Source organism: Mesorhizobium sp. WSM4833, from assembly GCF_055811095.1.
In genome coordinates this window covers 1-56,618 of the sequence record NZ_JBVVQG010000013.1, presented here as the reverse complement: position 1 = coordinate 56,618, position 56,618 = coordinate 1, and the positions used below count along the sequence as shown (strand labels likewise).

Genomic DNA, 56,618 nt, shown 5'->3' with positions numbered 1-56,618 from the left:
TCGGGATCGTGTGAAGCCTGGACGGCTTTTTCATCGCATGCACGTTCAAGAGAAAATACATCGGCATGAATGTCAGCCATACGAGCGTCAATGTCGCCAGCATGTATGGGATGACGTGTTCGATGTGCCCGGGCTGCAGCCACCAGAACCAGAAAAATCCGAACGTTACCGACCAGCAGGCAAGTCCCAGCTTCCAGATCCGCTTCTGGGCGGACGACAGCACGGGCACCAGAAAAGGAGGCTTCTCCGCCGCCTTGCCCGGAGCTGCCCCACGCCCCCGTTTCGGCATGGTCTTACTGCCGATGATCCCCACGTCCGCGGAAACACTCATACACTTTACTGCCGCCACCCGAGCATCAGCCAAACGACGGCCGATGAGCCTAACCCAGCAGCAGAATCCGCTCAGGCATCCTTAGAGTCAACTAAATTAGTTATTTCTTAACTATGGTTCTTCAGAACTGGTTAAGGATAGTCCGGTGGAACAGTTTCCACCGACCAGCACGTGAACGATGAGCCGCAAATTTTTCAGCGCTGGAGAATTCGCCGATGGGCCAAAGCTGTCCGGCAAGGATCGAACTTTGAGAGCAGCGTTAACCATGTCGCGCGCACATGGTTAAGCAACCGTTAATTGCACTTGACTCTTGGCCGCGACCGGCTCTTAAATTAGCCAGGGATGATATATCGGGATATTGACGCGAATTTGTGAGTATCGCGGCGAACTTTCTCTCGAGCGCCCCCTGTATAGGGCCTTGAGAGATAATTTTTTGGGTGGCTCTGTGTCAGGTTTCGCACATCCGCCAACGGGTCGCTCCGAAATCCCGCAGATTCTGCCAAATAGAGCCGATCGGTTTTGGGTAATCGTGTCGATCAAGCATCGATGCGCACGGGCAAAGCCTTAACTTCCGCAAGAGGTTGGGGCCATGGGAGATCGACATGAAACACTCCACAGTAAAAGCACTTGCAATCGCGCTGGCATTGGGCGGAAGCGCCGCGTTCCCCACGGCAGGAGGCGCTGGCTCAGTAGCCGCGACGGACCCCGTCCAGACGAGCAGCGCCGCCTCGGCGTTCGGATCCTACGATCCCTACGGCGACTTCAGCGCCGACAAGAGCGCCAGCATCGAAGAGCTGTTCCTGCCCTGGGAAGACGTCGATCTGTCGACGCTGCCACTCGCCGACGCCTATGCGCTGCAGCGCGGCCGTTCGCTGCTGATCACGGTTGAGCCGTGGACCTGGTCCAAGGACTGGCGCATCACCCCGCCCGAATTGCGCGACGGCATTTTGAGCGGCAAATATGACGCCAACATGCAGGCGATCTGCGACCTGGTGGGACAGATGAAGAGCCCGGTGACCATTCGCTGGGCGCAGGAAATGGAAGACAAGAACGGCCGCTTCACCTGGGCCAACTGGGCTCCCAAGGACTGGATCTCCGCTTACAAGCGCGAAGTCGACATCTGCCGCAAAGCTGCCCCCGCAGCCAAGTACATGTGGTCGCCCAAAGGCGAAGAGGGTTTGGAAAAATACTACCCCGGCGACGACTATGTCGACGTCATCGGCCTGTCGGTGTTCGGTCTGCAGAAAAAAGATGATGACGAGACCGGCCGCGACCGCACCTTCGCTGAGCTGCTGAAGCCCGGCTATGACCGCGTTGCAGTGTTCAACAAGCCGATCATCGTTGCGGAACTCGGCTATGTCGGGAAGCAGGACTATGTCTCGAAATGGCAGGAAGATTCCCGCAAATCCTACGCGGAGTTCCCGGCGCTGACTTCGGTTGTCTACTTCAACCAAAAGGAAGTGTGGCCGTGGCTGGGTGGCTATGGTCTGCCCGACTGGAGGGTGACCCAGCACGTCCTGCCGTAGACGCATCGTGCTGATCGACCCCGACGCGATCGGGATCGACTTCCAATCTCCTTGTTTGATCGTGATCCATCCCGAACCAGCGGTTCGGGATGAGGATTGAGGCGTGGCGTAAATCAGTCTGTGGAGAAGTTTCGTGAAGCGGGTAGTGGGAAATTATCTTGGAGCGGCATTCGCCTGCTCCGTTCTTGTTCTTGCCTTCCAGGCTCCTGCGACAGCCAAGACGGCGATGAAAATCGCCGAGCAGGCTCAAGAGGCCACAGCGGTTCCTGACGAAGGCGTCTACCAGATCTATCAGAACCATTCGTGGCTGTGGGGCAAGAAGGGCGCCGGCTTCTTTGCCGTCAAGCAGAGACAGTTCGAGTCCTGGACCCACGACAAAGGCAAGTCGGGCTATGGCGACGGCATGTGGTTCATTCCCGGCGGCGGCAAGCTGTGCTGGCGTGCGCAATGGCACGGTTCCTGGGGCGTGAAGGGCTCGATGACCTGCTTCGAGCACCGCCAGGCTGGCAAAGTAATCTACCAGCGCAAGGCTCCGGATGGCGACTGGTATGTTTTCAAGAGATTGAAACACGGCGACTACGTCACCCGGAAACAGAACCGGATCAAGGCAAGACTGTAGGATCGTGTCATCCGCCACAAGCGGCTGGTCTACGCCTTGCGCTCCCAGCGGCGATCTGGCGTCTGTTGCCAGTAGGTGACGTCGTGGCCAGCGCTCTTCATCACCTTCCAGTGTCCTCGCGCCGCCTCGAGCTGGGCGGCATCGTGGCCATCGAACAGGAACACCGCGCGCTCGTAGCCGCCAAGGTCAGGCGGCACCGCGCCGTCGACCAGGAACCTTATCTTGGCGTCGTTGGGATTGCCGTCGCCGGTGGTCAACAGAATCGGCTGTTCGCCGGGATGAGCCTCACGATCGGTTGCGTGCGCCAGGAACGAATCGTCGCGGAAGGTCCAAAGATGCTGGTCGAGCGCATCGCGGCGTTCCTCGGTGCCTGTCTGCACCACGGCGCGCCAGCCACGGTCGACGCTGCGCTCCAGGAGGCCTGGCAGCGCATCCTCCAGCGTCGATTCGGTCAGGTGGTAGAACAGAACGTCGGCCATCGCTTCAGCCTATAGTGATCGAACCCGTTCACTGCTCATAGTTATCGCGCACCAGCCGGTCGAGCAGCCTGACGCCGAAACCGGAACCCCACGACTGGTTGATCTCGTTCGACGGCGCCCCCATCGCCGTGCCGGCTATGTCGAGATGAGCCCATGGCGTGTCCTTGACGAAGCGCTGCAGAAACTGCGCCGCGATGGTGGCGCCGCCAAAACGGCCGCCGATGTTCTTCATGTCGGCGTTCTTGGAATCGATCAGCTTGTCGTATTCGGCGCCGAGCGGCATGCGCCACAGCCGTTCCTGAGTCGCCTGCCCCGCCACCGACAATTTTTCGGCCAGTTCGTCATTGTTGGAAAACAGGCCGGCATAATGTTGGCCGAGCGCCACCATGATGGCGCCGGTCAGCGTCGCCAGATTGACCATGAATTTCGGCTGGAAGCGGTCGTTGCAGTACCACAACGCATCGGCCAGCACGAGGCGGCCCTCGGCGTCGGTATTGAGCACCTCGATGGTCTGGCCCGACATCGAAGTGACGATATCACCGGGACGCTGGGCATGACCGTCGACGGCATTTTCGACCAGTCCGATGATACCGACGACATTGGCTTTCGCCTTGCGGGCCGCCAGCGCATGCATCAGGCCGGTAACGGCGGCGGCGCCGCCCATGTCGCCCTTCATATCCTCCATGCCCGAGGCCGGTTTTATGGAATTGCCGCCGGTGTCGAAAGTGACGCCCTTGCCGACGAAGGCGATCGGGCTGTCCTTCGGCTTGCCGCCGTTCCACTGCATGATCGCCATGCGGGCGCCGCGTGGCGAGCCTTGCGCGACACCGAGCAGCGAGCCCATGCCGAGCTTCTTCATTTCCTTCTCAGCCAATATCTCGACCTTGACGCCGAGTGCCTCGAGTTCCTTGGCGCGGGCAGCGAACTCGACCGGCCCAAGCACGTTTGCCGGTTCGTTGACGAGGTCGCGCGCCAGAAGGACGCCGTCGATCACCGCCTCGGCATCGGCGAAGGCCTTCTTCGCAGCGGCCGGATCGGCGGTATGGATGGTCACCTTGACCGGCTTCTTCGGCTCTGCCTTGCCGTCGTCCTTATCCTTCCTGGTCTTGTACTTGTCGAAGGAATAGCTGCGCAGGAGAATGCCCGCGGCAAGGCTTGCCGCGTCCTTCGCGCTCGGCGAGGCGCCGACCACATCGAGGATCACCGCTACCTCGGTCGCCTTGCGCAGCGACGCGGAAACGGTGCCGCCAAGCTTCAACCACGCATATTCGTCCAGTCCCGACACCTTGCCGGTGCCTATCGCCACCAGTCTGTCGAGCGACGCTCCCTGCGGGGCCAGAACTTCCACCGTGCTGGCGAACTTGCCCGTGAACTCAGCCACGGGAAAAGCCCGCTCCAGTGTCTTGCCGGGATCACCGGCCTTGGCGACGTCGCTGAGGCCGCCCTCATCCGCCGCGAGCACGAAGACCGTGCCCTTCTTGTTCACCGCGCTCTGGGACCCGGAAAATTTGGCGAAGGCGATCGACGGTCTTTGATTCATCATGTCCTGCTTTCAGGGAATGCGCGACTTTTGGGGAAGCGGTTCGAAACGATGCGCGACATTTGGTCGTTTTCCGGCATTTGGCAAGACTTTGCCGAATTGGCATCCCATATGACCTATGGAATCGATGACGATTCGTCGCGGCACGGCCCCGCTTTTTGCCGCAACTTGTTGTTAACCATCGATGTTCGCCCTTTCTTATCCATTCCCGCCGACACTCCGCCCAGCCGGGGGGCGTGATGTGGGACAGAACCCGGATAGACCATCTGATGAGCCAGTTGTGCAGGCGCTGCCGGACAGCTACCTTGTTCGGCGGCATGATGCCGTTCGAAAAAATCGAGAAAAGCCTTCATGAAGGTCGTTGAACGCTACATCATGCGCCGCGCTTTCGTGGTCTTCATGGCCGCTCTTGTGTGGACGCTGGCGATCGTATGGACGACGCAGGTGCTGGCAAAGATCGATCTGGTCACCGACAGCGGCCAGTCGGCGCTGACCTTCTTCGAAGTCGCCGCCCTCATCCTTCCGTCCATCATCCCGATCGTAGTGCCTTTTGCGCTGGTGGTGGCGGTCGCACAGACACTCAGCGTCATGAATTCGGATTCCGAACTTGCCGTCGTCAACGCCGCGGGGGCCTCGCGCTGGACGATCGTGCGGCCGATCATGTTGCTGGCGCTCGCCGCAGCTGTTTTTTCCTTTGCCGTCGACAACGGCATCGACCCTTACGCAAGGCAGAAGAACCGGGCCCTGGTGGCGTCGTCACGCGCGGATCTGTTGTCGCTGATCATCCAGGAAGGCACCTTCCGCAAGATCGACGACGGGTTGTTCCTGCAGGTCGGCGAGCGCCTTCCCAACAATCGGCTGGGCGGCATTTTCGTCGCCGATTCGCGCGAAGAAGGCGTCAACCTCGTCTACTACGCCAAGACCGGCAGCATCATCGAACGCGGCGGTGAAAAGGTGCTGATGATGAATGACGGCGTCATCCATCGCAAAACGCTGACCGGCGATCTCTCCGTCATCCGCTTCACCTCCTATGCCTTCGACATGTCGGCCTTCATGGCGGCGGCTTCAGCGGTGACGCTCCTGCCCAAGGACCAGACGACGCAGTACCTGCTCAACCCGAGCGCCAACGACAAGTATTATCAGCAGAGCCCCTACGAATACCGGGCCGAAGTCAACCAGCGGTTCTCGGAATGGACCTATTCCATGGTTTTCGCGCTGATCGCGCTTGCGGTCGCCGGGGATGCGCGCTCGCACCGCGAGGCGCGCGTCAATCCGCTGATCACGGCGATCACGATATCGCTGTTCGTGCGTTGGCTGGGCTTTTTCGCCGCCAGCAAGGCGGATGAGATCCCGCAATATGCCTATATGGTCTATGGTGTGCCGATCGTGGCTTCCGCGGTGGCGATCTGGTTCATCGTCTCGAACCGGACACTGGAACTGCCCGTGACCTGGGCGGACTGGATGACAAACTTCGCCTCGCGCATCGCTGACAGCTGGAATGCTTTCAAATTGCGTTTGTCCAGGCGCGGCACATCAGGGCAAGGGGTCGGCTGATGGGCTGGACACTGGGCCGCTATTTCTTCTTCCGCTACGTGACGATCACCATCTGGTTCTTCATCGGCCTCCTGGCGCTGGTGTTCCTGATCGATTTCACCGAGCTGTCCGGCCGCACCACCGGCCTGCCCGGCTTCACCTACGGCACGGCGGTAGCCATTTCAGGCCTCCGTATGCCGATGATCATGCTGCAGACGGTGCCGTTCGTCGGTCTCTTCTCGGCGATGGCGACGCTGGTGTCGCTGAACCGGCGCTACGAGCTGGTCATCGCGCGTTCCGCCGGTGTTTCCGCCTGGCAGTTCCTCTTGCCCTGCTGTATCGGAGCCTTGCTGTTCGGCGTCCTGTCGGTTGGCGTCATCAATCCGCTCGCCGCGCACGCATTCTCCTGGTCCGAGCAGATCGAAACCCAGCTGCGTTCCGGCAAATCGAACAAGGTCTCGGCCGATGCCGCGCCCTGGATCCGGCAGAAAACCAGTTCGGGGGACACCATCATCGGTGCGCGGGCCATCCTGAACCAGGGCCTGGAAATGGCCGATGTCGTATTCTTCATTCTCGACCCGCAAGGCAACATCGTCGAGCGCAAGGATGCTGCCCGTGCCTTCCTGCGCGACGGCTATTGGGAATTGCAGGACGTCAAGACGTTCCAGAACGGCACGATCCAGGCATCGGCAACCGATCGCGTACCGACCAATCTGAAGCCCGAATTCGTGCAAGAGCGGCTGGCGCGCCCGGAAACCATCCCCTTCTACGACCTGCCCGGAAAGATCGAGGTTGCCCGCTCCTTCGGCCTCAAGGCAAATGCCTTTGCCATGCAGTTTGATTCGCTCGTGGCGTTGCCGTTCCTTCTCGTCGCCATGACGCTGATCGCGGCAACGGTTTCAATGCGATTTGCTAGGATGGGGCAGTCGGCGACGATGATTCTGGGTGGCATCATCGCTGGCTTTCTGCTTTATGTCGTTTCGGTTCTGGTGAAGGCATTCGGCGTGGCGGGATTCGTGCCGACTGTCGTAGCCGCCTGGGTACCGGTCATGGTGGCTATGTTCTTCGGGGTGACTTTCCTGCTATACAAGGAAGACGGCTAGTGAGGGAGGCGTTTTTGCCCAGCAACAGGCAGGCCGGTTTGGCGCGCCTCTATGCGGCGACCGCCTTGGCGTGCGTGCTTGCCTACGCCGTTCCGGCACCGGCGCTTGCGCAGGACGTCGGCGACATGGCGACATCGGTTCCATCCGGCTCGCAAATGCTGCTGGCGGCCGATACGCTGGTCTATAACAACGACAATCAGACCGTGACCGCCGTTGGCGGCGTGCAGATCGACTATGGTGGCAATCGCCTTGTCGCCCAGCGGGTCGAGTACAACCGCAACACCAAGCGAATGGTCGCAAGCGGTAACGTCGAAGTCATCAACAGCGACGGCACCAAGATCAATTCGCAGCATATCGACATCACCGATGACTTCGCCGACGGCTTCGTCAACGCGTTGCGGGTCGAAACCATCGACAAGGCCTATTTCGCCGCCGAAAGCGCCGAACGCATGGGCGGCGTGCTGACCACCTTCCACAATGGCGTCTACACCGCCTGCGAGCCGTGCGAGGATAAGCCGGACAAAGCGCCGACCTGGCGCGTCAAGGCCAAGAAGATCATCTGGAACGGCGAGAAGAAGACGGTTCGCTTCGAGAATGCGAATTTCGAGTTCTTCGGTTTTCCGCTTGCCTATCTGCCTGCATTCGAAATTGCCGACCCGACGGTGAAGCGCAAGAGCGGCTTCCTGATCCCGAGCATCATCTACAAGAGCGATCTCGGCGTCGGCGTGAAAGTCCCCTATTATCTTGCATTGGCGCCGACCTACGACCTGACCGTCACCGGCACCGGCTATACCAAGCAGGGTTTCCTCGGTGAGGCCGAGTGGCGTCAGCGCTTCAACAATGGCGAGTACAGCTTGAAGATCGCCGGGATACACCAGCAGAATCCCGACGCTTTCCTCGACACCACTGCCTTCCCCTCCAGCTCTGGCCACAACGTCAATTCGGGCAGCGCCGGCGATCCCAACAAATTCCGCGGCATGATGGGTACCCAGGGGCAGTTCGCCATCAACTCACGCTGGAACTTCGGCTGGGACGTGCTGCTGCAGACCGACAAGAATTTCTCGAACACCTACGGCATCGAAAAGTACAATAGCAGCGTCCACCAGTCGTCGGTCTACTTGACGGGTCTCAACGGCCGCAACTATTTCGACGTGCGCGCCATGCATTTCGATGTGCAGGAAGATACACCTGACGACAACGCCTCTGCACGAAGCGGACAACAGCCCTGGGTGCTGCCGTCGCTCGACTACGCCTATATTCCTGATGCGTCGGTGGCCGGCGGCCAGCTGTCGCTCAATGTCAACGCGCGTGTCATCCGCCGCGACGATGTCGATGAGACCTTCGTCGAGCCCTACAATGCCCTCACTCCCACGCAGCGCGTCCGCGGCATCGAAGGCGAATCGGGCCGTCTCACCGCCGAGGCCGAGTGGAAGCGGAGCTTCGTCACCGATGGCGGGCTGGTGCTGACGCCGTTGCTCGCGCTGCAGGGCGACGTCGACTACCTCAACGCGTCGTCGGCTTCGCTGGACGCGATCGACAGAATGGCGACGCATTTGGGCGAGCAGGACGACATGCGCTCGTCATTTGCCCGTTACATGGCAACCGCCGGGCTTGAGATGCGTTGGCCGGTGCTGTTTTCCATGGCCAGCGGGTCCAGCCATGTCATCGAACCGATGGCACAGGTCTTCATGCGTCCGAACGAGCAATATGTCGGCGGCCTCTCAGTGCCCAACGAAGACGCCCAAAGCATGGTCTTCGACGCGACCACCTTGTTCGAACGCGACAAGTTCTCCGGTTACGACCGCGTCGAAGGCGGTTCGCGCGCCAATGTCGGCTTCCGCTATTCCGGCTCCTACAACAATGGCTGGGGCACCAATGCCATTTTCGGCCAATCCTATCAGATTGGCGGCGAGAACTCGTTCGCCGCGCCGGATTTGGTGAATGTCGGCGCAAACTCCGGCCTCGACACGACCAAGTCCGACTATGTCGGCCTGTTCGGCATCAACAGCCCCAACGGCTTCGCGGCCTCGGTCAGCGGCCGTTTTGACGAACAGAGCTTCGAGATCCGCCGCGCCGAGGTGAAGGCCGCCTATTCCGGCCTGCCTGTGTCGCTGAGCGCCAAATACGCCTTCATCCAGGCCCAGCCGCTGTACGGCTTCACCACCGACCGCCACGAGGTCACGCTTGGTGCATCCACGCATCTGGCCGAAAACTGGCGCGTCTTCGGCACAGGAACCTACGACCTGCAGCAGAGCCTGCTGGTCAAGGATGGCGTCGGCTTCGCCTACAACGATTCCTGCTTCACTTATTTGATGACCTACTCGCAGTCGCGCGATCTGAACACCAGGGAGGTGTCGCAGACCATCGGCTTCAATCTGTCGTTCCGCACCCTCGGCGATTTCGGCTCGTCGACCAGTGCCGTCGACACGATCCAGTAACAATCGGCGACATCGTTTCGCCGCATAGGGCTGGCACGGATTTCGCGCACCTGGAAAGATCAAATTGGGCGGGACCGGGATAGAATTGGGATGCCAACAATGAGGAAATACCTCTTTTCAGCAGGTTTCGCGTTGCTCCTGGCGGCGACGTCCGTGTCGATCACCGTAATGGCGCCGCCAGCTTTCGCCAGCGAGATCAAATACGTCGTCAACGACATTCCTGTCACCACCGGCGACATCGCCCATCGCGCCGCTTTCCTGAAGCTGCAGCGCAAGAAGGGCGATGCCGGCCAGGAAATGATCGACCAGACGCTGCGTATGGCCGAGGCCAAGCGGCTTGGTATCCGCATCAGCGACGCCCAGGTCGATGCCGCGTATCAGCGCTTTGCCTCGAGCAACAAGATGCAGCTCAGCCAGCTCGACGGCGTCATGGAGAAGTCGGGCGTCACCAAGAGCCACTTCAAGGAATTCATCCGCGCCCAGATGGCCTGGAACCAGGCCTTGAGCGCGCGCTACCGTTCCGGCGACGGCACCGGCGCCGTCAGCGAACAGGATCTCGTCAGGAAGATGCTCGAAAAAGGCGGCGCCAAACCGAGCGCCACCGAATACATGCTGCAGCAGGTCATCTTCGTGGTGCCGGCGGCTGAACGCAGCGCGACGCTGGGCAAACGCAAGCGAGAGGCCGACGCCATGCGCGCCCGCTTCAACGGCTGCAACACGACGCGCGAATTCGCCAAGGGCCTGATCGACGTCACCGTTCGCGATCTGGGCCGGGTGCTGGCGCCGCAACTGCCGCCGGACTGGGCCGAGCAGATCAAAGCTACCAAAGTCGGCGGTGCCACCGTCACGCGCGAAACCGAACGCGGCGTCGAATTCATCGGCATCTGCTCGTCGCGCGAAGTGTCCGACGACAAAGTTGCCCAGATGGCGTTCCAGGCCGAAGGCTCCGGCGGCGACAAGGATGCCGACGCGCTCAGCAAGAAATATGTCGACGAGCTGAAGGCAAAAGCCCGCATCGTCAAGCGCTGACGTGGGCAACGCAGTGACTGCGCTCGCGTTGAGCGCCGGCGATCCGTCCGGCATTGGGCCGGAGATCGCCATCGCCGCCTTCATGGCGCGTGAAGCTGCCGCCCTGCCCCCCTTCTACCTGCTCGCCGATCCGGCGCTGATCGCCTCCCGGGCGCGCCTGCTCGGCCTCTCGCTGCCGATCGCCGAAGCCACCCCGGCACAAGCGGCGCAGGTCTTTGCCCGCGCCTTGCCGATCGTTCCGCTGGCTGCAGGCTGCATCGACAGCCCCGGCCAGCCGGATCCGGCCAATGCGGCCGCCACGATCGAGGCCATCGACCGCGCCGTCGCCGATTGCCTTGCCGGCGAAGCCTCGGCCGTGGTCACCTGCCCCATCGCCAAGAAGCCGCTCTACGATGCCGGCTTTCGCTTTCCCGGCCACACCGAATATCTGGCGCATCTGGCGGCTCGGCACAGCGGCGTCGAGGCGATGCCGGTGATGATGCTGGCAGGACCCGACCTGCGCACCGTTCCCGTCACCATCCACATAGCGCTGGCCGAGGTGCCGAAGGCACTGACCACCGAACTGATCGTCGCCACCGCGCGCATCACCGCTGCCGACCTTGCCGGCCGCTTCGGCATCGCCAGGCCACGGCTGGCGATTGCCGGGCTCAATCCACATGCCGGCGAAGGCGGCGCCATGGGCCTCGAGGACGAGCGGATCGTGCGCCCGGCGGTCGACATCCTGCGCGCCGAAGGCATCGACGCTTTCGGCCCTTTGCCGGCCGACACGTTGTTCCATGTCCGGGCGCGGGCTGGTTACGACGCGGCCCTTTGCATGTATCACGACCAGGCGCTTATCCCGGCCAAGGCGCTGGCTTTCGACGAGGCGGTCAATGTCACGCTCGGCCTGCCCTTCATCCGCACCTCGCCCGACCACGGCACGGCCTTCGACATCGCCGGCAAGGGTGTGGCGCGGCCCGACAGCCTGATAGCGGCGCTGAAGCTTGCCCGGCGGCTGGCCGACACGAACACCAAGGCGGTTGCCGCATGAGATCTCGGGCATGAGCATCGACGGGCTGCCGCCGCTGCGCGAGGTGATCGAGCGGCATGGGCTGCAGGCGAAGAAGGCGCTCGGCCAGAATTTCCTGCTCGACCTCAACCTCACCGGCAAGATCGCCCGCACCGCCGGCGACTTGTCCGATGCAACCGTCATCGAGGTCGGCCCCGGTCCCGGCGGGCTGACCCGCGCCTTGCTTGCCAACGGAGCGCGCCAGGTGATCGCCATAGAGCGCGACGAACGTTGCCTGGCTGCTCTTGCCGAAGTGTCCGACCACTATCCCGGCCGGCTGGAGGTTGTTTCGGGCGATGCGCTGAAGACGGATTTCACGGGCCTTGCCAGTCGAGCGACCGGCAATGGCGGCCCGGTCAAGATCGTGGCCAACCTGCCCTACAACATCGGCACGGAGCTGCTGGTGCGCTGGTTGACCGTCAGCGACTGGCCGCCTTTCTACACCTCGATGACTTTGATGTTCCAGCGCGAGGTGGCCGAGCGCATCGTCGCTCCCGCCGGCAGCGACAGCTATGGCCGGCTGGGGGTTCTTGCCGGCTGGCGGACGGAGGCGAGGATCGCCTTCGACGTACCGCCACAGGCATTCACGCCGCCGCCAAAGGTCACCTCCTCGGTGGTGCATCTTGTGCCGCGCCCGATGCCCCTGCCCACCGAGGTGAAGAAACTCGGCCGCGTCACAGAAGCCGCCTTCGGCCAACGTCGCAAGATGCTGCGGCAGAGCGTGAAGAGCCTCGGCGGCGAGGCCCTGCTCGAACGCGCCGGCATCGATCCGACACGCCGCGCCGAAACGCTCAGCGTCGAGGAGTTTGTAAGGTTGACAAACGCGGTGTAAGAGGCTGCCAATCTCCCCCCACAAGGGGGAGATTGGCGCTTCACCGCCTCAACCCGTCTTCTCGTCCAACAGTCCCGAGACGAAATCGAACAGGCCTGGCCGGCGGTCGCGTCTCAGCCGCTCGGCGACGACGATGCCGCGCACTTCGGCGAAGGCGCGATCGAGGTCATCATTGACGATGACGAAATCATATTCCTTCCAGTGCTCGATCTCGTTGCGGGCGTTTTTCAACCGCGTTTCGATCACCGCTTCCTGGTCTTCGGCGCGGCGCTTCAGCCGTGCCTTCAACTCCTTCATCGATGGCGGCAGGATGAAGATCGAGACGATGTCCGCGCGCATCTTCTCCTTGAGCTGCTGGGCGCCCTGCCAGTCGATGTCGAACAGCATGTCGCGCCCTTCAGACAGCGCCAGTTCGGCAGGCTCGCGCGGTGTCGCATAGCAATTGCCATGCACCTCGGCCCACTCCAGCAGCGCGTCGGAATCACGAAGCCGCTCGAATTCGCGCATCGTCCGGAAATGATAGTGGACGCCTTCGATCTCGCTGCCGCGGCGCGGCCTGGTGGTGACCGAGACCGACAGTTCGAGGCTGGAATCGCTTTCCAGAAGATTGCGCGCGATCGTCGACTTGCCGGCGCCGGACGGCGACGACAGGACGAGCATCAGGCCCCGGCGGCGAATGCGGGACCCCAAATCCTTGGCAACCATCGGCTACTCCAGATTCTGGATCTGTTCACGAAACTGGTCGACCACCGCCTTCAGGTCCAGCCCGATCGCGGTGATGGCGGCGGCATTCGACTTGGAACACAGCGTATTCGATTCGCGGTTAAATTCCTGTGCCAGAAAATCGAGCTTGCGACCGACCGCGCCGCCGCCCACCAGCAGTGCCCGGCCGGATGCGACATGCGTTTTCAGCCGGTCGATCTCTTCGCGAATATCGGCCTTGGTGGCCAGGAACGCGGCCTCCATGTGCAGTCGGGTGGCATCCAAATTGGCGGAAGCGTCCATCAGCAGCCTGACCTGCTCGGCGATGCGTTCCCGGATCACCGCGGTCTCGCGGGATGGATCCACTTCTGCCCGCAGCGTCAGCGCCTCGATTGTGTCGATATGACCCGACAGCAGCAAAGCCAGCGCGGCCCCTTCGCCCTGCCGTGCCTGTTCGAGCCCGTTCAAGGCCACTTCGAGCGCGGCCATGATCGCGGCATCGAGCGCGGCCCTCGCCTCCTCGGTTTCGACAGTTTCGGGAATGTCGAGCACGCCGCGCAGCGACAGCAGTCCATCCGAGGTCGCCGCAGCAACGCCGAACTGCTCCTGCAGCCGCTTGGCGAGCCCGGCCAGGTCCTTCAGGAAGGCTTCGTTGACGACCGGCTGCGCCTGCGCGCCGACGGCACGGCCGATGGTCAGCGTCGCCTGAAAATTGCCGCGTGCAAAACGTTTCTGAAGTATCTGCCGGACAGCCGGTTCCAACCGCTCGAAGCCTTGCGGCAGCCGCAGCCGTACTTCGACGCTCTTGCCGTTGACGGACTTGACCTCCCAGGCGATCGAAGTGCCTTCGTGCTCGGCGACGGCGCGTGCAAAACCGGTCATGCTCTGCAAATTCATATCGCCCACACGTCCCTGGCACATTGCCCCGAACCGGCTTTCCGGACAGAGCAAGTGCTGCTTGAAAATGACTGCGCCGCAGCGCGTCGAAATCGGACGCGCGGCGCTCTTGCAAATGTCAGGGCGTCGCCTGTCGGGCAACGCCTTTCTTCATTCTACTGGGCAGCGCCCGCGTCACCGCCGCTGTCGTCGGCACCGTCAGCCGGCGCACTGTCGGCCGGCCCACCGTCCGCCGGCTTGACGGCATTGCTGTCGCCGCCGCCGGTCGTCTTGGCGGCTTTGGCGACGTCATCCGCCTGCTTCTTCTGCAGAGCGCGATAGCGGGCGACATTCTCGTTGTGCTCGTCCAGCGTCGCGGCAAAGACGTGCCCACCGGTGCCGTCGGCGACGAAATAGAGGTCGTCGGTCTTCGATGGGTTGGCCACCGCCTCCAGCGCTGCACGACCCGGATTGGCGATCGGCGTCGGCGGCAAGCCGTTGATCACATAGGTGTTGTAGGGGGTCTGTTTCTGGATATCCGACTGGTAGATCGGCCGGTCCGCCGGCTTTCCCTTGCCGCCGAACAACCCGTAGATGATGGTCGGATCGGATTGCAGGCGCATGCCCTTGGCAAGCCGGTTCAGGAAGACGGCGGCAACCCGTGAACGCTCGTCACCCTTGCCCGTCTCTTTCTCGACAATCGAAGCCAGCGTGACGAACTCTTCGACGTTGGCCAGCGGCAGGTCCGGCGCGCGCCGCTGCCAGACATCGTCAACCAGCTTCTTCTGATCCGCAAGCAGCTTGTCGACCATCTGCTGGCGTGTCGCGCCGCGCGTGAAGCGCAGCGTGTCGGTGGCGAGGCTGCCCTCCGGCGGCGTGGTTGCCGGCATGTCGCCGCTCAAGGCAGTCTCCTCGGCGATGCGCTGCAATGCCTGGTCGACAGTCAGTCCTTCAGGGATGGTCAGCGAATACATCACCGACTTGCCGCTCTTCAGAAGCTCCATGATATCGCGCATGGAAGCCCTGGGCTTGATCTCGTACTCGCCGGCTTTCAGCGCCGAATCATTGCCGAAGGCCCGCACGCCAAGGCGGAATACCCGGGCATCGCTGATCAGTCCGCGGCGTTCGAGCTGGTCGGCGATATCCTGGACGCCGGTGTTCGGCTTGACCAGGAAGGTGTCGCCATTAGCCGAGGGTCCGGGCTCGGTGAATTCCTGCTTGCCGAAATAGACCGCGACGCCGGCCGCCAGCACCACCAGCATCACCGAGGAGATGACGAAGTTCATGAACACGACGACCTGGCTGCGTGACGCACGCGAGCGCTTCGGCGGCGGCGTGCCGGCCTCTGGCCGCAACGCCTCGCTGGCCGTTTTCGGCACGATCGGTCCGGATGTTGCCGGCCGTTGCCCGAATTCTCCGTTGCCTGCCGGATTTGTGTTCATTTCGCCCTACCGTTTGATCGCCCAACGAATCCCCAGCGGCAGAGTAGAGGCGAATATGGCAAAATTGGCGGCACGCCAAAGCGTCGCCCGGCAGCCGGACGATCAGCCATTGTAGCGCTGGAAGACCAGCGACGCATTGGTCCCGCCAAAGCCGAACGAATTGGACAGCGCCACGTCGATCTGGCGGGCGCGCGGCTTGTTCGGCACCAGGTCGATCGCGGTTTCGCGTTCGGGGTTGTCGAGGTTGATGGTCGGCGGCGCGACATTGTCCCTGATGGCAAGGATCGAGAAGATCGCTTCGGCGGCACCGGCCGCCCCAAGCAGATGGCCGATCGACGACTTGGTGGACGACATCGAGATCTTCGATGCGGCATTGCCGACAAGCCGCTCGACAGCGCCGAGCTCGATCGTGTCGGCCATGGTCGAGGTGCCGTGCGCGTTGATGTAGTCGACGTCGGCAGGCGTAAGCTTGGCCCGGTTGAGTGCCGCCGTCATGCAACGGAAGGCACCATCGCCATCCTCGGCGGGCGCCGTGATGTGATGCGCGTCGCCGGTGAGACCATAACCCGTCACCTCGGCATAGATCTTGGCGCCGCGCGCTTTGGCATGTTCGAGCTCCTCGAGCACGACAACGCCGGCGCCCTCGCCCATGACGAAGCCGTCGCGGTCGCGATCATAGGGGCGCGACGCCGTTTGCGGCGAATCATTGCGTTCCGTCGACAGTGCCCGGCATGCGGCGAACCCGGCGATCGACAGCCGCGTCACCGGCGCTTCGGCGCCACCGGCGACCATCACGTCGGCATCGCCCCACATGATCAGCCGGGCAGCATCGCCAATGGCGTGCGCGCCGGTCGAACAGGCCGTGACGACGGCATGGTTCGGGCCTTTCAGCCCGTGCCGGATCGAAACCTGCCCGGAGACGAGATTGATGATCTGGCCCGGGATGAAGAAGGGGCTGATGCGGCGCGGGCCGCGTTCCTTGAGGATCATCGCGTTCTCGGCGATGCCCTCGATGCCGCCGATGCCGGAGCCGATCAGGACGCCGGTGGCGCATTGCTCTTCATGCGTCTTGGGTTCCCAGCCGGAATCCTTCAGCGCCTCGTCGGCGGCGGCAATCCCGTACAGGATGAAGTCGCCGATCTTGCGCAATTCCTTCGGCTCGAGCACGGCCTCGGGATTGAAGGTGGCATTGCTGCCGTCACCACGCGGAATGACGTGGGCGATCTTGCAAGCAAGGTCCTCCACCTCGAACTCGGTGATGCGCTTGGCAGCGCTGCGGCCGGTCAGAAGCTCCTTCCAGCTGTGCTCGAAGCCCATGCCGAACGGCGACAGCAAGCCAAGGCCCGTGACGACGACACGCCTCATCGCAGGTCCTCCCCGGTGATGACTGCAGAAAGCGTCAGGCCGAAGCCTTGTCGATGTACTTCACGGCATCGCCGACGGTCAGGATGGTCTCGGCCGCGTCGTCGGGGATCTCGACGCCGAATTCTTCTTCGAACGCCATGACGAGTTCGACCGTGTCGAGGCTGTCGGCGCCCAGATCATCGATGAAGCTCGCCTGCTCCGTCACTTTGTCGGCATCGACGCCAAGGTGCTCGATGACGATCTTCTTGACGCGCTCTGCGGTGTCACTCATTTGGGCATCCTCGTCTTTTGTTTGTCTGTCTTCGTTAGCGGGCAGAATGCCGCTAATCAAGCTGAAAGATGGTCCTGCCGGAAACGCAACGACTACGGACCGATTTTTGCCCGAACCGCCGGGTTGCGGGCCGCATTACACGAAAAATAGCTGAGGTCCAAGCCGAAATGGTCTCTTTACACAACCCGCCGGCGTTGCTGCAGAACCTCGTTCAAATCATAGCCATGCCGCCATTTACGTGGATGGTCTGGCCGGTGACGTAGGCGGCTTCGTTGGAGGCGAGATAAGCGACGGCGGACGCGACTTCGACGCTGGTGCCCATGCGCCGCGTCGGGATCGCCGCCATGATCGCCTCTTTCTGCTTATCGTTGAGCTTGTCGGTCATTGCCGATTCGATGAAGCCTGGTGCAACGCAGTTAACGGTGATGTTGCGGGTGGCGATCTCCTGCGCCAGCGACTTGGAGAAGCCGATCATGCCGGCCTTGGAGGCGCAGTAATTGGTCTGGCCGGGATTGCCGGTCACGCCGACCACCGAGGTGATGTTGATGATGCGGCCATGGCGGCGGCGCATCATCGGATGGGTGAGTTCGCGGGTGAGCCGGAAAACGGCGGTCAGATTGACCTCGATCACGCTGTCCCAATCGGCATCCGACATGCGCACGAACAGCCCGTCCTTGGTGATGCCGGCGTTGTTGACCAGGATGTCGACGCCTTCGAGATCGGCCTCGGCTTTCTGGCCGAGCGCCTTGACCTCGTCACGGTTGGACAAATTGGCCGGGAACAGCTTGACCCGGTCGCCAAGCTCGCTAGCCAGCGCGTCCAATTTCTCGATGCGGGTGCCATGCAGGCCGACGATCGCGCCTTGCGCATGCAGCATCCGGGCGATCGCCTCGCCGATGCCTCCCGATGCGCCGGTGACGAGCGCCTTGCGGCCAGTCAATTCGAACATTTTTGTCTCCTGATTGAGAAGAGAACACCCCTTTTGCAGGGAATGGGATCAAATGGGGCTTTATGCAAGCGCTGCTAGCGTTGCCTCGACCTCAGCCGCCGAGCCGACCGACGCAGTGGCGATGTCGCGGTTGATGCGCCGCGCCAATCCCGAAAGCACCTTGCCGGCGCCAATCTCGTAAAGCGTGGTGACGCCATTTGCGCCGAACCACTCCACGGTCTCGCGCCAACGTACGCGGCCGGTTATCTGCTCGACCAGGCGGCGGGCGATCTCGTCCGGATCGCTGGTCGGGCTGACCGTGACATTGGAGAGGACGGGAACGACCGGCGCATTCTTTGTCACACCGGCGAGTGCGTCGCGCATGACGTTCGCGGCCGGCGCCATCAGCGCCGAATGGAAGGGCGCGGACACCTGCAGCATCAGTGCGCGCTTGGCGCCTTTCTCAGTGCACAGTTTCGCCGCCAGTTCGACCGCGGCCCTGGCGCCGGAAATGACCAGTTGGCCGCCGCCATTGTCGTTGGCGATCTGGCAGACGGAGCCTTTGGCGGCTTCCGCGCAAGCGGCTTCGACATCGGCCTGTTCCAATCCGATGATCGCCGCCATGGCGCCCTCGCCGGCCGGCACCGCCGCCTGCATGGCATTGCCGCGGATGCGCAGCAGCCTGGCGGCATCGGCAACCGAAACGAAGCCAGCGGCCGCGAGCGCCGAATATTCGCCCAGCGAATGACCGGCGACATAGGCGACCTTGCCTTTCAGCGAGAAGCCGCGCGATTCCAGCGCCCGGATCGCGGCCAGCGACACCGCCATCAGCGCCGGCTGCGCGTTGGCGGTCAGCATCAACGTCTCTTCCGGCCCTTCCCAGATCAGCTTCGACAGGTTTTCGCCGAGCGCGTCGTCGACTTCCTGGAAAATTCTGCGCGCCTCGGGAAAGGCCTCGGCGAGATCCTTGCCCATGCCGACTGCCTGGCTGCCTTGTCCAGGAAAGGTGAATGCAACGGCCATGCGCGGGCTCCCAAGGGCTGGTTTTGCTTGCCTGATAGACGAGTTTTTCTTGCCTGTGACGCAAGGCAGGCCGCCAAGTCAAGCCCGGTTCGACCCTGCTCGACGGCAGCTTCATCCGCCGAGTGCCTGTTCCGAAAGGCTTTTTGGCGATCACTCCTGATGAAAACCGCTCACGATTCGTTTGCTGGCTCTTCTTATTTTGGCCACAGGCGCTAGCTTTGCGTGACAATTCCATGACAATCGAGTGACGTGCTTGTCGCTGGGTGGGGAAGTTAAAGTGGCAAAGAGTTACAAACGCGCCGGCAAGGCCGCGCCACAGTTCCTGGAAGACGACCCCTCCACCGGCTATCTGCCGGGCAGGAGATGGCCGGTCGTGCGCTATGGGCTGATCAGCCTGGCGATCGCCGCCGTCCTGGTGTTTGCCATCGAACTGATCGTGCGCGGCGACTTTGCCGGCACGGTCTCCTTCTTCCTGCAGCCGCTCAAGCCGGGCTGGACCACCATCGTCGTGTTCGCGCTGATCCTGATCGGCCTCGATGCGGTGCTGGGCCGCAGCCATCAGAGCCTGATGATCGTCGCGCCGCTGACGCTATCGCTTGCCTTCGTCGGCCACCAGAAGTCGCATTATCTCGGCGATCCGCTCTATCCGACCGATTTCCTCTATGCCCGCCAGATCTTCGCGCTGTTGCCGCTTTTGGTGCGCGACCGGCCGATGACCGCGCTCGCGATGGTCGTCGGCATCGTCGCCGGCCTGTCGCTGCTCGTCTATGGCTGGCGGATGTGGCGCCGCAAGGTTCCCGCACTTAGCCGCAAGGGACGCCTTGCGCGGCTGACGCTGGCAGTGCCGCTGCTCGCCTTCTTCGTTTCGATCATGGACTATGCCACGTTCTCCTGGACCAGGGACCGGTTGCAGATCATCCCGATCATGTGGGACCAGAAGGAAAACTATGCCTCCAACGGTTTTGCGCTGGCCTTTGCGCTCAATGTGCCGATGGCGCATGTCTCTGCGCCGCCGGGCTATTCCGACAAGGCGATCGCGGCGATCGCCAGGCCCGATGTGACCGCCTCGGTGCCGACCGAGAAGCCTGACATCATCATCGTCATGAGCGAGTCCTTCTGGGACCCGACCAAGCTGCCCGGCGTCACCATCACGCCCGATCCGATCCCCAATGTGCGGGCGCTGCGCTCCGGCTCGATGTTCTCGCCGGAGTTCGGCGGCATGACCGCCAATATCGAGTTCGAGGCGCTGACCGGCTTCTCCAACGCGTTCCTGCCGGCCGGCAGCATCCCCTACCAGCAATATGTGCGCACGCCGACGCCGTCGCTGGCAACCTTCCTCAAGAGCCAGGGTTATCGGGCGCGCGCCATCCATCCGGGCACCAACTGGTTCTGGAACCGTGGCGCGGTCTACGCCGATTTCGGCTTCAACGATTTCAAGTCGGAAGAGACGCTGCCGCCAATGCAAAAGCGCGGGCCACTGGCATCGGATGCCGCGATGACCGACGAGATCATCAGCGAGGCCGACGCCAGCGAAGAGCCGGTGTTCTTCTTTGCGGTCAGCCTGCAAAACCACGGTCCCTACGAACCGAACCGCTATTACAGTCCCACGCACAGGGTGCAGGCGCCGATCAGCCAGTGGGCGCGCGAATCGCTGCTCAGCTACGCCGAAGGCTCAGCCGATGCCGATCGCGGTCTCGAACGCCTCGTCGAATGGGCAAAGACACGCTCCCGCCCAACCGTGATCGCCTTCTTCGGCGACCATCTGCCGCCGCTCGGGCCGGTCTATGTCGAAACCGGCTTCCTGAAGGACAATGTCGCGCCGCGCAAGGAAGCGTCGCCCGAGGCTGCCCTCGAGCATCATGAGACGCCGCTGGTCATCTGGTCGAACCGCACCGGGCCAGCTGAGCACATGGGCGCCGTCAGCCCGGCCTTCCTGCCCTATCATATCCTGAAGACGGCCGGCATCAGCCATCCCTACTACACCGGCTTCCTGGGCGAGATGAGCGAACACTACCGTGTCGTCGACCGCAATTTGCTGCTGACGCCGGCTGGCGAGGCCACGCCCGATTGGGCGCGGCAGAAGGAGATCGATCCGGCGATCCGCGATTTCCGCCTGCTGCAGTACGATATGATGTTCGGCAAACGCCACGCGGCACCCGACTTCTTCCCCGAAACGGTCGACAAGATTGTCGCCGCCCATACGAGTTGAGGCCAGCGATTTCCTCAGAGCCTGCTGGTCCGTCTCGGGTCGCGTGTTCAGTTCGTCAATTGCAGCTTCGTGAAGTTGTTGGCGATCTGAAGGAACACGTTCGGCAGTTTGGTCGGATCGTTGACGGCATAATAGTTGCTCGGATCCGAGGCGCAGGCGCTGTAAAGTGCACGGTTGGCTGCGGTGTCGGATTGCAGCACCATGGTGTAGATCTGCACGCCCTCGTTCTTCAATTGCGTGCAAACGTTTTTGGTCCAGCCGTCGACATTGCGCGCAGCGGTCGTCTGGTTGTCCGATCCGAAGCGGCCGCCAGCCAGATAGCCATAGGATGTGTAATCCGACTTTGTCGATTCTTGTTCGCTGGCGCCATAGACGACGTTCTCGCCGTCGGTGAGCAACAGCACGATCTTGCTGATCCCAGGCGTCTTCCACGGCGCTCCGTCGGTGTAGGGCGCGGCGGGCGACAGCACGCGCATACCCCACGACAGGCCCTCGGAGACATTGGTACCCGAGCCATTCCACTCGGTCATCTGACTGGCCGCCTTGCGGAGCTTGTCAAAGTCGTCGGTCAGGGGGACCACCGGGGTCGGACACGCACGGTTCGGGCCGACAGTGACGGGAGAGCCGATCTCGGTGATGAGTTCCTTGGCGGGCGCAACATATTTGGCGATCCTTTCCCTGGCATCCCTGTCATCGGGCGACAGAAGTTCGATGAGATTGCCGAGCAGGTTGCTGAGATCGATGCCCAGAATGTTGATGCCCGACTGGGCAAGCCTGGTTTTGTCGCTGACATCGTTGAGATAGGAGTTGTTGTAGTATTTATCCGAATTGCCATAGGAGCCAGACGGCTTCTGGGCGTCTTCGGGATCATCCGGCGCAAAGTAGGGCACGAACAGCGTGTCGGGCTTGGCCGGGTCGGGTGGCGTGTCGGAGATATTGTAAGCGCCTGGCCGCGCCTCGACGCAACCTTTCCATCCGGTGCCATTCCATCCGGCATCGGCCCATCCGGTCTTCTTGAGCTGTTTGAAAAGCGCCATGTGGTTCGGCCGCTTGCCGTCGATGACGGGAAAATTGACGCCGTTGGTTGACGACTTGCCGTCCATGTCGATCCAGGACGGGTCGAAGCCGTCGCCATTGACGTTGACGGCCGTCACGAAAGGAACCAGCGAGGCGCGGATCTTGCGCGTTGGCGATTTCGCCGCTTCGAGCGTGTCGAGCAACGATTTTGTCGCCGTCCTCAGCGCCGTCATCCGCGCGCCGGCCATCGAGCCGGTGTTGTCCAGCACCAGCACGACTTCGAGCTGGTTGTTCGATTCGACCGCCGAGGCATCGACCACGATGTGCTTGCTGTCGCCGAACAGGAAGGCGAAGTTGAGATGGACGTCCGCCGAGGCAACCGCCTTGGTCTTGACGAAGTTGACGCCCTTGTCGACAGTCAACGTCGCCTGCGCATTGTCGAGCTCGCCATGACCGACGATGTTGGCCTGGAAATAGCGGTTGAAAGCGTCATTGCGGGTGATGTCGAGATCGCCAAGGTGCGAAGAAGCAAGGTTTGCCGAATCGAGAGCGTTCTGCAAATTGCTCTTGGCCCGCATAAGGGTCGAGACATCGGTTGCGAAAGCGACTGCCGTCAGGATGACCGGCAAACCCAGTCCCAGCACAAGCGTGAAATTGCCGCTCTTCGAGCGCCAGAATTTGTTGAGAAGCATCCTTACCCCCGGAAATGCTTGCCGCTTTTGCGCGGTTGTCCGGGCTTTTGCGCCTTCCATGATGAATCGACCGTTGACGGCCAGGCTTCAACTCCACACAACCTGCTGGTGTGGTTAAGACGTGGTTGCCGGAAACCACGACTCCGGCCGTTGCTGCTCCCGATCGTCGCCTGCGACACACGGGAATGCCGCTTGCCCTTGCTTTGCGGCCGGATTGCTGTATAGACGCCCGCAATCTGCCGGTCCTTGCTGGGGGCTGAACGGAGGGCCGGAGGTTTTTCAGAACCTTCGTGTGAAGCCGGAAGTGCTTCCGCCTCCCGTGTCTCCGCTCTCGACCGTCTCGTCATGCTCCTTTCTTCCCCCTGCCCCTCGAGGGTTTGCGGGTCAGAGAAGTTGCAGAGGCTTTTGCCGCCGGGAACCGGGAGAGAAACGAAGAAAGGCATAAGACATAATGGCTCTTTACGAACATGTGTTTCTTGCCCGGCAGGACCTCTCGCAGCAGCAGGTCGATGCGCTTGTCGAACAGTACAAGGGTGTCATCTCCGCAAATGGCGGGTCCGTCGGCCGGGTCGAGAACTGGGGACTGAAGTCCCTCACCTACCGGGTCAACAAGAACCGGAAGGCTTACTACACGCTGATGGACCTGAATTGCCCGGCGGCCGCGCTCAACGAGATGGAGCGCCAGATGGGCCTGTCCGAAGACGTGCTGCGTTTCCTGACCATCAAGGTCGAGGCGCATGAGGAAGGCCCGTCGGCCATGATGCAGAAGCGCGAAGAGCGCTCGGAACGCGGCGGCTTCGGCGACCGTGACCGTGGCGATCGTGGTCCGCGTTCGTTCGGCGATCGTGATCGCGGCGACCGTGGCGATCGTCCGCCGCGCTCGTTCGGCGACGCCGGTGCCGATCGTGGTCCGCGCCGTCCGCGCGAAGGCTTTGAAGGGGGTGCAGAATAATGGTCGACATCAATCAGATCCCGACCCGGCGCCCGTTCCATCGCCGCCGCAAGACCTGCCCGTTCTCCGGCGCCAACGCGCCCAAGATCGACTACAAGGACGTGCGTCTGCTGCAGCGCTACATTTCCGAGCGTGGCAAGATCGTGCCGTCGCGCATCACCGCCGTCAGCCAGAAGAAGCAGCGCGAACTCGCCAAGGCGATCAAGCGCGCCCGCTTCCTCGGCCTGCTGCCCTACGTGGTTCGCTAATATCTCAAATGCGGGCGGTTCGCCGCCCGCTCTTCTCCCACGGCGACGGGCGCCGCAGGGTTGAACATCAAATCCCGGGTTGAGGTCAAAACCTCTAACTGCCGCACAGGCAGGACAGCGACACCAGCGCCAAAGGCGCTCAAGCTTCCTGACCTGTTCCCAAGACATTCGGCGCCGATCTCATCGATCGATTGGCGCTCAACCAAAGGAACAAATCCATGGACGTCATTCTTCTCGAACGCGTTTCCCGCCTCGGCCAGATGGGCGATACCGTCAAGGTCAAGGACGGCTTCGCCCGTAACTTCCTGCTGCCGCAGGGCAAGGCGCTGCGCGCCAACGAAGCCAACAAGAAGAAGTTCGAAGGCCAGCGCGCCCAGCTTGAAGCCCGCAACCTCGAGCGCAAGTCGGAAGCGGCCCAGGTCGCTGAAAAGCTCGACGGCAAGAGCTTCATCGCCGTTCGCTCCGCCGGCGAAACCGGTCAGCTTTACGGTTCCGTTTCGACCCGCGACATCGCCGATCTGCTGACGGCGGAAGGTTTTTCGATCAACCGCAACCAGATCCTGCTCAACCAGCCGATCAAGACCATCGGTGTCACCAATGTGGCGATCGCGCTGCATCCGGAAGTCGAGGTCACCGTCACGCTCAACATCGCCCGCACGGCCGACGAAGCCGAGCGCCAGGCCAAGGGCGAGACGCTGACCACCGCCGAAGCCATCTATGGCGACGACATCAACGACAACGCCCGGCCGGAGAACTTCTTCGATCCGAACACCGAGTTCGAGGGCGACGAAGACAACGCCTGATCACACGTCGCAAGCGATTGGAGCCATGGGGCTGATCACGACTTAACGCCAAGCTCCGATCACTTTGCCGTCATCCAGCCATGCTGGACCAATGCCCGGGCCTCGCGCCCGGGCATTTTTGTGCCAAATGGAACTTTTCGAACCCCTATATATTGTTGCAGACTATGGCGTCGCGCGTCCTTTGGCCGCGCAAAGCACGCGCAACTTTGGTTCGGCGCAAGATCTCCGGCGAAATCGATCCCGATTTTCGCGGTCACGCGCCAAGGCAGCCTGTCTGGCCGAGAGGGGACATTTGGTCATGAATATTCTGTTGAAGCGCGTTCTCGACCGCTTGGTGCGCACCGGCAATCTTAGGGTAACCGGCCCCAAGGGCACGGCGGTGGTTTTCGGCGACGGCAGCGGCGAACCGGTGCACATGCACATCAAGACCGCGCATGCCGAGCGCGCCATCACCTTCGATCCGATGCTGGCGGTGCCTGAAGCCTACATGGACGGCGAACTCGACATTCTCGAGGGCGGCGTGCTGGGCGTGATGCGCATCGCCTTCCAGAACATGGGCAGCGGCGGCATCGACGCCACCTGGTCGAAGGCCATCGAAGGCCTGCGCCACGCCTTCCGCCGGCTGCAGCAGATCAACACCGCCTCGCGCTCGCGGCGCAACGTGCAGCGCCACTACGATCTGTCGGGCGATCTCTACCGGCTCTTCCTCGACGAGGACATGCAATATTCCTGCGCCTATTTCGAGCAGCCGGACATGACGCTCGACGAGGCGCAGGCCGCCAAGAAACGCCACATCGCCGCCAAGCTCCGGCTGAAGGCCGGCCAGACGGTGCTCGACATCGGCTCCGGCTGGGGCGGGCTTGGCCTCTATCTCGCCAAGGCGTTCGACGTCGACGTGCAAGGCGTCACGCTGTCGACCGAGCAGCATGGCGTCGCCACCGACCGGGCGCATGCGCAAGGGCTGGAAAGCCGCGTGCATTTCGAGCTGAAGGACTACCGCGAACTCAACGAGCGTTTCGATCGCATCGTCTCGGTCGGTATGTTCGAGCATGTCGGCGTCAACCACTATCGCACCTTCTTCGACAAGAGCGCGACGCTGCTCAAGCCGGATGGCGTCATGCTGTTGCACACGATCGGCCGTTCCGGCGTGCCGTGGGCGACCAGCGCCTTCATCCGCAAATACATCTTCCCGGGCGGCTACATCCCGTCGCTGTCGGAAGTGATGCCTGCGATCGAGAAGTCGGGCCTGGTCGTCACCGACGTCGAGATCCTGCGGCTCCACTATGCCGACACGCTGAAGCACTGGGGCGAGCGCTTCGCCGCCAATCGCGACAAGGCCAAGGCGATCTATGACGAGCGCTTCTGCCGCATGTGGGAATTCTATCTGGCGGCCTCGGAAGCCGCCTTCCGCTGGCAGGATCTGGTGATCTTCCAGATCCAGATCGCCAAGAAGAACGATACGCTGCCGATGACACGCGACTACATGGCCAAATGCGAAAAAGCGCTTGAGATGCGCGATATGGGGCATCGTGAAACGGCTCCCGTCAAAAAGAGCCCGGCCGCCAAGCCGGCTCGCCGCCGCAAGGTTGCCGACCAGGAATAGCATTGCCGCTTGCCATTGCCGGCGCCTGCACTGAAAAAGGTCCCGTGACCGTCGCGGGACCTTTTTCATGACCTTTGTCCTCTATGCCGCCGCCGCTCTGGCCGAGATCGCCGGCTGCTTTTCATTCTGGGCCTGGTGGCGGCTGGAGAAGTCGCCGCTTTGGCTTCTTCCCGGCCTCGCCTCGCTTGCCCTGTTCGGCTTCCTGCTGGCGCTGGTCGACACGTCAGCCGCCGGTCGCGCCTACGCCGCCTATGGCGGCATCTACATCGTGGCGTCGCTTGGCTGGCTGTGGCTGGTTGAAGGCGTTCGCCCCGACCGCTGGGATCTTGCCGGTGCCGCGCTCTGCATTGCCGGTGCTTCGGTGATCCTTCTCGTCCCGCGGGGCGCTTGAGATGGAGTTGCCTGCCTCCCTTCGCCAAGGTGTCGAACGTCTGCTCGAAAACGTTCCGCTGGCGGTACTCAAGCAAGCGGCAAAGACGCTGTCCGACCGCTACCGCGCCGAGTTGCGCGACGGCCGTCTGCACATGGCCGAGGATCTGGCGGTGAAGGCCTATCTGGCGACGCGGCTGCCGGCGACCTATGCCGCGATCCGTTCCAGCCTTGACGCGCTGAGCGACGTCAAGCCTGCCTTTCAGCCCAGGACCTTGCTCGATGTCGGCGCCGGCCCTGGCACGGTGCTTTGGGCCGCGACCGATCTGTGGCCCGATCTCGAACAGGCGGTGTTGTTCGAAGCCAGTGCCGCCGTGCGTAAGGTCGGCGAGACGCTTGCCGGCAACACTATTGCCGCCCAGAGCAGATGGCTGGTCGGTGATGCCACCATCGACCTTGCTGACATCGAGCCGGCCGATCTGGTCACGTGCGCTTATGTGCTCGATGAAATCGCGCCGGCATCGCTGCCGAAACTCATTGACCGGCTCTGGCAACTCACTGGCGACACGCTCCTGATCGTCGAGCCGGGCACCCCCGCCGGCTGGCAGCGCATCCTTGCCGTGCGCCGGCAGCTGATCGAGGCGGGCGCGCATGTGCTTGCGCCTTGCGCGCATCAGGCGCCCTGCCCGCTGGTCCAGCCCGACTGGTGCCATTTTTCCCGCCGCGTCGCCCGCTCGCGCCTGCATCGGCTGGCCAAGGATGCCGACGTGCCGTGGGAAGACGAGAAATTCATCTACGTCGCGGCTTCTTGCGACGGCCCCACATCACACCAGGCACGAGTTCTTGCGCCACCGAAATCCGGCTCCGGCAAGGTTCTGCTCAAGCTTTGCCAGGACGACGGCACCGCCACCGAGCGCTTGTTCACCAAGCGCGACGGCGCCGACTTCAAGTTGGCCCGGCGATTGGACTGGGGCGACAGGCTGGACAACATCGCAAAATGAACAGTGCCATTGTTCTTGCTTTGTTCCGACGAGTCAGATAGAGATCCACGCCCTGTCGAGTCAACCGGAATCGGGGCACGCGAATACTCTCCTGTGGACGATTGGTTGTTCCTGTGAACAACGGGCATCAAGGTTCTTTGGTTGGGTAGTGATGCAGAAAGGTCAGCACCGACTCATCACGTTCTGATATCGAAAGGCCGGGATTGAAATCGGGGATATCATGGCAGAGGCAGCGCGAAAATTCGGCGTCGCGGAAACACCGCTTTATCGTGAAGCGCCAAACAACATCGAGGCCGAGCAGGCGTTGCTCGGCGCCATCCTCGTCAACAACGACGCCTTCTACCGCGTCTCTGACTTCCTCAAGGCCAGCCATTTCTACGAGCCGCTGCACCGCAAGATCTATGAGGTGGCGTCCGAGTTCATCCGTATGGGCAAGGTGGCGACGCCGATCACATTGAAAACCTTCCTGCCGGCCGACGAGAAGGTTGGCGACATGACGATGGCGCAATATGTCGTGCGGCTGGCGGTCGAGGCTGTGACCGTCGTCAACGCCACCGACTATGGCCGCGCCATCTATGACCTTGCGACGCGCCGCGCGCTGATCACCGTCGGCGAAGACATGGTCAACATCGCCTATGACGCGCCGGTCGACATGGCACCCGGCGAACAGATCGAGGATGCCGAGCGGCGGCTGTTCGAGCTGGCCGAAAACGGCCGCTACGATGGCGGTTTCGAAAGCTTTTCCGATGCGTTGAAGAATGCCGTCGACATGGCAAGTGCTGCCTATATGCGCGATGGCCACCTGTCGGGCATTGCGACCGGCCTGCGCGATCTCGACCACCGCATGGGTGGCCTGCAGCCTTCGGATTTGATCATCATCGCCGGCCGCCCAGGCATGGGCAAGACGTCGCTGGCCACCAACATCGCCTACAACATCGCTGCCGCCTATGAGCCTGCCCAACAGGCCGACGGCTCCGTCAAGGCGGCCAATGGCGGCGTCGTCGGCTTCTTCTCGCTTGAAATGTCGTCGGAGCAGCTGGCCACCCGCATCATCTCCGAGCAGACCGAGATTCCATCGTCGAAAATCCGGCGCGGCGATTTGACGGAAGCCGATTTCGGCAAGCTTGTCGCCTACACGCAGGAGAACCACAAGCGCCCGCTCTACATCGACCAGACGGGTGGTATCTCGATCGCCCAGCTCGCGGCGCGCGCCCGCCGCCTCAAGCGCCAGCGCGGGCTGGACCTGATGGTCATCGACTATATCCAGCTGATGCAGGGTTCATCTGCCAAGGCGTCGCAGAACCGCGTCCAGGAAATCACCGAGATCACCACCGGACTGAAGGCGCTCGGCAAGGAGTTGGGCGTGCCGATCATCGCGCTCTCACAGCTCTCGCGTCAGGTCGAAAGCCGCGACGACAAACATCCGCAGCTGTCCGACCTGCGCGAATCGGGCTCGATCGAGCAGGACGCCGACGTCGTGCTGTTCGTGTACCGCGAGGAATATTACATCAAGAACAAGGAGCCGGAGAAAGGCACGCCCGAGCATCTCGCCTGGGAGACGAAGATGATCGAGGTCCAGGGCAAGGCCGAAGTGATCATAGCCAAGCAGCGCCACGGACCGACCGGCACCGTCAGCCTTGCCTTCCAGGGCGAGTTCACCCGCTTCTCCGACCTCGCCGAGGAGCATCATCTGCCGGAAAGGTTCGAGTGACCTATTGAGACAGGTCCCATTCCTTGGCGCCCCCCTCTGTCCTGCCGGACATCTCCCCCTCAAGGAGGGAGATCGGATGGCATCGACGCTTTCGCCAATTTTTGGCGTTGAAAAGAAGGCGCAAGCGCTGAAGCTGCAAATCTCCCCCCTGGAGGGGGAGATGGCCGGCAGGCCAGAGAGGGGCGCTGCCCCGCCAGCCTGTCACGGCGTGGCTTCCATCTGATGGCCAAGTCGCGCGTCCAATTCATCTGCCAAAGTTGCGGATCGGTGCATCAGCGCTGGGCCGGCAAATGCGATGCCTGCGGCGAGTGGAACACGCTGGTCGAGGAAGGCACGTCCGGCGGCATCGGCTCAGGACCAGCCAACACGCGCAACGCCCGCAAGGGACGCGCCGTGGTGCTGACCACGCTGTCCGGCGATATCGAGGACGCGCCACGCATCATCTCGGGCATTGGCGAACTCGATCGCGCCACCGGCGGCGGGTTCGTGCGCGGCTCGGCGCTGCTGGTCGGCGGCGACCCCGGCATCGGCAAGTCGACGCTGCTCACCCAGGCGGCCGCGGCGCTGGCATCAAAAGGCCACCGCATCGTCTATGTCTCGGGCGAAGAGGCGGTCGCGCAGATCAGGCTGCGGGCGCAGCGGCTTGGCGTCGCCTCTTCTCCGGTGGAACTTGCCGCCGAGACCAATGTCGAGGACATCCTGGCGACGATCGCCGACGGCAAGCGGCCTGATCTCGTCATCCTGGATTCGATCCAGACGCTGTGGACCGACCTTGCCGATTCGGCACCCGGAACCGTCACCCAGGTGCGCGCTGCCGCCCAGGCGATGATCCGCTATGCGAAATCCACGGGTGCGGCGATCGTACTGGTCGGCCATGTCACCAAGGAAGGCCAGATCGCCGGGCCGCGCGTCGTCGAGCACATGGTCGACGCCGTGCTCTACTTCGAAGGCGAAGGCGGCCACCACTACCGCATCCTGCGCACGGTGAAGAACCGTTTTGGACCGACCGACGAGATCGGCGTCTTCGAAATGTCGGACAAGGGCCTGCGCGAGGTCGCCAATCCGTCCGAGCTTTTTCTTGGCGAACGCCATGCCAAATCGCCGGGGGCGGCGGTTTTCGCCGGCATGGAGGGGACAAGGCCGGTGCTGGTCGAGATCCAGGCACTGGTCGCACCCTCCTCGCTCGGCACGCCACGCCGCGCCGTCGTCGGCTGGGACGGCGCCCGGCTGTCGATGATCCTGGCGGTTCTCGAAGCCCATTGCGGGGTGCGATTCGGCAGCCATGATGTCTATCTCAATGTCGCCGGCGGCTACCGGATTTCGGAGCCCGCGGCAGATCTCGCAGTGGCGGCCGCCCTGGTTTCCTCGCTCACCGGTCTTGCCCTTCCCGCCGATTGCGTCTATTTCGGCGAAATCAGCCTTTCGGGCGCCGTGAGGCCGGTTGCGCATGCGCAACAGCGCCTCAAGGAAGCCGAAAAGCTGGGTTTTGGAAGCGCGGTTCTGCCCTCGGGCAGCGGGGAACTGGCCGGGGGGATCGGGGCCGGTTCTTTCCAGCCGACCGAGCTTGCCGACCTCGTGGCACGCATAGCCGGCTCACGCCGAAGCCGCGTGGACGAAGAAGACTAGAGCATCGGACCCAGAGCCCGATGTTCGGCGCTATAATGCGGCTCATGGAGTGGGGCGAAAGACATGCCGATTACGCTGCTTGACGGAATTCTCGTCGGCTTCACTCTGGTCTCGGCGATGCTCGCCATGGTTCGCGGCTTCTCGCGCGAAGTCCTGTCCGTCGTCTCCTGGGCAGCGGCGGCAGCGGCGGCGTTCTTCTTCTACAAGCCGGTCGTGCCTTACCTCGCGCCCTACATCGAGAATGAAAAGGTCGCCATGGCGGCGGCCGCCGGCGTGGTTTTCATCATCGCGTTGATCGTCGTCTCGGTCATCACGATGAAGCTCGCCGACTGGATCATCGATTCCCGGATCGGCGCGCTCGATCGTACGCTCGGTTTCCTTTACGGCGCCGCGCGCGGCATCCTGGTCGTTGCCGTCGCCCTGCTGTTCTTCAACTGGCTGGCCGGCGCCAAGGCGCCAGCCTGGGTCACGGAAGCCAAATCGCGGCCGCTGCTCGAACAAATCGGCGCCAAGCTCGAAAGCCTGCTGCCCGAGGATCCGGAAAACGCGATCCTCAAGAAGCTCAATCCGAATCAGCCGGCCGCCGAAACGCCAGCTGCTCCGGACGCACCGGCGGCGGATGCTCCGGCGGGCGGCGACGATACCAACACGCCGGCGCCTGACGACAATGACGCAACACCACCGGCGAACAACGCCCCGGCCGCTCCGGCACCGGCGGCACCGGCAAACTGACGCCGAAAAACGGCGTCAGGATCTGACGATGGTGTGAACGACTGCACGGCCCGCGTTGCTTTCGGCGCGAACCCGCATTATATGGCGATTTTAGCGGAGCTTAAGATGGCAGACGCAGACGACGTGCTTTCCGCCGAGGCCGACGACCATTTCCACGATGAATGCGGTGTGTTCGGCATTTTCGGCCGGCAGGACGCTGCGGCCATCGTTACATTGGGCCTGCATGCGCTGCAGCATCGCGGCCAGGAAGCGGCCGGCATCGTTTCCTATGACGGCAGCCAGTTCCATGTCGAACGCCATGTCGGCCTGATCGGCGACACCTTCACCAAGCAGCGCGTCATCGACAGCCTGCAAGGCAACCGCGCCATTGGCCATACGCGCTACGCCACCACGGGCGGCGCCGGCATGCGCAACATCCAGCCCTTTTTCGCCGAATTGGCCGATGGCGGTTTCGCCGTCGCCCACAACGGCAATCTGACCAACGCCATGACCGTGCAGCGCGCGCTGCAGAAGCAAGGCGCGATCTTCTCCTCCACCTCCGATACCGAGACGCTTTTGCACCTCGTCGCCACCAGCAAGGAGCGCGATTTGAACTCGCGTTTCATCGATGCGGTGCGGCAGGTCGAGGGCGCTTTCTCCCTGGTGGCGATGACGGCCAAGAAGATGATCGGCTGCCGCGATCCGCTCGGCATCCGGCCGCTGGTGCTGGGCGATCTCGACGGCGCCTGGATCCTGGCCTCCGAAACCTGCGCGCTCGACATCATCGGCGCGCGTTTCGTGCGCGACCTGAAGCCCGGCGAGATGGTCGTCGTCACGTCCAAGGGCATCGAGAGCCTGTTCCCCTTCGAGCCTCAGAAGACCCGCTTCTGCATCTTCGAATATGTCTATTTCGCGCGGCCGGATTCCTCGGTCGAAGGCCGCAACGTTTATGAGGTGCGCAAGCGTATCGGCGCCGAGCTGGCGGTCGAAAGCCCGGTCGAGGCCGACATTGTCGTGCCGGTGCCGGACTCGGGCACGCCGGCGGCGATCGGCTTCAGCCAGGCGGCCGGCATTCCCTTTGAGCTCGGCATCATCCGCAATCATTATGTCGGCCGCACCTTCATCCAGCCGGGCGATTCGATCCGCCACATGGGCGTCAAGCTGAAGCACAATGCCAACCGACGCATGATCGAAGGCAAGCGCGTGGTGCTGGTCGACGACAGCATCGTGCGCGGCACCACCAGCCAGAAGATCGTGCAGATGGTGCGCGACGCCGGCGCCAAGGAGGTGCATATGCGCATCGCCTCACCGCCGACACGCGCCTCCTGCTTCTACGGTGTCGACACGCCGGAGAAATCGAAGCTCCTGGCATCGCGCATGTCGATCGAGGAGATGGCCGAGTTCATTCGCGTCGATTCGCTTGGCTTCCTCACCATTGACGGGCTCTACCGCGCGGTCGGCGAGGCCAGCCGCGACAACGACCAGCCGCAATTCTGCGATGCCTGCTTCACCGGCCAGTACCCGACCCGCCTGCTCGACTTCGAAGGCCACGACAATGTGCGCACGCTGTCGCTGCTGGCGACAAGCGGGACGTAGGCCGGACCGCCATCAGCGTTAGTCAATTCCCGGAATCCATCGCATGACCCTCGACCTTTCCGGCCGCGTTGCGGTCGTCACCGGCGCCTCGCGCGGCATCGGCTATTTCATTGCCAAGGAATTGGCTGCCGCCGGCGCGCATGTCATTGCGGTGGCTCGTACTGTCGGCGGGCTGGAAGAGCTCGACGACCAGATCAAGGCGGCCGGCGGCCAGGCGACACTGGTGCCGCTCGACCTCGCCGACATGGCCGGCATCGACCGCCTGGGCGGCGCCATCCACGAACGCTGGGGCAAGCTCGACATTCTCGTCGCCAATGCCGGCGTTCTCGGCGTCATTTCGCCGATCGGTCATGTCGAAGCAAAAACCTTCGAGAAGGTGATGACCATCAACGTCACCTCGACCTGGCGGCTGATCCGCTCGGTCGACCCTCTGCTGCGGCTCTCCGATGCTGGCCGCGCGATCATCCTGTCTTCCAACGCCGCGCACTCGGCGCGCGCCTTCTGGGCACCCTACGCGGCATCCAAGGCCGCGGTGGAGACGATGATGCGCTCCTGGGCGCATGAGACGCAGAGCCTGCCGCTCAGGGTGAACGCCGCTGACCCCGGCGCCACCCGCACCGCCATGCGTGCCCAGGCAGTGCCGGGCGAAGATCCCGAGACGTTGCCGCATCCCTCCGAGATCGCCAAGCGGATCGTGCCGCTGGCCAGCCCGGACCTGAAAGAGACCGGATTGATCTTCCAGGCCAAGCACAATCGCTTCGTCGCCTATAGGCAGCCGGAATAAACTTGAGCCTTTTTTTGACGCATGTCGGTTTCCCAAAAACCGCTGCGCACTTTTAAGCGACATGCGTAGGGATTAAACAGGCCTCCGGAAACGTTTCTTCGACGTAGTCGAAGCCCAAACCGGAGGAACCACCATGCGCAAACTGCTTCTCGCCACCGCGGCCATCCTGATCGCAGCCGCGGGCGCCGCTTACTCGCAAGATGCCAAGATGAGCTTCTTCGTCACCAGTGTCGGTTCCGGCAAGGGTGCCGACCTCGGCGGCCTCAAGGGTGCTGACGCGCATTGCGCATCGCTGGCGGAAGCCGCCGGCGTCACCGGCAAGAGTTGGGCCGCCTATCTGTCGACCAGCGACACCGACGCCCGCGACCGTATCGGCAAGGGGCCGTGGGTGAACGCCAAGGGCGTCAAGATCGCTGACGACGTCGCCTCGTTGCACAGCGATGCCAACGGCATCACCAAGCAGACGGCGCTCAACGAGAAAGGCGAAGTGGTCAACGGCCGCGGTGACACGCCGAACCGCCACGACGTGCTGACCGGCTCCAAGTCTGACGGCACCAAGATCGCCGACCAGACCTGCGGCGACTGGACGATGAGCGGGGCGGAAGGCGCCGCGATGATGGGCCATCACGACCGTACCGGCCTCGACGATTCGGCAGCCGCCAAATCCTGGAATTCCTCGCACGCCTCGCGCGGCGGCTGCAGCCAAGAGGCGCTGAAGGGCACCGGGGGCGATGGCTTGTTCTATTGTTTTGCCACCAACTGAGCCGATTGCGCTTCGAAATCGGGCTGGGAAACCCGCCGTCACATCACGCGGCTGTGATTTGGCGGCGGGAAGCTGTGCCGCGGTCATGCTTTCGTCATTTCCTTGGAGTTGGTAGGGTCACCGCGACTCCCACAACAAGCGCCCAACTGGCAGAACAAGGAAATCCCCATGGCTACGACCGCAGCAGCGTTGGTCTGGTATCTGGTAATCGCCGGCCCGCAAGGCGGCATGGTCGTGCTGCCCAGCACCTTCGACAAGCGCGAACAATGCACCGCCGCCATCACCGAATATCAGAAGCAGCCGACACCGGCCGGCTGGTCGGTGCAATGCGTGCCGAGCGCCTCGCCCTTCACCGACGAGGGTGACGCCGAAGAACCGTCAGCACAGTAGGCGTCAGCGGCGTGCGCTGACCGTCAGTTCCGGCTTCTGGCTGATGGTCTGGAATACCACGCAATAACGCTCGGTCAGCTTCAGCAGCGAGTCTATCCGTTCCTGCGGCTCAGCGGTATCGAGGTTGAAATTGAGCCGGATGGCGCGAAAGCCGACCGGCGCATCCTTGGCGACACCGAGCGTGCCGCGAAAATCGAGATCGCCTTCAGCCTCTACCGTGGCGGCGCCGAGTTTGAACTCGAGCGCCGTCGCCACCGCCTTCAGCGTCACCCCGGCGCAGGCGACCAACGCCTCCAGCAGCATGTCGCCCGAGCAGAGCTCAAGGCCTGAGCCGCCTGTTGCCGGATGCAGGCCGGCGATGGCGAGCGCCCTGCCCGTCTCCACCTTGCAGGCAACCGACTGGTCGTCGATCGAGCCCTTGGCGCGAAGCGTGATCATGGCCTGCGAAGCGTCGTCACGATACGCGTGCTTCAGCGGCGCCTGCATGGCCTTCAGTTCGGTCGCATCCATCCGCTTTCCCCTTTCGTCGACTGCTTGCGTCACCGGCATGCGCCGTCCGGTCAAGATTTGCGCCGATCACCTTGGGAAGGCAATGCCATTCCGCAACAGGTGCCAGCCGCCTACACCGATATCCCAAATGGGACATTGACGGACAAGGTCCCAAAAACGTCTGATCCGGGCAAGTCATCACTCCATTTCCCGGCGGTCCCCGATGCCTCGAACCCTCTCGACAAGGCCGAAACAGGATGGGTTTCGCGCGCCCGGCGAATTCGAACCCAAGTCAGGCTGCTGGATGATCTGGCCGGAGCGGCCGGACACCTGGCGCCTCGGCGCCAAGCCCGCGCAAAAACTGTTCGCCGATGTCGCCGCGGCGATCGCGCAAAGCGAGCCGGTGACGGTGGCGGCTTCTGCTCGCCAGTGGCAGAATGCCCGAGCGCGATTGTCCGGTCATGTGCGCGTCGTGGAAATGTCCACCAACGATTCCTGGCTGCGCGACAGCGGTCCCAATTTCGTCGTCAACGATCAAGGCGACGTGCGTGGCGTCGATTGGATCTTCAACGCCTATGGCGGTTTTGACGGCGGCCTCTATTCGCCATGGGACCTGGATGACCTTGCGGCGCAAAAAGTGCTCGAAATCGAGAACATGGATCGCTACCGCGCACCTCTGATCGCCGAGGGTGGCGGGTTGCAGTGCGACGGTCAGGGCACGCTCATCACGACGGAGCAATGCCTGCTCAACCGAAATCGCAACGCTCATCTCGGCAAGGCCGAGGTGGAGCGCCAGCTTGGCGACTATCTCGGTGTCGACACCGTCATCTGGCTGCCACGCGGCTTTGCCTTCGACGAGACCGACGGCCATGTCGACGACGTTTGCTGCTTCGTGCGCCCCGGTGTGGTCGTGCTGAGCTGGACCGACAATCGGGAAGACCCGCAATACGATATCGTGCGCGAAGCCGAAGAGGTGCTGCGTTCGGCTCGTGATGCGAAGGGCCGCGCGCTGGAAGTTCACCGGCTGCCCCACCCTTTGCCGATCGAGATGACGCCGGAAGAAAGCGACAGCGTGGACCGGCTGGATTCGACCTGGGCGCGACCGGCCGGAAACCGGATCGCGGCGAGCTACATCAACTACTATCCGGGCAACAGCGTCGTGGTGGTACCGCAGTTCGGCTGCGATCTCGATGTGAAGGCCAAGCGGACGCTGGCCAAGCTGTTTCCCGACCACCGGATAGTCGGCATCGAAAACTCGCGAGAGATCCTGCTGGGCGGCGGCAATGTCGCCTGCATCACCTTGCCGGTCTATGCCCCGCAACGACGTTGAGGGACGGAGCATGCCGAGAACACATAGCGAAAACGGAGGACATTTATGCGCGCTCTGATCTTCTCAACCCTGCTTGCCTGCGGCGTCTGCGCAAATGCGGCTTCGGCTGACGAGGAAAAGATCGTCAACGTCTACAACTGGTCCGACTACATCGCGCCGGACACGGCCGAGAAATTCGAGAAGGAAACGGGAATCAAGGTTCGTTACGACGTCTATGACGGCAACGAGGTGCTTGAGACCAAGCTGCTCACGGGCGGCTCCGGATATGACGTGGTCTACCCTTCAGCCTATCCGTTCCTCAAGAACCAGGTCAAAGCAGGGGCTTTCCTGGAACTCGACAAATCGAAGCTTGCGAACCACTCGAAGATCGATCCGCAAGCCCTCACGCTGATCGCCGGCGCCGACCCGCAGAACCTGCATGCAGTGCCCTATATGGCGGTCACCGACGGCATTGGCTACAACGTCGCTGCGGTGGAGCAGCGGCTGCCGGACGGGCCGACAGATTCCTTCGCCATGGTCTTCGACGTCGATGTGGTCAAGAAGCTGTCCGATTGCGGTGTGGCTATCATCGATGCGCCGGCTGAAGTCATCCCGATGGCGATGAACTACCTTCACATCAACCCCAAATCGACCAGTCCCGACGACCTCGCCAAGGTCGAGGACCTGCTGGTCAAGGTGCGGCCCTACATCCGCTATTTCCATTCGTCGAAATACATCAACGACCTCGCCAACGGTGACATCTGTGTGGTGTTGGGCTGGTCGGGCGACATACTCCAGGCAAGGACCCGTGCGGCGGAATCCGTAAAGAAGCTGGAGATCGCCTATTCCATCCCCAGAGAAGGCACGCTCATCAACTTCGATACGATGGCGGTACCGAAAGATGCGCCGCATCCCGACAACGCCCAGGCCTGGATCAACTTCAATCTGCGGCCCGATATCGCCGCGGCCAATTCCAGCTATGTCTCCTACGCCAATGCGATACCGGAGTCCCTGCCGCTGATGGACAAGGCCATAGCCAGCGATCCCGGCGTCTTTCCGCCTGATGCCGTGAAGGCCAAGCTGTTCGTGGTGGACAACAACGACCCAAAGCTGCTGCGATCACAAAACCGCATGTGGACGCGCATCGTGACGGGACAATAGAGCAATTCCAGGAAAAGTGCGCAGCGGTTTTCCCGGGAAAAGCGCGTAGCGCTTTCCCTTGGGAATTGCGTCAAAGCAAAAAGACAGAGCCGGGCGGAAGCCGTCAGGCTCAAGCGGCTTCGCGGATGGCCGCCAGCAACTCGACCTGGGAGTGCACGCCGAGCTTGCGATAGATCTGCTTGATGTGGTTGCGGACGGTCCCGGGCGAGATGGCGAGGCATCGCGAAATCGTCTTGGCGTTGCCACCATCGACGAGATGCCGCGCAATCTCGGTCTCGCGCCTGCTCAGCCGCGAGCGAGCGTCACCGATTGCGGCGCCCTTGTGCCGGAAGCGGCACAGATGGAGCAATCTTTCCAAAATGAGCCTTGTCGCGCTGCTTGCCGCGCAAGCCGTCGCCAGATCCTGCTCGCCAAACGGTTCTGCCCCGTTTCGCCTGAGAAAAGTGACATAGCCAGCGGTCAGCCGGTCGAGATTGAACACGCCGGTGATCTCGTCGAAACTGTCGGAAGGGCCGAAGAATTCGCGATAGTAGGGAGTGCGCTGGAAGTCGCCATTGCGGAGTGCCGACAGCGGCAACAGGAAATCCTGCCTCGTGCTGGCGAACCTCTGGAAGAAGGGATCCTGGCGATACAGTCGTGCATCGTAGTCGCGGTTCCAGCGATCGGGACCGGCATCGTCGATGGTCAGGGATGTGATGTCGCGACGGTAAAAGCCGACATAGGCGCGGTCGGAGCCAAGCAACTCGCTCGCCGCTGCCGTGAAGCGAGCCGATAATTCTTCGGGTGTCACGGCAACGGCCGCAGCGGCGACACCGCCGCTCCAGCGCCCAAACTGATCGAGGGAAAGGTTCGACTGCATTCCAATTCATACTAGGCATGATGCCGAAAAGTGTGAAGCGGTTTTCGGACGGCATCATGCTCTATCTGTTTGATTTAGAGCCGGATTGAGATTTCAGGTCGATCGACCTGAAATCATCCGGCTCTAGCGCAAGCCGTTGCAAGTTCAATTCAGCCATTTCCTTTGACTTCGACCCTCTCGGCCATACCTATGCGGGAGTCGTTGTCGCGGAGCCATCATGCCGGTCAAATTGAAACTGATCTGCCTTATCCTGCCGATGCTCGCCGTCCTGGCGCAGCCCGTCCTGGCTGAAACGGCGGAGCGGCCGGCGCCCTCGGGCGGCGTGCTATCCCTGCTGCCGCCGCCGCAGACCACCAACCATTCGATCACGCTGGCCGGGCGCAAGCTGGATTACCAGGCAAAGGCGGCGACCCTGTCGCTGCTATCGGGCAAGGGCGACGTCACGGCGGAGATCTTCTACGTCGCCTACACACTGGAGCCGCCGGCAAGCGGGGCCAAAGACCAGCAGCGGCCGATCACCTTCGTGTTCAACGGCGGCCCTGGAGCAGCGTCCGCCTATCTGCATATCGGCGCACTCGGTCCACGGATAATCGCGACGGGAGCCGACGGCGAATTCCTGCCGTCACCGCAAAGACTGATCGACAATCCGGACAGCTGGCTCGACATGACCGATCTCGTCTTCGTCGATCCGGTGGGAACCGGCTATAGCCGCGAGGCACCGGGTCAGGACACGCGCGACTTCTGGGGCGTCAACCAGGATGCCGGCTCGATAGGCGCCTTCATCCGGCTCTATCTCGCGCAGAACGGCCGCACCGGGTCGCCGCTGTTCCTCGCCGGCGAAAGCTATGGCGGGTTCCGCGCAGCGCTGCTCTCCAGGACGTTGCAGGAAGATATCGGCATCAGTCCGAACGGCATCGTGCTGATCTCCCCGGCGCTGGAGTTCACGCTGGTGCAGCCCGACGAATTCGAGCCGCTGCATTGGGCGCTCGAACTGCCTTCACTGGCGGCGGTGCGCCTGCGCGCCGAAGGCGTCAGCGGCGACGCGTTGCGGGAGAAGCTGGCAGACGTCGAACATTATGCGATGGGCGATTACCTCACGGCAATCACCAGCGGACTGGAGCAAGGCAGGCGGCTGGCCAGCCAACGCGTGGCTGACATCACCGGCCTGCCGCTCGATCTGGTGCAGCGGAACTCCGCCCGCATCCCCACCGGCCTGTTCGCAAGGGAGTTCTCCCGCGCCAGCGGCAAGGTGCTCAGCCCCTATGACGCCACGATCGGCACGGCCGACATCGCGCCCGAGAGCGCCCGCATCGCCGGCCCGGATCCGGTGCTCGACCGCAGCGTGCCGGCGCTGACGTCGGCATTCGTCGGCTATATCAGCGACGAACTGCATTTTCGCACCGATGTCAGCTATCGGCTGCTCAATGGCGAAATCAGCCACAATTGGGATTACGGGACCGGCGCCTCGCGGCAAGGCTATGCCGGGGTGATGGACGATCTGCAGCGCGCACGCTCGCTGAACCCTTCGCTCGGCGTCGTGATCGTTAACGGCTACACCGATCTGGTGACACCTTACCTCGCCTCGCGCTACCTGGTGAGCCAGATCCCGTCGCTCGCCAATGCCAAGCCCATCCGTCTCGATGTCGTCGAGGGCGGGCACATGATGTATTTCAGGTCCGACGGCCGGCGCGCGCTGAAAGAAGCCGCTTCGGAACTTTACCAGGCGACGCAGTAGGCTTGGCGACAGTGCAGTTCGGCAAAGACCCGTGCCCCAATATAAGCACCGGGCTGGCGTAGCGCCGCAGGGGTTTTCGCCCGTATAGCTTGGTACCAAGGGAGTTGAATTCACGGCTCCCTTGTGTCGCTCCTAATAGCATTTCTGCCGCTCCGGCAAATTTGGTCCCACGCGCCTTATGGCCGATATCGCCATTCTCGAAACACGCGAGCGGGTTCTTGCAGGCATCCTGCTGACCGGTGCGGCCTATCTGCTGTTTTCGACACAGGATGCTTCGATCAAGCTGCTGGTCGTCGGCCTGAGCGTCTGGCAGATCATGTTCTTCCGCAGCATCACCATTCTGGGCGCGTGCGCGGCGATCGGCGGACGACAGCTGTTTGCCGACACGATGCGCTCGCCGATCGTGCGGCCGATGCTGGTGCGCAGTGCCTTCACGCTTGCTGCGTGGCTCTGCTACTACAACGCCGCGCGCAGCCTGCAGCTCGCCGAACTGACCACCGTTTATTACGCGGCCCCGATCATCGTCACCGTGCTTTCGGTGTTCCTGCTCGGCGAAAAAGTGCCGATGCTGCGCTGGCTGGCGGTGCTGATCGGCTTTGCCGGCGTGTTCATCGCTTGCGATCCGACCCATCTCGGCCTGTCCGTGCCGGTGCTGCTGGTGCTGGCGGCCGCCTTCTTGTGGGGCATCGCCATCGTGCTCTTGCGCAGGACCGCCCTTGCCGAGCGCTCGATGATCCAGCTCCTGCTCAACAATTTCTATTTCCTGCTGTTTTCGGCGGTGCCGGCGTTGCTTTGGTGGCGGACACCCGACTGGACCCAGCTGCTGCTGCTTGCCAGCGTCGGCGCACTCGGCGGCCTGGCGCAGTATCTTCTCTTCGAAGGCATGAAGCGCACGCCGGCCTCGGTTCTCGCGCCGCTGGAATACACCTCGCTATTGTGGGCATTCGCACTCGGCTTTGCGATCTGGGGCGACGTGCCGCGCCGCGAAGTTTTCCTGGGCGCTGCGCTGATCGTCGCCGCCGGCCTGCTGATCGTCGGCACCGAGCATTTCCGCAAACGGCTATGATGTGCATGGCCATGATTGCTGACGCTACGATGTCAGGACCAAGCGGCGTAGGCTGGCGGCATGATTGAGATTGCAGCCGCCACCGACACCGCCGCGGAGCGGACACTCGGCATCATCCTGGTATCGTCCTCAGCCGCCGTCTTCGGCCTGACGGGCGTGCTGACGAAATCAATCCACGCCGACCCGTTGACCATCATCTGCTGGCGCGGCTTTGTCGGCGCGATCCTGATCAGCCTCTATGTGCTGTGGCGGCGTCACCGTTCCGGTGGGCGTGAGACCCTGCGGCTTGGCTGGCGCGGCTGGCTGCTGGCGGTGGAAGGCGCGCTGGCCAGCATCGCTTTCATCTCGGCGTTCAAGTTCACCTTCGTCGCCAATGTCGCTGTCATCTATGCCACAGCACCTTTCGTCACGGCGCTGCTGGCCTGGGTTCTGACGCGCGAACCCTTCCGGTTGCAGACGATGGTCGCCGCCGCCGTGTCGCTGTGCGGCGTGGCGATCATGGTCTGGTCCGGCTTCGGCACCGGCAATCTGTTCGGCGACGGACTGGCACTGCTGATGACCATCGGCAGCGGCCTTTACATGATCATGGTACGCGCCTTCCGCGACACGCCCGTGGTGTGGGCCGGTGCGGTGTCGGCATTCCTGTTGTTCGTGCTCGGTTGGTTCGTCACCGATCCGCTGGCGGTTTCGCCGAGAGATGCCGTTCTGCTCGCCACTTTCGGCGCGTCCTTCGCGCTGTCCTCGATCCTGTGGACGGAGGGCGCACGGCTCATCCCGCCGGCCGAATCCGGGCTTCTCGGTTCGGCCGAAGTGCCGTTCGCGATCCTGTTTGCCTTCCTGTTCCTGGGCGAGATTGCACCAGCCGCCAGCATGATCGGCGGCGCCGTCGTGCTCACCGCAGTGTTCGCCCATGCGGGGCGGGATTGGCTGATGGCGCGCTCGCAACGCATGGCGTCAAATATTTCTTAAAAAAGTGACACAGTCATGGAACCATCATCCGGGTCAGGCATTATTGCTGCGACGGGCCATCCCCAAGTCCCCCCAAACCCCTCGGCCCGTCCTACTCCAAGCCGACCGTAAGGTCGGCTTTTTCTTTGCCGCTTGCCGACCGCAAGGTCGGCTTTTTCTTTGCCACTTGGGACCGCAAGGTCGGGTTCGTTGGGCATTCAGCCCGACAAGGCAAGGTTGGCGCTGAGCAGGGTCGCCAGATCGGCTGCCGATCCATCGGCACCGGCGCGCAGCCGGATGGCGAACTCAGCCAAAGGCACCTGCGGCAGGCCAAGCTGGCGCGGCGCCTCGACAATCCCGGAATGGGCAAAGCGAGCCGTTCGCAGCGTCAGTGCGACACCGGCGTTCACGGCTGTGCGCAGGCCGGCCAGACTGGCGCTGCCGGCAGCAATGCGGTAGCGGCGGCCGGCGGCATCGAGTGCGGCAAGTGCCGCTTCGCGAAAACCGCAATATGGATCGAGCAGCGCCAGCGGCAGTTCCTCCTGCCGCGTGGCCAGCCCCTTTTGTGAGCATAGCCATATCATCGGCTCGCGCAGCACGCCGACTTCGTCCGCCGCTGCCGTCTGGCGCATGACGATCGCCAGATCGAGGCCGCCAGACTGCAGCGCCTGCGCCAACTCGGCGGAACGGCCGACCCGCAGTTCGATCCTGACGCGCGGATGGCTGCCGGCGAAAGCACGCAGCAGATCCGGCAGGCCGCTGTCGGCAAAATCCTGCGTCGTGCCGATGGCAACGCGCCCGGCAGCGCGGGCGCCCTTCAGCGCCAGCCAAGCCTCGCGATGGACGGCAAGAATGCGCTTGGCGTGGCCGACGAGATCCTCACCCGCCGACGTCAAACCACGTCCCCGCCCCTGCGGCGCCAGCAGCGGCTCGCCGACGATTTCCTCCAGCCGCTGCATCTGGGTGGTCACCGCCGAGGGCGAGCGGCCGATGCTTGCAGCCGCCCGGGCCAGCGAGCCGCTGTCGACGAAAGCAAGGAAGGTTCGGAGCAGATCGGGATCGAGCGTTTCCATACTTCGATACTATCGAAGTATCATTTAAAAACAATTCGATTTTTTTGACTAAAAGGTGGTGGCATGGTTGTTTCAACGGCGATCGGACGCCGCTCAAGCCAAGGAGAAGAAAAATGCCTATCATCAACATCAGCGTCACCGGCAAACCTGACGCGGCGCTTTCCGCTCGCATCGCAAAGGAGGCCACAGAAATCACCGCGACGCAGCTGCGCAAGGACCCGACGATCACGGCAGTTGCCGTGTCCTATGTCGATCCGCAGCACTGGTTCGCCGGCGGCAAGTCGCTGGCCGAGCACGGCACCAACACGTTCTGGCTTGATATCAAGGTGGTCGACGGCACCAACACCAAGCTTGAGCTGGAGGCTTATCTGAAGGCGATCTTCGCAGCCTTCGGCCGTCTGCTGGGCGGCGTGCACGAGGAGAGCTACGCCTTCGTGCATGAAGTGCCGGCAGCCGCTTACGGCTATGGCGGCAAGACGCAGGAATTTCGTTTCATCAGTGGACGGCTGCAGGCGGCGTGAGAAGCAGCTTCCCGCACCAAGGGAAGCAAAAGCTCCGCATTGACCTTGCTCCCACATCGTCTAGGTTCTGGCCGACACGGCCGCAAAGAGCCGAGATGCTAAAAACGTTGGGAGAGACGCGGCATGATCCTGACACTGGCGCTGCTTGCGGGTCTTGTTCTGGCCTGGCTCCTGATTGGCGTGGCGGAAAAATTCCGCCTCGGCCTACGCTTCACCCAGGCGCTGCTCTATGTCCCGTTCAAGCTTGCCTACCGGATCGGAGATAGCCGCATCAGGATCGCCCGCAAGGCGCAGGCCCCAGTCATCTACGTCATCTCGCATCAATCGCGCTTCGAGCCGGCGCTGATGCTGTCGCTGCTGCCGGAAGACACGCTGCATATTCTCGATGAGGTCTCGGCGCGCTCGCCGTGGCTCGAACCTTGGCGCGAGCTTGGCCGTACCATCGCCTTCAACGCCGAACATGTCTTCGTCAGCCGCCGGCTGGTGCGGGTGCTGAAGGGCAAGGGCCGGCTCGCTGTCTATCTGCCGGATGCAGTCGAGCCCGACGTCAAGACGTTTCGGTTGTTTCGTGCCGTCACCCGCATCGCCATGCAGGCCGATGCCAAAATCGTGCCGATCTTCGTCGGCGGCGCGCGCAGCCTGCCGGTGTCGCTGACGCCTGGGGACAAGGCGCCACGACACTGGTTTCCGCAACTGTCGATCAGCGTGCTGGAGCCGATGACCATCACTGAGCTGGTGGCGCGCAACCCCGAGCAGGCCTCGAACACCAACGCGCTGTTCGACCGTGTCGCCGAGGCGCGGCTCTTCGGCACCAACCTCGATCGTGGCCTGTTCCTGGCCATGCGCGATGCCGCCGACCGCGTCGGCGCTTCGCATATCATCATCGAGGACGTGATCTCCGGCGCGCTGAGCTACCGCAAGCTGTTCATCGGCGCCCGCGTCCTGGGCAGGCGCTTCGAGGCGGTAACGGCTCCGGGCGAGGCAGTCGGCGTGATGCTGCCCAATGCCAATGGCGTCGTGCTGTCGCTCACCGGCCTTCTGTCGGCCGGCCGGGTGGCGGCGATGATCAACTACACGGCCGGGCCGGCGAGCGTCACCGCGGCCGTGCGCACGGCGGTGATAAGGACCGTGATTTCGTCCCGCGCGTTCGTCGAGAAGGCCGACCTTGCCGATATCGTCGCGGCGGTCGAAAAGGGCGGCGCCAGGCTTCTCTGGCTCGAGGATGTGCGGGAGAGCGTCACCGCGCTGGACAAGCTTGCCGCCGCCTTGCTGTGGCGCTGGCCGCTGCAGCGACAGGACGCGGCCAAGCCGGCGGTGATCCTGTTCACCTCGGGCTCGGAAGGCACGCCGAAGGCAGTCGTGCTGTCGCACAAGAACCTTTACGCCAACGCCATGCAGGCTGAGGCGCGCATCACCATCTCGCCCGCCGACATCCTGCTCAACGTGCTGCCGGTGTTCCATTCGTTCGGCCTGACGGGCGGCACCATCCTGCCGCTGGTCACCGGGGTAAAACTGTTCCTCTACCCCTCGCCGCTGCACTACAAGATCATCCCCGAGGTTGCGCGCAAGGTGAAACCGACCATTATGTTCGGCACCGACACGTTCCTCGCCAACTATGCGCGTACCGCCAAGGACGGCGATTTTTCCAGCCTGCGCTTCGTCGTTGCCGGCGCCGAGGCGGTGAAGCCGGAAACCCGCCGTGTCTATCGCGAACGCTTCCAGGCCGAGATCATCGAAGGGTTCGGGCTGACAGAGGCGGCACCGGTGGTTGCCGTCAACACGGCAATCCATGGCCGCGACGGTACCGTCGGGCGGCTGCTGCCGGCCATGCGCATGAAGCTTGAGCCGATCGAAGGCATTTCCGATGCCGGCCAATTGTGGCTCGACGGACCGAACCTGATGATGGGCTACATGACCGCGGACCGCCCCGGTGAATTGCAGCCGCTGACGGGCTGGCACGACACCGGCGACATCGTCACTGTCGACCGCGAAGGCTTCATCACCATTCGCGGCCGCGCCAAGCGCTTCGCCAAGATCGCCGGCGAGATGGTGTCGCTGGGTGCCGTCGAGATGCTGGTGCAGTCGTTGTGGCCGGAAGAACGCCATGCGGCGGTAGCGGTGCCGGACAAGAGGCGCGGCGAGCGCATTGTGCTGGTCACCACCGCCAACGACGCCAATCCCGACGAGTTGCGCAGATTCGGCAAACAAGCCGGCGCCGCCGAACTGATGGTGCCCAACGACATCGTCAAGGTCGAGGAAATCCCGGTGCTGGGTTCGGGCAAGACCGACTATGTCTCGACCCGAAAGCTGGCGATCGACAGGCTGGGGCTCGGCGTCGCGGCCTGAGTCGGATCAAGCACTTCCGCCGACCTTCTAACCTATATCCGAAGGCGGTACCTTCTCGCCCTCCAGCTTGGCGCGTTTCGAATAGGCGCGCACACTGAACGGCAGGAAGATCAGGTAGCCGGCAACCGAAGCGGTCAGCGTGTACCAGGGGTAGGTCATCAGCAGCAGTACGTAGAGCACGACACCCAGGATGATCGGCAATACCCTGTCGCCCGGGATTTTCAGGCTCTTGCCGGAATAGACCGGCAGCCGGCTGACCAGCAGGAAGGCGACCAGTATGGTAAAGCCGGTGGCGACGAAGGCCGCTGGACGACTGGGCTCCAGCCCTGTGCGCAGGAAATAGAGATAGAGCGGCAGCATCACCAGCACCGCGCCCGCCGGCGCCGGCACGCCGACGAAATATTCGGACTGCCATATCGGGCGATCGGCCTTCTCGTCATCGAGCACGTTGAAACGGGCGAGGCGCAGCCCGCAGGCGATGGCGAACAGCAAGGCCGCAATCCAGCCCGGCGAGCCGGCACGGTCGAGCAGGAAGGCATAAAGCACCAAAGCCGGGGCGACGCCGAAATTGACGATGTCGGCCAGCGAATCCATCTGGGCGCCGAATTTGGAGGTTGCCTTCAGCATCCGCGCCAAGCGGCCATCAATGCCGTCGAGGAAAGCGGCCAGCAGCACCATCACCACGGCCGGCTCGAAGCGGCCTTCGAAGCCGAAGCGGATGCCCGACAGACCGGCGCAGATGGCAAGCACGGTGACGAGGTTGGGCAGCACCATGCGCATCGGGATCTCGCGGATGCGCGGACCGCCGCTGGCATGGGCCTCGAACTTCTTATACTGCGTGCCCACGGCTCAGGAAATCCGCACGAGGGGTGTGCCGGCGACACCGCCGAATTCGGCCAGCACGGTTTCGCCGCCGACCGCTGTCTGGCCGACGGCAACGCGCGGCGTGGCGGTCAGCGGCAGGAACACGTCGACACGCGAGCCGAAGCGGATCAGGCCAAAACGCTCGCCGGTGCCGATCGAGCCGCCGGCCTCGGCCCAGCAGACGATGCGCCGCGCCACCAGGCCGGCGATCTGGACGGCAGCGACCGTGCCATTGGGGCTCTCGATGACCAGGCCGTTGCGCTCGTTCTCGGTGCTGGCCTTATCCAGTTCCGCATTGAGGAATTTGCCCGGCCGATGTTCGATTTTCGCAATACGGCCGCGCACCGGAGCGCGGTTCACGTGGCAGGAAAAGACGTTCATGAACACCGAGATGCGGGTCATCTCGGCATTGCCGAGGCCGAGTTCGCGCGGCGGCACGGCGGGTCCGACCGCCGAGATGATGCCGTCGGCGGGGCTGACCACCAAGCGGTCGTCGACCGGCGTGACGCGCTCGGGATCGCGGAAGAAATAAACGCACCAGGCCGTCAGGATCAGACCGATCCAGAACAGGACCGAGGAGAAATAGCCGAGGAAAAGCGTCGCCGCGCCAAAGGCCGCGATGAAGGGATAGCCTTCGCGATGGATCGGTACGAACGCGTTCTTGACCGTATCGACAAGGCTCATCAGCTAAAAACAGGCTCCGTTTCAAGTCCGGCCTCAATAGCCGAAAGCCCCCCTCGCCGCAACGCAACAATCGGCGGCGCGGGCGAACGGGCAAGGGCCTGTCGCCTCAGGATAGCCGAACGCTCCGCGTTCGTGAGGTCGCGACCGGCTCGCATGCCTGTGCCACTGGCGTCAGAATTTCGAGACAATCAGCCCAGATCAGTTGGCACCATCGGCTTCGGCGCGCACAAAATGTTCTTCGATCTCAAGCCTATGGGCATCCGCCAGCGGATCTTCGGCGCCCGACCTCAAGAGCGCGCTCCCGTTGGGAGAGGACACCAAAAACAGCAGTCTACCGTCAGCAGCAACTGTCCAACTGACGACCGATCCTCCCTCGCTCGGAATCAGCATCGATGGCAAAGCAACTGCTCCTGCCGTATCAATTCCAGCCCTGCGCAAAAGAAGGTCGAGGGCTGCTGGTGCCCCGTATTCATCAGCCAGTTCGATGACTGTCGCTATTGAATCAGCGCCGACATGCGACAGCTTCAGACCGACACGTGGAGCACCTTCGCCAAGTAACTCATCAACGCTATCGACCGGTCCGAGGTCGAGTTGCAGTTCTGTACCATCAGCAGCCAGGTACTGGTATGCAGCCGCATGCGTTGGCGTGACTACGCACAAACGCACCCTGCCGGCGTTGGTTACGACCGGAAATGTCATCTGCTTCTCGCCATCTATGTCCAACATCCGTCCTTTGCCGAGCCCGAGCTTAACCTCGGGCTGCGGCAAAGCTGCACAGGCGAGCCCGATGCCCACTTCAAGTCGGCTCGTCATCACTGCTTTCAGATGGAACACCGAACGATGGCGCAATCGAGGTTCGCGCCTGGAGTTGGCCATCACAATGTCAAGAGTGGCCTCCTGGCATTCGGCATCGTCGACAATCTCCAGTTCAGGCCAGGAGGCTATCCAACCCACTGCGCGGGCAAGCATCGGGACGCTGTCTTCCTCCTTGTAAAAAAGATCGTCGAGTCCATCAAGGAAATCAGCGCGGCCACCTTCGAATCCAGTCTGTTCCTCCGCTTCCTTGGGATGTTCCCGGACCCAAGCAACCATCTGTTTCAAAATAGCTAAATGGTTTTCTGCTCGCATTCCAGCCAAAGCCAAATGCACATCCGAGGTGACTTTATCGAGGTGATCACGGTAATTGTGAATAAATTGGCTATGGCCGCCATTAGCCACTTCCATCCGTATAGGTAAGCGTGAAAAAACTGCCTCGCTGACGGCGGTATTTCGTGATCTTTGTAGAGGCCCTGATCAAACATTGCGGTCACGAAATCCATGACTGCAGTCACGAGGTCAGCAACGTAGTTTTCCTTAGCGGCGCGCTCGACTGCTGAAAACGGGACAACAATTGAAGTCACGCGCGGACTGGCCGTCGGTTGCTCCGGCTGGTGCGCCGAAATCGTTGTCGACTGCTGCAGCCTTTTCTTTCGCGAAAAAATTCCGAACATTCCAAAGCCTTCTTACCCGGAGGAAAGCAATACCGGTAGATCAGAGTCTGTCAGCAGAATATCACTTGGAAAAGTGGATAAAAAGGCGCTTGAAATTCATTTTCACTGCGTCTTACCAATATTTTGAAGAACACTTCAACCGATAGTTTGAAGAACACTCCAAAAACTGACCTCGAGGCTTCGTCGCGAACTCAGCAAAGAGCAGCCAAACCAAAATTATCGGTTCTGTGCCTGTCGGCAGACCGCTGCCTCGCCCGTCCTTGGTGAGACAGCGCCATCATGGACCATTTGGCGATGCTGACGCACTCAACAAGGAGTCCCCTACATGCAGAAACCACCTGCCCCCCAAGCGCATCTCGTCACTGCCGGTCTCGCTTTCGGCGAGTCGCCGCGCTGGCATGACGGACGGCTGTGGCTTTGCAACTGGGGCACCGGCGAGATTATCGCCGTCGATGCCGACGGCAACCGCGAGGTCATGCTCACCGTACCGGCTGTCCTGCCCTACTCCATTGACTGGCTGCCGGATGGCCGCCTGCTCGTCATCTCCGGCCGCGAAGGGCTGCTGCTACGACAGGAGGCCGACGGGAGCCTCGTCACTCGCGCCGATTTGCGTGACCTGTCGAAAAGCCCTTGGAACGAGATCGTCGTCGACGGGCGCGGCAACACCTATGTCAATGGCGGCGGACCGGCGCCGGCTTCTGGCGAGCATTTCAGCCCCGGCACCATCGTGTTGATCACGCCGGACGGCGCGGTCCGGCAGGTGGCGGAAAATATCGCCTTTGCCAACGGCATGGCAGTGAGCCCGGACAACAAGACGCTGATTGTCGCGGAATCCCATGCCAATCGGCTGACCGCCTTCGACATTGCCGCCGACGGCAGCCTTGCCAACCGAAGGGTCTGGGCCGACCTCGACGGCTATCCCGACGGCATCTGCCTCGATGCCGAAGGGGCGGCCTGGTATGCGGATGTTCCCAACAAGCGTTGCGTGCGGGTGGGTGAAGGCGGCGAGGTGCTGCAGACAGTGACCGTCGATCGCGGCTGCTTTGCCTGCATGCTGGGCGGCACCGACAGGAAAACGCTGTTCATTCTCGCCGCCGAATGGCGCGGCTTCGAGCATATGGTCAGCGACGCCCGCACCGGCCAGGTGTTCAGCGTCGAAGCGCCGGCACCTGGCATCGGCTGGCCGTAACAGCCTTGCTACAGCCCGGGAACCCTCTGATAGTTGGCGATGTCGGCGCGAACGCCGAGCCGGGCGATCGTCTCCTGCGGGTTGAAGGCGATGCGCTCGTGCGCGGCCTTGACGATCGGCACGACATTGTCGACGGCCGCCTGGCTTTCCCATTCGACGATGGTGACGAGGTTGAATTCGCCCGGCCCGGAGAATTGCTCGAGCAGGAAATCCTGCACGAAGCCATGCTGCAGGCGCAGCAATTCATGCGTTGTCCTGACCTTGGCGAGTATCTCCTCGCGGGCGCCGGCCGGGACGACGAATTTGTCCACCCTGAACACGCTGCCGCCGTTAACAGTCTGATTTATCTTGCTCATTTCGATTGCTCCGTTCCTGGATCATGGTGTTTTTTGGGCTCCAGGAACGGCCTACAATCTCAACTTAAGTTGAGATCAAGTGCAAAAATCAGATCACACGCCGAACCTTCAATTCACCTCCGACGTGCGCCGGCGGACGATGACACCAAGTTCGTCGCCTTCGCGAGCCAAGCGCAGCCGCTCTTCGGCCTCGGTCGCCTCGCGCTGGCGGTCCCACATCGAGGCGTAGAGGCCATGCTTGCGCATCAGCTCGGCATGGGTGCCGCGCTCGGCGATCTGGCCGTCCTGCAGCACGATGATCTCATCGGCCGTGATCACCGTCGACAGGCGGTGAGCGATGACGATGGTGGTGCGGCCACGGCTGACCAGATCGAGCGCGGCCTGGATCTCCTGTTCGGTGTGGCTGTCGAGCGCCGAGGTCGCTTCGTCGAGCATCAGGATCGGCGGCGCCTTCAAAATGGTGCGGGCGATTGCCACGCGCTGCTTCTCGCCGCCCGAAAGTTTTAGCCCGCGTTCGCCGACCATCGACTTGTAGCCGTCAGGCAATCGCTCGATGAACGGGCCGATCTGAGCGAGTTCGGCCGCCTTGCGCATATCCTCCTCGCTGGCACCGATGCGGCCATAGCGGATGTTGTAGGCGATGGTGTCGTTGAACAGCACGGTGTCCTGCGGCACCATGCCGATCGCCCCGCGCAGGCTCTCCTGCGTCACGTCCCTGATATCCTGGCCATCGATCAGCACCTGGCCGCCCTGCACGTCGTAGAAGCGGAACAGAAGCCGCGAGATGGTCGACTTGCCGGCACCCGAAGGCCCGACAATGGCGACGGTCTTGCCGGCCGGCACCTCGAAGCTGATGCCCTTCAGGATCTTCCGGTTCGGGTCATAGGAGAAGTGCACGTCGCGGAACTCGACCTTGCCGGCGCTGACCGCGATTGGCCTGGCATCCGGCTTGTCGACGATCTCCTGCGGCACATCCAGCAGATCGAACATCTGCTCGATATCGGTCAGCCCCTGGCGGATTTCGCGGTAGATGAAGCCGATGAAATTGAGCGGCACCGACAGCTGCATCAGCATGGCGTTGATGAAGACGAAGTCACCGACCGTCTGCGTGCCGGCCTGCACTTCGAGCGCCGACATGCACATGACGATGACGGTGCCCAGGCCGAAGATGATGCCCTGCCCGAAATTCAGCCAGCCAAGCGAGGTCCAGATGCGCGTCGCGGCGACCTCGTAGCGTGCCATGGAGCGGTCGAAGCGCTCGGCTTCCATGCCCTCATTGTTGAAATATTTCACCGTCTCGTAGTTGAGCAGCGAGTCGATTGCCTTGGTGTTGGCGTCGGTATCGCTGTCGTTCATGTCGCGGCGGATCGAGATGCGCCAGTCGCTGGCGCGGACCGTGAACCAGACATAGACCCAGACGGTGACCGCGACGACGACCACATATTTCCAGCCATAGGTGTAGGCGAAGATGCCCGTGGTCAGCGCGAATTCGAGGATGGTCGGCGCCGTGTTGAGCATGATGAAGCGCACGATCGTCTCGATGCCCTTGGTGCCGCGCTCGATGATGCGCGACAGGCCGCCGGTGCGGCGCTCGAGATGGAAGCGCAGCGACAGTTGGTGCATGTGAACGAAAGTACGGAAGGCGAGCTGGCGCACGGCATATTGGCCGACGCGGGCAAACAGCGCGTCGCGCAGCTGATTGAAGCCAAGCTGCACCAGGCGCACGACATTGTAGGCGACGACCAGCATGACGGGCGCCAGCAGGAAGCTCGGCAGCGGCGGCGCCGATTTGGCGTCGCCGGCCAGCGCGTCGGTCGCCCATTTGAAGAAATAGGGACCGGCGACCAGCGTCAGCTTGGCGACGACCAGCAGCAGCGTCGCCCATGTGACCCGGGCTCTCAGATCGGCGCGATCCGCCGGCCACATGTAAGGCCACAAATTGAGCAGCGTCTTGAAGGTCGAGGAGTCGGAGACGGTTTTTTCGGCCATTTCTTGTGCCTTCTTCTTATTTCAGCGGCCGGAGCAGCAGGAATTGACGAGAGCGGCCACCGATGCGGAGACATCGGCGAGCGCGGCATGGTCGATCGCATAGCGCGAGCGCTGGCGATCGGGCTCGAAGCGAACCAGCCCGGCTTCGACCAGTATTTTCAGATGTTGTGACACGGTGGACTGCGCCAGATCTAAGCGGTCGACGACCTCGCGGCAGCAGCAGGAACTGCTCGTCGATAGGTGTTTCAGGATTTCGATCCGCGCCGGATGGGAAAGCGCTGCAAGTCGGGCGGCGACCGCACGGCTGTCCGGACCGCCGCATGATGCGTTTGTTTCCATCAGGGATTCTGCCATCGTTCATCGGCGATAGACGATGAACGGGCACGGGGCAAGCTAACCCTATGGGCAGAGCGCCGGAACCGCCAATCTCCCCCTCGTGGGAGAGATGTCCGGCAGGACAGAGGGGGGCGCGAAGGATCGCGACTTTCCACGATCAAAGCACTACGAGCAGCCGAAAGGTAGCTCGACCGGATTTGGCCGACAGGCTGGCGAGGCGCCCCCCTCTGCCCTGCCGGGCATCTCCCACAAGGGGGAGATTGCGCTCAACCGTCGGCGCTCAAACCCTACTCCGTCTTGGCGGGCGCTGTCGTTGCCTGCTCGCCCATGGCCTTGAGGTCGGCGGCTTCGCCTTCCTTCGACTTTTCCGGGACCTTGAACACCTGGCCCGGCCAGATGCGGTCGGGATCACTGATCTGGTCCTGGTTGGCGAGGTAGATGGTCGAGAACCGTACGCCGTGGCCATAGACGCGCCGCGAGATCCGCCACAGCGTGTCGTTGCGGCGGATGATGACGGCGCCGTCGGCATGTTCAAGCTTGGGCGCCACGGTCTCGGGCACATCGCTTGGCGGCGTCGCCTCCGCCACAACGGCCGGAGCCTCGGCGGCGGGAGCAGGCGTCGTGGCCGGGGCCGTTTCGGCCGCGGCCGGCGCCTCGGCGGCGGCAGGTGCGGCCGGCTTGGGCTGAACGGGCTTCGGCGCCGAGGGTGCCACGGCGGCGATCGCTTCGCCGGGCTCACGCTCGAACGGTACGGCCGCGCGGGCCACAACTGTCACACCGTCGGCATCGAGGCCGTCGACATGGATTGTGTAGCTGCCGACCGGAATGTCGCGCGTCGCCTCGACCAGGAAATGACCGTCCGTCGAAGTTTGCGCGTCACCGAGCAGGATGTCGTTGGCATACGCGCGCACCTTGCGGCCGGCATCGGCGAGGCCGGCGACAAAGATCTTGCTGCCGTCGATCTCGACCGCCTCGACGACGATCTTGGGCTCGGTCACGCCTGCAGCGGGCGGCGTCGCCGGCGCTGCAGGAGCCGGTGCCGCGTCGACCACGGCTGGCGCTGGGGCGGCTGGCGCCGGAGCGGTTGCGGGGGCTTCGGCTGTGGGAGCAGCCGGCGCGGCGGCCGGAGCAGCCGGCTTTGTCTCGGGTGCGGGAACGGTCAGCAATTCGGCCGGCTTGCCCGGCTCCTCGACCATGGCCAGCACCTGGCCGGCCGCATCCTTGGGAACCGAAACGACGGCGGTCTGCACCGAGGGCGTTACGACGTCACCGGTGGTCGCGCGCAGCGCGATCGTATAATCGCCGGGCTTCAGCGGATCATCGAGAATGATAACGAAGGCGCCATCGGGACCAGCGACCGTCGAGCCAAGCACCGTCGAGCCATTGAGGATTTCGACCTTGGCGTTGGGCGCCGCATTGCCGGCGACGACAATCGAGCCATTGCTTTCGACGCGCACGACATCGAAGGACGGTGCGACCGGACCGGTCGCAGCAGGCGCCGCCGCGTCCGCGGCCGATGCGGCGGGTGCCGTTGCCTGGGGCACTGCGGCGGGAGCCACCGGGACTTCAGCGGCGGGCAGCCGCGCTTCGGTGCCGGGATCGGCCGATTTTGCCGCTGCGGGCGGCGTCTGCGCCGCCACTTGCGCCGGCGGCGTGGGATTGAGATACGGGTCGAGTGCGCCCGCTACATAGGCGGTTCCCGCGGCCGCAACGGTCCCACCCGCCGCGAACAGGAACGCCTTCAGTGGATTAATTGCCATATTTCCCTACCCCTTAGCCACCTAACGCCGGTCTAGCCTGTTTTAGCAATACCGACAAGAAAAAGCCCAGGCTGTTAACCCTTGGGGCTTGACCGCGCTTTCAGACCCAATCACCAATCATCGACATGAACACGATTCGATCCGTCTGCGTCTATTGCGGCTCGTCTCCGGGCCGCGATGAAATCTATATCAAGGCCGGACACCTGCTCGGGCGCTCAATTGCCAAAGCGGGATTGCGGCTGGTCTATGGCGGCGGCACCAAAGGCATCATGGGCGCTGTCGCCGAAGGCGCGCTCAAGGCCGGCGGCAAGGTGACGGGCATCATTCCGCGCTTCCTGATCAACAAGGAGGCGAGCGAAACAGCGCTTGACCGGCTCGATGAACTCTTGATCACCGACAACATGCACGAGCGCAAGCACAAGATGTTCGAGAAATCCGACGCCTTTGTGGCACTGCCGGGCGGCATCGGCACGGTCGAGGAGATCGTCGAGATCATGACCTGGGGACAACTTGGCCATCATCGCAAGCCGATCGTCTTCGCCAATGTCAAAGGATTTTGGGATCCGATGCTGGCGCTGCTCGATCATATGGCCGCCGAAGGCTTCATCCACACCGCGCAGCGGGTCAAGCCGCTGGTCGTCGACGACCCCGAAGCGATCGTCGCCGCCATCATGGTAGCCGGATCGTCCGTCGACGCCCCGACCGAGGGCGTGCAGTCGGTGATCGATAAGATGTAGGGGAATAAGGCAGTAGGGCAGTAGGGCAATATGTGACAACAAGTGAATTGCCTGGAGGTCTCTGCCCTACTGCCCTACTGCCCTACTGCCCTACTGCCCTACTGCCCTACTGCCCTACTGCCCTACTCCCCTACTCCCCTACTCCC

Annotated in this window: 54 protein-coding genes (1 of these 54 running past the window's edge); 33 read left to right on the top strand and 21 right to left on the bottom strand. The window is 62.8% G+C overall.

Going from position 1 to position 56,618, the window contains the following annotated elements; translation table 11 throughout:
* Positions 1-289: the 5' portion of a glycosyltransferase family 2 protein gene (locus tag AC0L2D_RS24055; RefSeq protein ID WP_473542794.1), read on the bottom strand. It extends 1,550 nt beyond the left edge of the window; 289 of the gene's 1,839 nt are visible here — the first part of the coding sequence; it begins with the start codon at positions 287-289; the stop codon falls past the left edge of the window.
* 644 nt (positions 290-933) lie between these two features.
* Between AC0L2D_RS24055 and AC0L2D_RS24050 the strand changes: the two genes are divergently transcribed.
* Positions 934-1,857, top strand: coding sequence for a glycoside hydrolase family 26 protein (locus AC0L2D_RS24050; RefSeq protein WP_013532502.1), 924 nt, complete (start codon positions 934-936; stop codon positions 1,855-1,857).
* 133 nt (positions 1,858-1,990) lie between these two features.
* Complete coding sequence (locus tag AC0L2D_RS24045; RefSeq protein WP_013532503.1) at positions 1,991-2,476, top strand: DUF995 domain-containing protein; 486 nt, start codon at positions 1,991-1,993, stop codon at positions 2,474-2,476.
* 29 nt (positions 2,477-2,505) lie between these two features.
* Here AC0L2D_RS24045 and AC0L2D_RS24040 read toward each other — a convergent pair whose 3' ends face one another.
* Together AC0L2D_RS24040 and AC0L2D_RS24035 are read right to left on the bottom strand one after the other, a co-directional pair.
* Positions 2,506-2,955 (bottom strand): DNA polymerase III subunit chi, encoded by a 450-nt coding sequence (locus AC0L2D_RS24040; protein ID WP_013532504.1) that lies wholly within the window; start codon positions 2,953-2,955, stop codon positions 2,506-2,508.
* Between the two features lie 28 nt (positions 2,956-2,983).
* Entirely contained in the window at positions 2,984-4,495 is a 1,512-nt protein-coding gene (locus AC0L2D_RS24035) for a leucyl aminopeptidase (protein ID WP_027162710.1), read from the bottom strand.
* 351 nt (positions 4,496-4,846) lie between these two features.
* Here AC0L2D_RS24035 and lptF point away from each other — a divergent pair, with 351 nt between their 5' ends.
* The 6 genes from lptF to rsmA all read left to right on the top strand — a co-directional run bounded on the left by lptF (position 4,847) and on the right by rsmA (position 12,478).
* Entirely contained in the window at positions 4,847-6,049 is a 1,203-nt protein-coding gene (lptF, locus tag AC0L2D_RS24030; RefSeq protein ID WP_013532506.1) for an LPS export ABC transporter permease LptF, read from the top strand.
* A complete protein-coding gene (lptG, locus tag AC0L2D_RS24025) occupies positions 6,046-7,131 on the top strand; it encodes an LPS export ABC transporter permease LptG (protein ID WP_024504311.1) in 1,086 nt (361 codons plus the stop codon). The genes lptF and lptG overlap by 4 nt, the downstream gene beginning before the upstream one ends.
* Complete coding sequence (locus AC0L2D_RS24020) at positions 7,131-9,569, top strand: LPS-assembly protein LptD (protein ID WP_024504312.1); 2,439 nt, start codon at positions 7,131-7,133, stop codon at positions 9,567-9,569. The genes lptG and AC0L2D_RS24020 overlap by 1 nt, the downstream gene beginning before the upstream one ends.
* A gap of 90 nt (positions 9,570-9,659) precedes the next feature.
* On the top strand, positions 9,660-10,598 hold the full coding sequence (locus AC0L2D_RS24015) for a peptidylprolyl isomerase (RefSeq protein ID WP_473542696.1): 939 nt from the start codon (positions 9,660-9,662) through the stop codon (positions 10,596-10,598).
* Between the two features lies 1 nt (position 10,599).
* The gene (pdxA, locus tag AC0L2D_RS24010) at positions 10,600-11,628 is read left to right on the top strand and encodes a 4-hydroxythreonine-4-phosphate dehydrogenase PdxA (protein WP_024504314.1); all 1,029 of its coding nucleotides are present in this window, start codon (positions 10,600-10,602) and stop codon (positions 11,626-11,628) included.
* A gap of 10 nt (positions 11,629-11,638) precedes the next feature.
* Positions 11,639-12,478, top strand: a complete 840-nt coding sequence (gene rsmA / locus AC0L2D_RS24005; protein WP_063173630.1) for a 16S rRNA (adenine(1518)-N(6)/adenine(1519)-N(6))-dimethyltransferase RsmA — start codon at positions 11,639-11,641, stop codon at positions 12,476-12,478.
* Between the two features lie 48 nt (positions 12,479-12,526).
* On the opposite strand, the gene gmk is transcribed toward rsmA, so the two are convergent.
* The 3 genes from gmk to mltG form a co-directional block, all read right to left on the bottom strand.
* Positions 12,527-13,183, bottom strand: coding sequence for a guanylate kinase (gmk, locus tag AC0L2D_RS24000; protein WP_013532512.1), 657 nt, complete (start codon positions 13,181-13,183; stop codon positions 12,527-12,529).
* Between the two features lie 3 nt (positions 13,184-13,186).
* On the bottom strand, positions 13,187-14,077 hold the full coding sequence (locus tag AC0L2D_RS23995; RefSeq protein ID WP_013532513.1) for a YicC/YloC family endoribonuclease: 891 nt from the start codon (positions 14,075-14,077) through the stop codon (positions 13,187-13,189).
* Between the two features lie 155 nt (positions 14,078-14,232).
* On the bottom strand, positions 14,233-15,342 hold the full coding sequence (gene mltG / locus AC0L2D_RS23990) for an endolytic transglycosylase MltG (RefSeq protein WP_473542693.1): 1,110 nt from the start codon (positions 15,340-15,342) through the stop codon (positions 14,233-14,235).
* Here mltG and AC0L2D_RS23985 point away from each other — a divergent pair.
* On the top strand, positions 15,341-15,613 hold the full coding sequence (locus AC0L2D_RS23985; RefSeq protein ID WP_473542691.1) for a hypothetical protein: 273 nt from the start codon (positions 15,341-15,343) through the stop codon (positions 15,611-15,613). The genes mltG and AC0L2D_RS23985 overlap by 2 nt on opposite strands.
* On the opposite strand, the gene fabF is transcribed toward AC0L2D_RS23985, so the two are convergent.
* The 4 genes from fabF to fabD form a co-directional block, all read right to left on the bottom strand.
* Positions 15,601-16,863 carry a beta-ketoacyl-ACP synthase II gene (gene fabF / locus AC0L2D_RS23980; RefSeq protein ID WP_013532515.1) on the bottom strand — a complete coding sequence of 421 codons (1,263 nt, stop codon included), beginning with the start codon at positions 16,861-16,863 and terminating at the stop codon, positions 15,601-15,603. The two genes, AC0L2D_RS23985 and fabF, sit on opposite strands and share 13 nt — an antisense overlap.
* A gap of 34 nt (positions 16,864-16,897) precedes the next feature.
* Entirely contained in the window at positions 16,898-17,134 is a 237-nt protein-coding gene (locus tag AC0L2D_RS23975) for an acyl carrier protein (protein ID WP_006203723.1), read from the bottom strand.
* A gap of 211 nt (positions 17,135-17,345) precedes the next feature.
* Entirely contained in the window at positions 17,346-18,083 is a 738-nt protein-coding gene (gene fabG / locus AC0L2D_RS23970; protein ID WP_063171792.1) for a 3-oxoacyl-[acyl-carrier-protein] reductase, read from the bottom strand.
* Positions 18,084-18,143: 60 nt separating this feature from the next.
* Positions 18,144-19,085, bottom strand: coding sequence for an ACP S-malonyltransferase (gene fabD, locus AC0L2D_RS23965; RefSeq protein WP_013532517.1), 942 nt, complete (start codon positions 19,083-19,085; stop codon positions 18,144-18,146).
* Between the two features lie 253 nt (positions 19,086-19,338).
* On the opposite strand from fabD, the gene AC0L2D_RS23960 reads away from it, so the two are divergent.
* On the top strand, positions 19,339-21,294 hold the full coding sequence (locus AC0L2D_RS23960) for an LTA synthase family protein (protein WP_473542688.1): 1,956 nt from the start codon (positions 19,339-19,341) through the stop codon (positions 21,292-21,294).
* A gap of 47 nt (positions 21,295-21,341) precedes the next feature.
* On the opposite strand, the gene AC0L2D_RS23955 is transcribed toward AC0L2D_RS23960, so the two are convergent.
* Positions 21,342-23,003, bottom strand: a complete 1,662-nt coding sequence (locus AC0L2D_RS23955) for a pilus assembly protein TadG-related protein (protein WP_473542686.1) — start codon at positions 23,001-23,003, stop codon at positions 21,342-21,344.
* 451 nt (positions 23,004-23,454) lie between these two features.
* Here AC0L2D_RS23955 and rpsF point away from each other — a divergent pair, with 451 nt between their 5' ends.
* The 14 genes from rpsF to AC0L2D_RS23885 all read left to right on the top strand — a co-directional run bounded on the left by rpsF (position 23,455) and on the right by AC0L2D_RS23885 (position 35,560).
* Positions 23,455-23,955, top strand: a complete 501-nt coding sequence (rpsF, locus tag AC0L2D_RS23950; RefSeq protein ID WP_013532520.1) for a 30S ribosomal protein S6 — start codon at positions 23,455-23,457, stop codon at positions 23,953-23,955.
* On the top strand, positions 23,955-24,203 hold the full coding sequence (gene rpsR, locus AC0L2D_RS23945; protein WP_006203718.1) for a 30S ribosomal protein S18: 249 nt from the start codon (positions 23,955-23,957) through the stop codon (positions 24,201-24,203). The genes rpsF and rpsR overlap by 1 nt, the downstream gene beginning before the upstream one ends.
* A 218-nt stretch (positions 24,204-24,421) precedes the next feature.
* Positions 24,422-25,006 carry a 50S ribosomal protein L9 gene (rplI, locus tag AC0L2D_RS23940; protein ID WP_013532521.1) on the top strand — a complete coding sequence of 195 codons (585 nt, stop codon included), beginning with the start codon at positions 24,422-24,424 and terminating at the stop codon, positions 25,004-25,006.
* 298 nt (positions 25,007-25,304) lie between these two features.
* Positions 25,305-26,609 (top strand): SAM-dependent methyltransferase, encoded by a 1,305-nt coding sequence (locus tag AC0L2D_RS23935; protein ID WP_024504321.1) that lies wholly within the window; start codon positions 25,305-25,307, stop codon positions 26,607-26,609.
* 67 nt (positions 26,610-26,676) lie between these two features.
* Entirely contained in the window at positions 26,677-27,000 is a 324-nt protein-coding gene (locus AC0L2D_RS23930; protein ID WP_013532523.1) for a YnfA family protein, read from the top strand.
* Position 27,001: 1 nt separating this feature from the next.
* On the top strand, positions 27,002-27,979 hold the full coding sequence (locus AC0L2D_RS23925) for a small ribosomal subunit Rsm22 family protein (RefSeq protein WP_473542683.1): 978 nt from the start codon (positions 27,002-27,004) through the stop codon (positions 27,977-27,979).
* Between the two features lie 220 nt (positions 27,980-28,199).
* Positions 28,200-29,690, top strand: a complete 1,491-nt coding sequence (locus AC0L2D_RS23920) for a replicative DNA helicase (protein ID WP_013532525.1) — start codon at positions 28,200-28,202, stop codon at positions 29,688-29,690.
* A 76-nt stretch (positions 29,691-29,766) separates the two neighbouring features.
* Positions 29,767-29,913: a hypothetical protein gene (locus AC0L2D_RS23915; RefSeq protein WP_164761334.1), complete on the top strand. Its 147-nt coding sequence runs from the start codon at positions 29,767-29,769 to the stop codon at positions 29,911-29,913.
* Positions 29,913-31,316, top strand: coding sequence for a DNA repair protein RadA (gene radA, locus AC0L2D_RS23910; RefSeq protein WP_013532526.1), 1,404 nt, complete (start codon positions 29,913-29,915; stop codon positions 31,314-31,316). Before AC0L2D_RS23915 ends, radA begins: the two co-directional genes overlap by 1 nt.
* Positions 31,317-31,379: 63 nt before the next feature.
* On the top strand, positions 31,380-32,048 hold the full coding sequence (locus AC0L2D_RS23905) for a CvpA family protein (RefSeq protein WP_013532527.1): 669 nt from the start codon (positions 31,380-31,382) through the stop codon (positions 32,046-32,048).
* A gap of 105 nt (positions 32,049-32,153) precedes the next feature.
* Entirely contained in the window at positions 32,154-33,623 is a 1,470-nt protein-coding gene (gene purF / locus AC0L2D_RS23900) for an amidophosphoribosyltransferase (RefSeq protein ID WP_013532528.1), read from the top strand.
* A gap of 43 nt (positions 33,624-33,666) precedes the next feature.
* Entirely contained in the window at positions 33,667-34,407 is a 741-nt protein-coding gene (locus tag AC0L2D_RS23895) for an SDR family NAD(P)-dependent oxidoreductase (protein ID WP_013532529.1), read from the top strand.
* Positions 34,408-34,540: 133 nt separating this feature from the next.
* A complete protein-coding gene (locus tag AC0L2D_RS23890; protein WP_224673081.1) occupies positions 34,541-35,170 on the top strand; it encodes a hypothetical protein in 630 nt (209 codons plus the stop codon).
* Between the two features lie 168 nt (positions 35,171-35,338).
* Positions 35,339-35,560: a hypothetical protein gene (locus AC0L2D_RS23885; protein ID WP_013532531.1), complete on the top strand. Its 222-nt coding sequence runs from the start codon at positions 35,339-35,341 to the stop codon at positions 35,558-35,560.
* 3 nt (positions 35,561-35,563) lie between these two features.
* On the opposite strand, the gene AC0L2D_RS23880 is transcribed toward AC0L2D_RS23885, so the two are convergent.
* Positions 35,564-36,070: an OsmC family protein gene (locus AC0L2D_RS23880; protein ID WP_473542678.1), complete on the bottom strand. Its 507-nt coding sequence runs from the start codon at positions 36,068-36,070 to the stop codon at positions 35,564-35,566.
* Positions 36,071-36,272: 202 nt separating this feature from the next.
* On the opposite strand from AC0L2D_RS23880, the gene aguA reads away from it, so the two are divergent.
* Together aguA and AC0L2D_RS23870 are read left to right on the top strand one after the other, a co-directional pair.
* Complete coding sequence (gene aguA / locus AC0L2D_RS23875; RefSeq protein WP_473542676.1) at positions 36,273-37,379, top strand: agmatine deiminase; 1,107 nt, start codon at positions 36,273-36,275, stop codon at positions 37,377-37,379.
* 45 nt (positions 37,380-37,424) lie between these two features.
* Entirely contained in the window at positions 37,425-38,519 is a 1,095-nt protein-coding gene (locus AC0L2D_RS23870; protein ID WP_473542674.1) for a polyamine ABC transporter substrate-binding protein, read from the top strand.
* A 109-nt stretch (positions 38,520-38,628) separates the two neighbouring features.
* On the opposite strand, the gene AC0L2D_RS23865 is transcribed toward AC0L2D_RS23870, so the two are convergent.
* Positions 38,629-39,378 (bottom strand): helix-turn-helix transcriptional regulator, encoded by a 750-nt coding sequence (locus AC0L2D_RS23865; protein ID WP_013532535.1) that lies wholly within the window; start codon positions 39,376-39,378, stop codon positions 38,629-38,631.
* Between the two features lie 217 nt (positions 39,379-39,595).
* On the opposite strand from AC0L2D_RS23865, the gene AC0L2D_RS23860 reads away from it, so the two are divergent.
* The 3 genes from AC0L2D_RS23860 (at position 39,596) to AC0L2D_RS23850 (ending at position 43,148) form a co-directional block, all read left to right on the top strand.
* Positions 39,596-41,113: a S10 family peptidase gene (locus AC0L2D_RS23860; RefSeq protein WP_473542672.1), complete on the top strand. Its 1,518-nt coding sequence runs from the start codon at positions 39,596-39,598 to the stop codon at positions 41,111-41,113.
* 178 nt (positions 41,114-41,291) lie between these two features.
* Positions 41,292-42,179 (top strand): DMT family transporter, encoded by an 888-nt coding sequence (locus AC0L2D_RS23855; protein ID WP_127384840.1) that lies wholly within the window; start codon positions 41,292-41,294, stop codon positions 42,177-42,179.
* Between the two features lie 60 nt (positions 42,180-42,239).
* Entirely contained in the window at positions 42,240-43,148 is a 909-nt protein-coding gene (locus AC0L2D_RS23850; protein WP_064993132.1) for a DMT family transporter, read from the top strand.
* A gap of 197 nt (positions 43,149-43,345) precedes the next feature.
* Here AC0L2D_RS23850 and AC0L2D_RS23845 read toward each other — a convergent pair whose 3' ends face one another.
* A complete protein-coding gene (locus AC0L2D_RS23845; protein WP_473542669.1) occupies positions 43,346-44,200 on the bottom strand; it encodes a LysR substrate-binding domain-containing protein in 855 nt (284 codons plus the stop codon).
* A gap of 113 nt (positions 44,201-44,313) precedes the next feature.
* On the opposite strand from AC0L2D_RS23845, the gene AC0L2D_RS23840 reads away from it, so the two are divergent.
* Positions 44,314-44,721 carry a tautomerase family protein gene (locus AC0L2D_RS23840; protein ID WP_013532540.1) on the top strand — a complete coding sequence of 136 codons (408 nt, stop codon included), beginning with the start codon at positions 44,314-44,316 and terminating at the stop codon, positions 44,719-44,721.
* A gap of 123 nt (positions 44,722-44,844) precedes the next feature.
* Positions 44,845-47,067: an AMP-binding protein gene (locus tag AC0L2D_RS23835; RefSeq protein WP_473542667.1), complete on the top strand. Its 2,223-nt coding sequence runs from the start codon at positions 44,845-44,847 to the stop codon at positions 47,065-47,067.
* A gap of 27 nt (positions 47,068-47,094) precedes the next feature.
* Here the strand turns inward: AC0L2D_RS23835 and AC0L2D_RS23830 are convergent, their stop codons facing one another.
* The 3 genes from AC0L2D_RS23830 to AC0L2D_RS23820 form a co-directional block, all read right to left on the bottom strand.
* A complete protein-coding gene (locus tag AC0L2D_RS23830) occupies positions 47,095-47,913 on the bottom strand; it encodes a CDP-alcohol phosphatidyltransferase family protein (protein WP_013532542.1) in 819 nt (272 codons plus the stop codon).
* Positions 47,914-47,916: 3 nt separating this feature from the next.
* Entirely contained in the window at positions 47,917-48,615 is a 699-nt protein-coding gene (locus tag AC0L2D_RS23825) for a phosphatidylserine decarboxylase (protein WP_473542665.1), read from the bottom strand.
* A gap of 198 nt (positions 48,616-48,813) precedes the next feature.
* Positions 48,814-49,839, bottom strand: a complete 1,026-nt coding sequence (locus tag AC0L2D_RS23820) for a DMP19 family protein (RefSeq protein WP_473542663.1) — start codon at positions 49,837-49,839, stop codon at positions 48,814-48,816.
* 591 nt (positions 49,840-50,430) lie between these two features.
* Between AC0L2D_RS23820 and AC0L2D_RS23815 the strand changes: the two genes are divergently transcribed.
* Positions 50,431-51,294, top strand: a complete 864-nt coding sequence (locus AC0L2D_RS23815; protein ID WP_473542661.1) for an SMP-30/gluconolactonase/LRE family protein — start codon at positions 50,431-50,433, stop codon at positions 51,292-51,294.
* An 8-nt stretch (positions 51,295-51,302) separates the two neighbouring features.
* Here AC0L2D_RS23815 and AC0L2D_RS23810 read toward each other — a convergent pair whose 3' ends face one another.
* From AC0L2D_RS23810 to AC0L2D_RS23795, 4 genes are all read right to left on the bottom strand, one after another.
* The gene (locus tag AC0L2D_RS23810) at positions 51,303-51,650 is read right to left on the bottom strand and encodes an antibiotic biosynthesis monooxygenase (RefSeq protein ID WP_013532546.1); all 348 of its coding nucleotides are present in this window, start codon (positions 51,648-51,650) and stop codon (positions 51,303-51,305) included.
* A gap of 108 nt (positions 51,651-51,758) precedes the next feature.
* Positions 51,759-53,639, bottom strand: coding sequence for an ABCB family ABC transporter ATP-binding protein/permease (locus tag AC0L2D_RS23805; RefSeq protein ID WP_013532547.1), 1,881 nt, complete (start codon positions 53,637-53,639; stop codon positions 51,759-51,761).
* A 21-nt stretch (positions 53,640-53,660) separates the two neighbouring features.
* Positions 53,661-53,993, bottom strand: a complete 333-nt coding sequence (locus tag AC0L2D_RS23800) for an ArsR/SmtB family transcription factor (RefSeq protein WP_013532548.1) — start codon at positions 53,991-53,993, stop codon at positions 53,661-53,663.
* Positions 53,994-54,262: 269 nt separating this feature from the next.
* On the bottom strand, positions 54,263-55,735 hold the full coding sequence (locus AC0L2D_RS23795) for a LysM peptidoglycan-binding domain-containing protein (RefSeq protein WP_127366693.1): 1,473 nt from the start codon (positions 55,733-55,735) through the stop codon (positions 54,263-54,265).
* 125 nt (positions 55,736-55,860) lie between these two features.
* Between AC0L2D_RS23795 and AC0L2D_RS23790 the strand changes: the two genes are divergently transcribed.
* A complete protein-coding gene (locus AC0L2D_RS23790; protein ID WP_013532550.1) occupies positions 55,861-56,472 on the top strand; it encodes an LOG family protein in 612 nt (203 codons plus the stop codon).
* Positions 56,473-56,618: the final 146 nt, after the last annotated feature.

Coding starts and splice junctions, on each gene's coding strand:
- AC0L2D_RS24050 (WP_013532502.1), top strand. CDS start 934: ATGAAACACTCCACAGTAAAAGCACTTGCAATCGCGCTGGCATTGGGC.
- AC0L2D_RS24040 (WP_013532504.1), bottom strand. CDS start 2,955: ATGGCCGACGTTCTGTTCTACCACCTGACCGAATCGACGCTGGAGGAT.
- AC0L2D_RS24035 (WP_027162710.1), bottom strand. CDS start 4,495: ATGAATCAAAGACCGTCGATCGCCTTCGCCAAATTTTCCGGGTCCCAG.
- lptF (WP_013532506.1), top strand. CDS start 4,847: ATGAAGGTCGTTGAACGCTACATCATGCGCCGCGCTTTCGTGGTCTTC.
- AC0L2D_RS24015 (WP_473542696.1), top strand. CDS start 9,660: ATGCCAACAATGAGGAAATACCTCTTTTCAGCAGGTTTCGCGTTGCTC.
- rsmA (WP_063173630.1), top strand. CDS start 11,639: ATGAGCATCGACGGGCTGCCGCCGCTGCGCGAGGTGATCGAGCGGCAT.
- gmk (WP_013532512.1), bottom strand. CDS start 13,183: ATGGTTGCCAAGGATTTGGGGTCCCGCATTCGCCGCCGGGGCCTGATG.
- AC0L2D_RS23995 (WP_013532513.1), bottom strand. CDS start 14,077: ATGAATTTGCAGAGCATGACCGGTTTTGCACGCGCCGTCGCCGAGCAC.
- AC0L2D_RS23985 (WP_473542691.1), top strand. CDS start 15,341: ATGAACACGACGACCTGGCTGCGTGACGCACGCGAGCGCTTCGGCGGC.
- mltG (WP_473542693.1), bottom strand. CDS start 15,342: ATGAACTTCGTCATCTCCTCGGTGATGCTGGTGGTGCTGGCGGCCGGC.
- fabF (WP_013532515.1), bottom strand. CDS start 16,863: ATGAGGCGTGTCGTCGTCACGGGCCTTGGCTTGCTGTCGCCGTTCGGC.
- AC0L2D_RS23975 (WP_006203723.1), bottom strand. CDS start 17,134: ATGAGTGACACCGCAGAGCGCGTCAAGAAGATCGTCATCGAGCACCTT.
- fabG (WP_063171792.1), bottom strand. CDS start 18,083: ATGTTCGAATTGACTGGCCGCAAGGCGCTCGTCACCGGCGCATCGGGA.
- fabD (WP_013532517.1), bottom strand. CDS start 19,085: ATGGCCGTTGCATTCACCTTTCCTGGACAAGGCAGCCAGGCAGTCGGC.
- AC0L2D_RS23955 (WP_473542686.1), bottom strand. CDS start 23,003: ATGCTTCTCAACAAATTCTGGCGCTCGAAGAGCGGCAATTTCACGCTT.
- rpsF (WP_013532520.1), top strand. CDS start 23,455: ATGGCTCTTTACGAACATGTGTTTCTTGCCCGGCAGGACCTCTCGCAG.
- rpsR (WP_006203718.1), top strand. CDS start 23,955: ATGGTCGACATCAATCAGATCCCGACCCGGCGCCCGTTCCATCGCCGC.
- rplI (WP_013532521.1), top strand. CDS start 24,422: ATGGACGTCATTCTTCTCGAACGCGTTTCCCGCCTCGGCCAGATGGGC.
- AC0L2D_RS23935 (WP_024504321.1), top strand. CDS start 25,305: ATGAATATTCTGTTGAAGCGCGTTCTCGACCGCTTGGTGCGCACCGGC.
- AC0L2D_RS23930 (WP_013532523.1), top strand. CDS start 26,677: ATGACCTTTGTCCTCTATGCCGCCGCCGCTCTGGCCGAGATCGCCGGC.
- AC0L2D_RS23925 (WP_473542683.1), top strand. CDS start 27,002: ATGGAGTTGCCTGCCTCCCTTCGCCAAGGTGTCGAACGTCTGCTCGAA.
- AC0L2D_RS23920 (WP_013532525.1), top strand. CDS start 28,200: ATGGCAGAGGCAGCGCGAAAATTCGGCGTCGCGGAAACACCGCTTTAT.
- AC0L2D_RS23915 (WP_164761334.1), top strand. CDS start 29,767: ATGGCATCGACGCTTTCGCCAATTTTTGGCGTTGAAAAGAAGGCGCAA.
- radA (WP_013532526.1), top strand. CDS start 29,913: ATGGCCAAGTCGCGCGTCCAATTCATCTGCCAAAGTTGCGGATCGGTG.
- AC0L2D_RS23905 (WP_013532527.1), top strand. CDS start 31,380: ATGCCGATTACGCTGCTTGACGGAATTCTCGTCGGCTTCACTCTGGTC.
- purF (WP_013532528.1), top strand. CDS start 32,154: ATGGCAGACGCAGACGACGTGCTTTCCGCCGAGGCCGACGACCATTTC.
- AC0L2D_RS23895 (WP_013532529.1), top strand. CDS start 33,667: ATGACCCTCGACCTTTCCGGCCGCGTTGCGGTCGTCACCGGCGCCTCG.
- AC0L2D_RS23890 (WP_224673081.1), top strand. CDS start 34,541: ATGCGCAAACTGCTTCTCGCCACCGCGGCCATCCTGATCGCAGCCGCG.
- AC0L2D_RS23885 (WP_013532531.1), top strand. CDS start 35,339: ATGGCTACGACCGCAGCAGCGTTGGTCTGGTATCTGGTAATCGCCGGC.
- AC0L2D_RS23880 (WP_473542678.1), bottom strand. CDS start 36,070: ATGGATGCGACCGAACTGAAGGCCATGCAGGCGCCGCTGAAGCACGCG.
- aguA (WP_473542676.1), top strand. CDS start 36,273: ATGCCTCGAACCCTCTCGACAAGGCCGAAACAGGATGGGTTTCGCGCG.
- AC0L2D_RS23870 (WP_473542674.1), top strand. CDS start 37,425: ATGCGCGCTCTGATCTTCTCAACCCTGCTTGCCTGCGGCGTCTGCGCA.
- AC0L2D_RS23865 (WP_013532535.1), bottom strand. CDS start 39,378: ATGCAGTCGAACCTTTCCCTCGATCAGTTTGGGCGCTGGAGCGGCGGT.
- AC0L2D_RS23860 (WP_473542672.1), top strand. CDS start 39,596: ATGCCGGTCAAATTGAAACTGATCTGCCTTATCCTGCCGATGCTCGCC.
- AC0L2D_RS23855 (WP_127384840.1), top strand. CDS start 41,292: ATGGCCGATATCGCCATTCTCGAAACACGCGAGCGGGTTCTTGCAGGC.
- AC0L2D_RS23850 (WP_064993132.1), top strand. CDS start 42,240: ATGATTGAGATTGCAGCCGCCACCGACACCGCCGCGGAGCGGACACTC.
- AC0L2D_RS23845 (WP_473542669.1), bottom strand. CDS start 44,200: ATGGAAACGCTCGATCCCGATCTGCTCCGAACCTTCCTTGCTTTCGTC.
- AC0L2D_RS23840 (WP_013532540.1), top strand. CDS start 44,314: ATGCCTATCATCAACATCAGCGTCACCGGCAAACCTGACGCGGCGCTT.
- AC0L2D_RS23835 (WP_473542667.1), top strand. CDS start 44,845: ATGATCCTGACACTGGCGCTGCTTGCGGGTCTTGTTCTGGCCTGGCTC.
- AC0L2D_RS23825 (WP_473542665.1), bottom strand. CDS start 48,615: ATGAGCCTTGTCGATACGGTCAAGAACGCGTTCGTACCGATCCATCGC.
- AC0L2D_RS23820 (WP_473542663.1), bottom strand. CDS start 49,839: ATGGAAGTGGCTAATGGCGGCCATAGCCAATTTATTCACAATTACCGT.
- AC0L2D_RS23815 (WP_473542661.1), top strand. CDS start 50,431: ATGCAGAAACCACCTGCCCCCCAAGCGCATCTCGTCACTGCCGGTCTC.
- AC0L2D_RS23810 (WP_013532546.1), bottom strand. CDS start 51,650: ATGAGCAAGATAAATCAGACTGTTAACGGCGGCAGCGTGTTCAGGGTG.
- AC0L2D_RS23805 (WP_013532547.1), bottom strand. CDS start 53,639: ATGGCCGAAAAAACCGTCTCCGACTCCTCGACCTTCAAGACGCTGCTC.
- AC0L2D_RS23800 (WP_013532548.1), bottom strand. CDS start 53,993: ATGGCAGAATCCCTGATGGAAACAAACGCATCATGCGGCGGTCCGGAC.
- AC0L2D_RS23795 (WP_127366693.1), bottom strand. CDS start 55,735: ATGGCAATTAATCCACTGAAGGCGTTCCTGTTCGCGGCGGGTGGGACC.
- AC0L2D_RS23790 (WP_013532550.1), top strand. CDS start 55,861: ATGAACACGATTCGATCCGTCTGCGTCTATTGCGGCTCGTCTCCGGGC.